Origin of the sequence: Actinoplanes sp. NPDC049668 (assembly GCF_044465445.1) — a bacterium.
Classification (GTDB): Bacteria; Actinomycetota; Actinomycetes; order Mycobacteriales; family Micromonosporaceae; genus Actinoplanes.
In genome coordinates this window covers 111952-167449 of the sequence record NZ_JBITLR010000011.1, presented here as the reverse complement: position 1 = coordinate 167449, position 55498 = coordinate 111952, and the positions used below count along the sequence as shown (strand labels likewise).

The window sequence follows — 55498 nt, the reverse complement described above, 5'->3', positions numbered from 1 at the left end:
CCAACACCCCCCCGTTGTCCCACCCCCTCCCGGCCTGGGCGCCGCCGTCTGGGTGGCCTGGGCTTTCCCCCCCCCCCCCCCCCCCGGGGGGGGGCCCCCCCCCCGGGGGCCCCCCCACGACTGTGCGGGCCCTATTCGGTACGCAGCGCCGCGGCGGTGCTGGTGCGCGCCGCCCAGCCGGCCGGCAGGAGTGCGCCGAGCACGGCGATGACCAGCCCGCCGAGGGCGAACAGCACCAGCTCGGCCGGGCGGTAGACGTCGATGACCGCGGCGGGCAGGTTGAAGCCCGCGATGCGGCCCATGTCGCCGAGGACCACGCGCTGCAGCAGCACCCCGATCGGCATGCCGACGGCGCCGCCGGCCAGCCCGGTGACGACCACCGAGGCGATGACCATGGCGACGGTCTGCCGCGGCGACATGCCGAGGGCCTTGTGCACGCCGAGGTCGTGCACCCGCTCGCGGGTCTCCAGCACGACCATGTTGAGCACGCCGAGGGCCGCGACGGTCACCAGCAGCAGGGTGAGCAGGGTGGTCAGCGAGTTGATGATGATCAGGAGCTCGTCGGCGTCGTTCTCGACGACCGTCGCCTGCGCGCCGAGCGGCTGCAGGGCCGCGCTGAGCGCCTCGGCGTAGGCGACCGGGTCGGTGCCGGGCCGCAGGACGACGTTGTACTCCTGCGCCCGCAGCTCCGGCTCGGCGGCGGCGAGGGTCTCCGCGGCGGTGAGCAGCTGCAGGCCGTCGTTCTCGGTGTTGAAGACCTCCCCGACGATCCGGACGGTGAGCTGCTCGCCGTGGTCGGTGAGCACGACGGTGTCCCCGATCTCGGTGCCGGTCGCGGTCAGGAACGGCGTCGCCACGACGACCTCGCCGGGCCCGCCGAACCAGGTGCCGTCGACCATCTGGTAGCCGTACGAGGACTTGTCGCCGGTGAAGGCGAGGGCCTCGACGCTGCCGGTGAGCCCGGCCGCGGTCACCTCGGTCTGCGCGAAGCCGCTGTAGCCGGCGGTGCCGTCCTGGGCGGTGATCGCCGCGAGGACCTGCGCCGGGTCGATCTCCGGCGGCGGCCCGGGCTCCGTGACCGGCCCGGGTTCCGTGCCCGGCCCGGCGCCGGGCGGCGGCGCGCTGATGTGGTGGCTGGGGTGGATCACGACGTCGCCGTGGTTCTCGGTGGCCTGAACCCGGTTCAGGGAGGCGCCCAGCCCGACGGAGAACGTCACCGCGGCGGCGCCGAACGCGATCGCCGCGACGATCGTGGCCGAGCGCACCGGCCGGGCGAACGGGTGCGCCAGCCCGAGGGTCATCGGCCGGGGCAGCGGGATCCGCGCCGACAGCCGGGCTGCGGCCTGGCCCCGGCCGGGCGTCGGGGTGCGCCCGACGGCGAGCGCGTCGACGGTGCGCAGCCGGCCGGCCCGGGACGCCGCGGCCCAGGCGGTCGCGCAGACCAGGGCGAGCGCGCCGGCGAGCACCGCGAGGTCGACCCACGGCGCGACGCCCGAGTCGGAGGTGCCGTAGATCCGGTTCGTCTCGGCGAGCAGCGGGACGGTGAGCGCGTTGCCGGCCACGACGCCGAGCGCGGCGCCGACCGCCGCGGGCACCAGCGCCTGGGCCAGGTACGCCCGCACGACCTGGTTCGGGGTGAATCCGAGCGCCTTGAGGATGCCGATCCGGCGGGTGCCGGTGCCGACCGCGCCGGCGATGACGTTGCCGACGATGAGCACGGCCATCACCACGCCGAGCACCCCGAACGCGACCAGGAACGGCACGAGCAGCGCGGTGTTGTTGGCGCTCTCCGCCCGGGTGGTGAGCCAGGACCGCGCCGCGGTCAGCGCGCCGGCGGGCAGGGCCGCCTGCACCGCGGCGCGGCCCGCCTCGACCCGCGCGGCGCTGTCGGCCGAGTCGAGGCGGTAGAGCATCTGGTTGCCGCCGGGCGCGCCGGACCCGGTCAGCGCCGCGATCTGCGCCGGCACCACCCAGCCGTCGGCGGTCACGCTGACCGACCGGGCGATGCCGACGATGGTCAGGGCCGGGGTGCCGGGCAGGTCCGGCATCCGCCATTGCCGGCCGAGCAGCCGCATGCCCCCGACGGGCCGGTCGCCGCCGGCGAGCACGAGCTCGCCGGGCGCGGTCGCCCACCGCCCCTCGAGCAGGGTGACGGCGTCGACGGCGCCGCCGGGCTCGGCCCGCCCGACCAGCGTGGCCGGCGGGAACGGCCGGTCGTGGTTGTCGACCGGGTTGACCACCGCGGTCGGGAACGGGCCGGCCGCGGCGGCGACCCCGGCGACGTGCGCGGAGGCCGCGAGCTGCGCGGCGGTGGCCGCGCCGGCGTCGAACTGCGCGGTCAGGTGCGCGCCGCGCTGCTGGGCGAAGGCCCGGTCGAACGGCGCGTTGGAGGCCACCAGCAGCGACCCGCCGAGCACGGCCGAGGCAACCGCGATCATCACGACCAGGCCGATCACGACCGTCTGCACCCGGCGGCGGCCGACTCCGGAGCGGACGACCCGGCCCAGGGCGCTCATCGCCGGGTCGCCACAGTGGTGTCGGCGGCGATCCGGCCGTCGACGAGCTGGACGGTGCGGGTCGCGCACGATTCGGCCAGGGCCAGGTCGTGGGTGACCAGGACGATGGTCTGGCCGTCGGCGTGCAGCTCGTTGAGGAGCTGCCGGACGTCGTCGCCCGCGGCGGTGTCCAGGGCCCCGGTCGGCTCGTCGGCCAGCAGCAGCGCCGGCCGGTTCATCAGCGCCCGGGCCACCGCGACCCGCTGCCGCTCGCCGCCGGAGAGCCGGCCCGGGTACGCGGCGGAGTGCCGTTCCACGCCGAGCGTGCCGAGCAGCTCGGCCGCGCGGCGCTGCGCGGCGGCGCGCGTCATCCCGGACAGCTGCGCCGGCAGCATGACGTTGTCGGCGACGGTCAGGTCGTCGAGCAGGTTGAAGAACTGGAACACCATGCCGATCCGGGCCCGCCGGTACCGGGCCGAGCCCGCCTCGCCGAGACTGTCGACGCGGACCCCGTCGACCGTGACGCTGCCGGAGGTCGGCCGGTCCAGGCCGGCGATCAGGTTCAGCAGGGTCGACTTGCCGCTGCCGGACGGCCCGAGGATCGCGACCGCCTCGCCGGCCGAGACGCTCAGCGACACGTCCCGCAGGGCCGGCGGCCCCTCGTCGTATTTTCGGGTGACGTCGTGCAGCTCGATCACCGGCATGATGCTCTCCTCACCTCAGTCCGCTTCTGCGGCGATGACGCTAGGTCCGGCGCCGGTCCGGACGCGTCGGCCGCCGGGGGCATCTTCGGTACCGCGCGGTGATGAGCGGGACCGGCGTCATCCCCGAGAGGTAGTCGAGCGGGGTAGCCGGGGCGATCGCGGGAGCGATGCCGCCGGCCGGGTGCGGCGGCGACAATGGGCCGGTGATGAAGATGGCGCTCGGCGGGCGGCTGCGGGCCGGTGTCCGGCTGCTGCTGCAGCCGTCCGGCACGCTGCCGCGACGGTCGTGGCGCGGCTGGGCGTTCGACGCGATCCTGGCGCTCTCCCTCGCGCTGGCCGCGATCGCGGCGGGCGGCGGCGACGTGCCCGACCAACGCCCGGCGCCCGAGATCGTCTACGACCCGGCTCACCCGCCGCCGATGCCGCCCCTTCCGCCCGTGCCGGGGCGGGAGCTGTTCCTGCCGATCGAGGAGCAGCAGAGCGGCTGGTGGCTGGTCATGCTCCTGGTGGTGGCGCCGCTGGTGTTCCGCCGCCGGTATCCGCTCGCGATGCTCTGGGCCGTGATGATCATGGCGCCCCTGGTGGCCGACTACCACGCGGCGCTGCGGCTCTCCTTCTACGCCTGCGTCGTCGCCGCGTTCACGGCGGCGGTGCACAGCCCGTACCGGGTGCCGGCGCTGGCGAGCCTGCCGGTGGCGGCGCTGCTGTACAGCGGGCTGCAGGAGGAGGCGGTGCCGACCGTCTCGGACGACGCCGTCCCGTTCCTGATCCTGCTGCCGATCCTGATGGCGGCCGACGGGCTGCGCCGGTGGAAGCGCCACGCCGACGAGGGCCGGGAACGGCTCTCCGCGCTGGAACGCGAACAGGTCGCGGCGCTGCGCCGCGCCACCGAGCACGAACGCGCCCGGATCGCCCGCGAGCTGCACGACGTGGTGACGCACAACGTCAGCGTGATGGTCATCCAGGCCGGCGCCGCGCGCAAGGTCATGGACGCCGCACCCGAGCAGGCCCGCGAGGCGCTGCTCGCGGTCGAGGCCGGCGGGCGGGCGGCGATGGCCGAGCTGCGCCACGTCATGGGCCTGCTCACGATGGACAGCGACGGCCCGGACCCGGCCGGCGCGGCCGGGCTCGCGCCCCAGCCGGGCCTGGACCGGCTGGACGAGCTGGTCGAACGGGTGCGCGACAGCGGCCTGCCGGTCGAGCTGACCCTGTCGGGCCCGCCGCGCCCGGTGCCGTCCGGCGTCGAGCTGGCCGCCTACCGGGTGGTGCAGGAGGCGCTGACCAACACCGTCAAGCACGCCGCGGGCGCGACCGCGACGGTGGACGTCGAGTACGGCGCCGACCGGCTGCGGGTGCGGGTCACCGACACCGGCGGCGCGCCGCGCACGCCGGTCGACGCCGGCGCCGGGCGCGGCCTGATCGGCCTGCGGGAGCGGCTGGCCGTTTACGGTGGAACCCTGCAGGCCGGGCGACGTCCCAGCGGCGGCTACCGGGTCGACGCGCAGATACCGCTGGAGGCTCCGTGACCGTACCGCTGCGCGTCGTCCTCGCCGACGACCAGGCGCTGGTCCGCGCCGGCTTCCGGATGATCCTGACCGCCGACGGCATCGACGTCGTCGGCGAGGCGGCCAACGGCGCCGAGGCCGTCGAGGTGGTCCGGCGCGCCCGGCCCGACGTGGTGCTGATGGACATCCGGATGCCGGAGCTGGACGGGCTGGAGGCGACCCGGCGCATCCTCGGCGAGGCCGGCGCCGGGCCGCGGGTGATCATGCTGACGACGTTCGACCTCGACGAGTACGTCTACGCGGCGCTGACCGCCGGGGCCAGCGGCTTCCTGCTCAAGGACGTCACGCCCGAGCACCTGGTCGCCGCGGTCCGGCTGGTCCGCTCCGGCGACGCGCTGCTGGCGCCGGCCATCACCCGCCGGCTCGTCGAGCGGTTCGCGCGCCGAGACAGCGCGCCGCCGGCGGCGCACCGCGACCTGGCCGCGCTCACCCCGCGCGAGCTCGAGGTGCTGTGCCTGCTGGCGCAGGGCCTGAGCAACGCCGAGCTCGCCGGGCGGCTGCACCTGTCCGAGGCGACGGTCAAGACCCACGTCGCCCGCATCCTCGCCAAGCTCGGGCTCCGCGACCGGGTGCAGGCCGTCGTCGTCGCGTACCGGAGCGGACTGGTCAGCCCGGCCGCGCCGGGGTGACGGGCCGGCGACAATCCCGATTCGCCTGCCGAGCCGACGGTTATGCCCGATCATGGGCATCACGGGCGGTACTGGACGCCCCTGGTCGTGACGCCTTACGCCACAGGAGCCGTTGATGAGGAAAGTCAGCCATGCCCCGACGCCGGACGTGGACCTGTCGGTCTACGTGCTCGCTGCCGTCGACGAGCATCTGGCCACTTTCGCGCGGATCCGGGAGATGCTGCGCGCCGGCTGCACCATCGACGCGGGTGAGCGCCGGGCGCTCGCCGTCGACAGCGCCGCCGTCGCCGCCCGGTACGCGGCGACGATGAGCAAGGCGCTCGACCTGGCCGCGGACCGGTACGCCGAGGCCGCGGCCGGTCAGCTCCGGCGGATGGAGTCCGCCGGCGCGGCGTGACCGGGCGCCCGCGCCCAATCTCCACGATGGAATGCGCCGATGCCGTCACATTTCAATGGTTGGGAAATGATCTGTCCACGATGGTCGCCACGGCCCGCCGGGGACCTTTTTCGCCCATCGAGTGACGACGACGGTCCGACCTTTCCTGAGGCTTCGTTCGGGTGCTGTGAAAAGCCTGTACCAACGGTGGATACGGGCATGGCCCGATCGCCCGCGAAATCATGAATTCTGGGTTGCTGATCACTCTTAGTTGATCATCCAGGCGATGAAGATGATCTCCACGCGCTCGCCGGAGCGCGGTCCGCTGCGCCGAGTCATACCTGCGGAGCGTGTCTGGTTTATTACGCCTGCATTAAGATCACTTAAGGAAAAACCCATGTCAGGGCGCCTTAACAAGTAAGTGCCTAATGTAGACGGCCGTAAAAACAGCGTCGGGATATCGACGGTCCTAGCACTCCAACATGGACTGGTCAACGGCTGGATCGGGTCAGTCTCGGGACATCGAATGTGCTCGCGATGGTTGCTACCGTCCATCGTGGCTTCACCACGGGCCACCTTCGGGGATCCCACTGTGTCCAAATTCAACATCGACACGCACAGTGGCGATCCTTCCCCGCTCTGGAGGTCTTGGATGGTCCCCAATCTTCCCGCGCGCCGTCGTGGATCGACGCGCCTGACCCTCATCGCGACCGGTGTCGTGATGGTTCTGCTCGGCACCGCAAACCCGACCGTCGCACAGGCGGCCGGCCCGCTCTCGCGTCCCGGCGCGCAGCCCCCGAACGTACCCGGGCTGGCGCAGGTCGCGCGCCCCACCGAGAAGCGCCCCGGCCCGCTGCCGAAGCGCACCGGCAGCGTCAAGGTCGTCAAGCCGGCGAAGCCGGTCGGCCGCGCGCCGGCCTCCGCCTCGGCGTCCCTCGCCGGGCTCAACGACCAGGTCGCGCTGCGCGCGCTGGTCATCGGCACCGACACCAACGACTTCGGCGTCGCCACCTGGAAGGCCACACTGGATCGGGTCGGCGTGGCGTACGACGTGCTCTACAGCGCGACCACGCCCGTCACCACGAGCACGTTCGTGCGCCCCGACGGCGTCGGCCGCTACAACGCGGTCCTGCTCACCAACAGCATGCTGGTGTACGAGTCCGGCGGCAGCTACCTCGTCGGCCTCGACCCGGCCGAATGGAACATCGTCTGGGCCTACGAGCGTAACTTCGGCGTCCGCCAGGCCGCCCTCTACACCAGTTACGGCACCTGGCCCGAGAACTACTGCCTCACCTCGGCCGGCGAGACCGGCGTCGGCAGCACCCCGATCAACCTGTCGCTCACCCCGACCGGCGCGGGCGTCTTCGACTACCTGAAGAGCACCGCCCAGATCCCGCTGGTGCAGTCGTACGTCTACCGCACCGCGATCACCCCGGGCTGTGGCGCCGAGGCGACCCTGACCGAGGGCGGCAACGTGCTCGGCGTGCGCACGACCTCCACCGACGGCCGCGAGCGGATCGCGCTGACGTTCACCTCGAACCAGTACCTGCTGCACTCCGACCTGCTGGTGTACGGCCTGGTCAGGTGGGCGACCAAGGGCATGTTCACCGGCGAGCAGCGGCACCACCTGAACGTCGACATCGACGACTGGTTCAACACCTCGGACCACTACTACCCGGACGGCCACGTCGAGTACTCGCCCGGCTGGCAGGTCAGCGGCCACGACGCGGTCAATCTCGACAACCAGCAGGTCGCGCTGCGCGCGGCGCACCCGCAGGCCGCCGGCTTCAAGTTCAACCTGGCGTTCAACGGCGCCGACATCGACCCGTTCGCGGGCAGCGCCTGCAGCCCGAACGGCGGCCCGACGGAGCTGACCGCGACCACCAAGTGCCTCAAGGCGAACTTCCGGTGGGTCAACCACACGCTGAACCACCCCGAGCTCAACAGCACCGACTACGCCACCTCCTACGCCGAGATCAACGGCAACCGGACCGCGGGCACCTCGATCGGCCTGAGTACCCCCGACAACGTGCTGAAGACCCCGGAGTACTCCGGCCTCGGCGTCTACAACCCGAACCCGGACGACGACACCAGTCCTCCGGTCGACCACGGCCTCGAGGGCTCCAACCCGCAGCTGCTGCAGGCCGCCAAGGACCTGGGCGTGCAGTACCTGCACGGCAACATGTCCTTCGCCAGCCACGTGCCGGCACACCTCAACGCCGCCAAGGTGCACCCGCTGGAGTCGAGCATCTCGGTGGTGCCGGACTGGCCGACCAACATCGCCTACTTCTGCACCACGCCGCAGGAGGAGACCACCTTCTACAACTCCTTCTACGGGCCGAACGGCCGGTTCCCGTACTGGCCGGCGAACCTGACCTACGAGCAGATCATCGACTACGAGGCCGGGGTCGCGCTCCAGCACGTGTCCTCGGGCTCGATCTACTCGCACACCTTCCACATCGCCAACACGCGTGACTACGGCTCCGGCCGGACGCTGTTGACGGACTGGATCGACTCCGTGATGACCAAGTACGAGGGCTACTACTCCGTGCCGCTGGTCAACCTGGACTGGCCGACCCTCGCGGCGTACACGAAGGTCCGGACCGCGCACTTCGCGCAGCTCGGCGCCGGCGTCGACCCCGTGTACGACCGGTCGACCGGCACCGTGACGGTCACCTCCCCGGCCGCCGGCACCGTCCAGATCAGCGGCGTGCAGGGCACCGGATCCAGCACCTACGGCACCGACGTCACGACCCCGCTCGTCCTGGCGGCGAACACCGCCGTGGCGGTCACCGCAGTCCCGCGCCTGTGACAAGTACAACCCGGTAAAGGGGGCCCGGTGAAGATCACGCTGGTGTCGGAGGGCACCTACCCGTACGCGATGGGTGGTGTCAGCGTCTGGTGCGAGCAGCTCATCAAGGGCATGCCCGACTACCGTTGGGACGTCGTCGCGCTCACCGTCGACGGCGCCGAGCGGTCGGTCTTCCCGGCCCCCACCAACCTCGACCGGGTCCATTCGATCCCGCTCTGGGGTGCGCGGCCGCCCGGCCGCGCACTCCGGCGCGGGCCGGGCCACCGGCCCGGGGCCTCGTTCAACGAGTCGTACGAGGTCTTCGTCCGGGCCCTCGTGACACCCATGGAGGCGACCCGCTCCGAACAGAGTGCGGTCAGCCGCAGCATGTTCCTGCTCGCCCTGCGCGGCATGTACGAGTACGCCAGCGACGGCGGCGACCTGAGCGCGGCGCTGCTGTCCAACCGGGCGCTCACCATGATGCTCGACGCGTGGCGGGACCTGCGCGTCGACGAGATGGGGCCGGCACCGACGGTCGCCGACGCGGTCGAGGCGGCCTGGCTCATCGAGCACATGCTGCGGCCGCTGAGCGCCGCGCCGGTCAAGGCCGACATCGTGCACGCCTCGATGAACGGGCTCTCCACGCTCGTCGGCATGACCTCGAAGTGGCAGCACGGCACCCCGCTGGTCATGTCCGAGCACGGCATCTATCTGCGCGAGCGCTACATCGCCAACCTGCACGACGACGCGTCGCACCCGGTCCGGGTGCTGGTGCTCAGCTTCTTCCGGTCGCTGGCCGGCGCCGCGTACCTGATCACCGACGTGCTCGCGCCGCACTCGATGTACAACCGGCGCTGGCAGCTGCACAACGGCGCCGACCCGGACCGCATGTGGACCATGTACAACGGCGTCGAGCCGAAGGAGTTCCCGGCCGCCACCTCCGAGCCGCCGCTGCCGACCATCTCCTACATGGGCCGGGTCGACCCGCTCAAGGACCTGCACACCCTGATCCGCGCGTTCGCCCTGGTCCGGGCCGAGATCCCGGAGGCGCGGCTGCGCATCTTCGGCGGCACGCCGGCGGTCAACCGGATCTACCACGAGAGCTGCGAGCGGCTGATCGAGGAGCTCGGCCTGACCGGCGCCGCCATCCTGGAGGGGCGGATCGGCAACGCCGTCGACGCGTACCACGCGGGCAGCATCGTCGCGCTGACCAGCATCTCCGAGGGCTTCCCGTACACGGTCGTCGAGGCGATGGCCTGCGGGCGCCCGACCGTCTGCACCAACGTCGGCGGGGTGGCCGAGGCCGTCGGCGACACCGGCATCGTCGTGCCGCCCCGCGACTACGTCGCGGTGGCCGAGGCGTGCGTCAAGCTGCTGCGCGACAACGAGCTGCGGCACCGCCTGGGCGTCATGGCCCGGGCCCGGGTGCTCGAGCACTTCACCCTGCGGCGCTCGCTGAAGATGTACCGCAACGTCTACGAGTCGCTGGCCACGCCGATCCGGCCGGCCGCCCCGGCCCGGCACCTGCCCGGCCGGGCGCAGGGCCGGTTCACCGTACCCGGACAGCGCGTCGCCGAGGCGCCGCAGCTGCAGCTGGACGGTGAGCTCAGGTGAGCCTGGACAGCGGTCTCGAGAGCGGCCACGACCTGGACGGCGACCTGGTCGAGGCGCCCGCGGCGGCCACCGCGACGGCGCCCGGGCCGGGCGAGCACACCGTCCTGCTGCCCCGGATCTCCACCGACCCGCTCGACGACCTGGTGGAGCGGGTGCGCCCGATGCTCGGCCAGGCGGTCGACTCCCTGCACGTGGCCGCCGCCCTCGAGGCCGACGGCCTCACCGACCGGGGCGCCCGCGTCGAGTACGGCTACCACGACGTCTTCGCCCTGTCCACCGAGGTGTTCCGCCGCCTCGGCCCGCGCCTGCCGCGGCAGCGCGAGGCGCCGTCGCGCGCCGGTTCTTGGCGCGAGAGCCTGCGGCTGATCGGCCACGGCCCGCTGTACGTGCTGCCCTGCACCGCGTTCCCGGCCGTGCTGGCGATCGTCGGGCGGCGCTCGCTGGTGCTCGGCCTGGTGTTCGCGGGCATCCTCGGCTGGGTGTACGCCGGCGTCGCCTCGCACGCGGCGTACCGGATGCTGGGTCTCGGCCGGCCGCGCGCCGCCGGCCGGATCCTGATCGTCGCGGCCGTGACGGTCCCGGTCGTCGGCGCGGTCACCGGCGCCGGCCTGGTCTGGCTCACCGGCGGCGGGGTCGCGCTGGTCGCGATGATCACCTGCCAGGTCGCGTACCAGCTCACCAGCACGGTCATGGTCTTCTACCGCCGCGAGCTGTGGCTGGCGCTGATCATGACGCCGGCCTTCCTGATCGGCGCGGCCTACCTGATCCTCGGCGCGTGGCTGCGGCCCTGGTCGGCGGCGATGGCGGCCGGCTGCGTGGTGGCCGGGTTCGTGCTCGCGGTGGTGATCGCCGTCGGCCGCGCCCGCGCCGCGGACACGGTCGAGCCCGGGCTGCGCGACGCGCTGCGCCCGGAGGTGCCGGTGCTGTGGGCCGTCGGCGCGTACGGGCTGTGCTCGGCGGTGCTGCTGCTGCACGCCGAGGCGCCCTACCTGCTCGGCCGGCTCGACGTGGCGATCGCCGCCGCGCCGCTGCTGCTGACGATGGGCTTCATCGAGTGGCGGGCCGAACGGTTCCGGCCGCAGGCGGTCGCGCTGATGCGCCGGGTCGAGCGGCCCCGGGAGTTCGTCCGCGGCGTCTGGCGGCTGCTGGCCCGCGAGACGGCGATCTGCCTGCTCGCCACCGCGGTACCGGCGGCGGCGATGCTGGCCGGGCTGTACTACCTGGACCTGCTCTCGGCCGCGGGCGTCGTGATGACCGCCGCGCACGTCGCGCTCGGCGGCGCCTACCTGCTCGCCTTCCAGCTCGCCGGCCGCGAACGGTTCGGCTGGCTCTGCGCCTCGATGCTGGCCGCGATCGTCCTGCACGTCGTCGCCGGCGGCGTGCTCGGCGTCGCGCCGCTGCTCGGCCAGTCCGGGTCCGCGCTGGTGGACACCTCGCTCTACCTGGCCAGCGTGCTGCTGGTCCAGGCGCTTTTCGTGCTCGGCCTGGTCCCGATTCTCGGCCAGGCCGTGCGCTACCGGTAGTTGACGAACTTGGGGGAGGCAGGTCAGCGATGCACGCAGTGATCCTTGCCGGCGGCAAAGGCGTCCGGCTGCGGCCGTACACGACGGCGTTGCCCAAGCCGCTGATGCCGATCGGGGACAACCATTCGATCCTGCAGATCGTGCTTGATCAGCTCGCGTCGTTCGGCTTCACGTCCGTGACACTGGCGATCAACCATCTCGGGCCGCTGATCCGTGCGTTCGTCGGCGACGGCGCCCGCTGGGGGCTGCGCATCGACTACGTCGAGGAGAACGTTCCACTCTCGACCATCGGGCCGCTGTTCGGGCTCAAGAACACCCTGCCCGACGAGTTCCTGGTGATGAACGGCGACATCCTGACCGACCTCAACTACGCCGACCTGCTCGCCGCGCACACCCTCGGCGGCGCCGCGCTGACGGTGGCCACCGCCGCGCAGGAGCACCGCATCGACTTCGGCGTGCTCGACGTCGAGGACGGCCGCATCGTCGGCTTCCGCGAGAAGCCCGTGCTGAGCTACCCGGTCAGCATGGGCGTGTACGGCATGTCCCGTAAGGCGCTCGCGCCGTACCCGCCGGGCCTGCCGTTCGGCTTCGACCAGCTGGTGCTGGACCTGCTCGACCGCGGCGACAACCCGGCGACGTACCCGTTCGACGGCTTCTGGCTCGACATCGGCCGGCCCGAGGACTACGACGAGGCCAACCGCACCTGCGCCAGCCTGCTGCCGATCCTGCTGCCCCAGCGCTCCCGGGAGCCGGTATGAGCGAAGCTCCGGGCCGGCGGGTCGTGCTGTTCGGCGCCTCCGGTTTCATCGGGGGGCATGTGCGCGCCGCGCTGGAGGCGGATCACCAGGTCGAGGCGGTGATCTGCCCCGGCCGTGCCGACTACGACCTGATCGGCGGCGAGCACCGCGAACTGGTCCAGCTCATCCGCGAGCACCGGCCGACCGCGATCGTCTGCTGCGTCGGCCGCCTCGGCGGCACCGACTCGGAGCTGATCCGGGGCAACACCCTGGTCGCGACCACGCTGCTGGAGGCGGTGGCCGCGGTCCGGCCCGGCCTGCGGCTGGTCCGGCTCGGCTCCGCGGGGGAGTACGGCATCGTCGCCGACGGGCACGCCGTCGCCGAGGAGGATCCGGCCACGCCGGTCGCCGCGTACGGGGTCAGCCACCTGGCCGGCACCCGCCTGTTCCAGCTCGCCGGCGAGAACGGCCTGGCCGACACCGTGTCGCTGCGGGTGTTCAACCCGATCGGCCCGGGGATGTCGCAGGAGAACATGCTGGGTCGCGCCGCCGACCGGATCCGCTCGGCGCTGGCCACCGGCGCGGACGAGATCACCATGGGCCCGCTCTCGGCGTACCGGGACTTCGTCGACGTCCGCGACCTCGCGGCGATCGTCCCGGCGGTGCTGCGGCAGCCGCGGCTGCGGCACCGGGTCTTCAACGTCGGCAGCGGCCGCGCGGTCCGCTCGCGCGAGGCGGTGCGGCTGCTCGCCGAGACGGCCGGCTACGGCGGCGAGATCCGCGAGCAGGGCACCGGGCCGCGGCGGTCGGCGGCGGTGGACTGGATCGAGGCCGACGTCGGCCGGGCCCGCGCGGAGCTGGGCTGGGCGCCGAGCCGGGACCTGGCCACCTCCGTCAAGGACATCTGGGCGGCGGGTGAGGCCGGATGAGGAACCGGCGGCGGCGCGGGCTGGTCCTCGCGGGCCTGCTCGCGGTGGCGATGTCGGCGGTCGGCGCGGTCCTGGTGATCCGCGCCGGCGACGGCCGCGCGCCGACGGCGTCCGGCACCGCGGCGCCGCCTGCGTCCACGCCGCCGGTGTCCGCGCCGTCCGCCTCCGCCCCGCCGGCCTCGGCGCCGGTGGCCTCCGGCGGCACGCTGCCGCGGCCCTCGGGGTCCGCCGCCCTGCCCGCGCCGGGCCGGATCTCCAGCTGGGCGTACCAGCTGCAGGAGTACCCCGGCGGGCGGCTCGATCAGCTCGCGTCCGGGCCGTACCAGCTCGCGGTGGTCGACCTGGCCCGCGACGCGCACGCCGACTACTTTCGCGCCGACGAGATCCGCAAGGTACGCGCCACCGGCAAGCGGGTGCTCGCGTACTTCGAGATCGGCAGCATCGAGGACTTCCGGCCCGAGTACCCGGCGCTGCGCCGGGACGCGGGCGACCTGATCGCCAACGAGTGGGGCGACTGGCCGGGCGAGCACTTCGTGCGCTACTGGGACGAGCGCTGGTGGGAGCGGGTGATCCGGGGCCGCGTCGACCAGGCGCTCAAGGCCGGCTTCGACGGGGTCTACCTCGACACCCCGCTCGCCTACGAACAGATCGACCTGAGCTACGCGCAGGGCCGCGACCGCGCCGCGCTGGGCGCCGACATGGCCGCGCTCATCGCGCGGATCAGCTCGTACGCCAAGGCCCGCCGCCCGGGTTTCCTCATCGTCCCGCAGAACTCGCCGGAGCTGCGCCGCTTCGGCGGCTACACCAAGGCGATCGACGGCATCGCGATGGAGGAGCTGTTCTTCCTCGCCACCGACGAGCCGTGCACCGAGGACTTCTGCGCGGAGAACCTCGCCGACACCCGGGCCCTGCGCGACGCGGGCAAGTTCGTGCTCAGCGTCGACTACGCCACCCGGCCCGCAGACATCCGCTCGGCCTGCGGGCGGTACCGCACCGAGCGCTTCGCCGGCACGGTCACCGTGCTGGAGCTGGACCGTCTCACCCCGCCCTGCGCCTGAGCGGCGGGACCCGCACCATGTCAACGGAAGGAACAGGCAACATGCCCAAGACGATCGGGGTGGTCGGGCTCGGCTACGTGGGTCTCACGCTCACCGCCGCGCTGGCCACCAGGGACTTCGTCGTTCACGGCTCCGACGTGTCACCCGGCGTTCTGGAGACGCTGTCGCACGGCCGGTCGCACATCTTCGAGCCCGGCGTCGAGGAGGTCTTCGCCGAGCACATCGGCACGCGCATCCACGTCGGCACCGAGCTGCCGCCGGACACCGTCGAGGTGGCCGTGATCAGCGTGTCGACGCCCGTCGACGACAACACCCGGCGGCCCAACCTGGCCAACCTCGCGGCCGCAGCCCGCAGCGTCGCGGCCCGCTGCCGGCCCGGCACGCTCGTCGTGGTCCGCAGCACCGTCCCGGTCGGCACCAGCCGGCAGGTCGTCCTGCCGGAGCTGCGCGCGGCCTGGGGCGACGACGTCAAGCTGGTGATGGCGCCCGAGCGGACCATCCAGGGCCAGGCGCTGCGCGAGCTGGTCGAGCTGCCGCAGGTGATCGGCGGGCTGGACGAGGCCAGCCTGCGCGCCGGGGTCGAGTTCTTCTCCGGGCTGGCGCGGACCATCGTGGAGGTCTCCGACCTGGAGACCGCCGAGCTGGTCAAGCTCTCCAACAACTGCCACACCGACCTGATCTACTCGTTCGGCAACGAGATCGCGCTGATCGCCGAGCGGCACGGCCTGGACCCGCTCGAGGTGATCCGGGCGGCGAACGCCGACTACCCGCGGCCCGATCTGTCCAAGCCCGGCTACGTCGGCGGAGGGTGCCTCTCCAAGGACCCGTACATCATGATCGACAGTGCGCACGGGCGGGAGCCGTTCCTGGTCGGCCGGGCCCGCGAGCTCAACGAGTTCATGCCGGTGCACGTCGCCGAGACCGTCGTGCGGATGCTGGCCGAGGCCCGCGGCGAGACCCGGGGCGCGCGGCTGGCGGTGCTCGGCTGGGCGTACAAGGGCTGGCCGCCCACCGACGACATGCGCGGCACCCCGATCGCCAGCATGATGCCGGCCTTCTCCGCGGCGGGCATCACCGTCGTCGGGCACGACCCGATGGTCACCGACGACGTCATCCGCCAGTACGGCGGCGACCCGGTCAGCCTGGACAAGGCCTTCTCCGACGCGGACGCGGTGCTGATCATCAACGACCACCCGGACTACCGGGCGATCAGCATTCCGGAGATCCTCGGCGAGTCCCGGCCGGCCTTCATCTACGACTCGTGGCGGGTGCTCGACGGCGGCGCGGTCACCGCGGCCGGGATCCGCTACGCGGGCCTGGGCTACCTGCCCCGTTTCGTTGCGCAGGCGTCGGCATGAGGGCGCTGCTGCTCGGCGGCGCCGGGTTCATCGGCCTGCACCTGGCCCGCCGGCTGGTCGCCGAGGGCCACGACGTCACCATCGTGGACGACTTCTCCCGCGGCCGCGACGACCGCGACCTGTCCGCCCTGCGCGCGGACCCCGCCGTACAGGTGGTCTCCGGCGACCTGACCGATCCGGCGACCTTCGCCGCGCTGCCGCACGGCTGGGACCAGATCTACCTGCTGGCGGCGGTCGTCGGCGTGCGCAACGTCGAGGCCGACCCGGCCCGGGTGGTGCGGGTCAACACCCTCGCGGCGATGCACCTGCTGGACTGGGTGGCGCCCGGCGAGCGGGTCTTCTTCGCCTCGACCAGCGAGGTGTACGCGGGCGGCGTCGAGGCCGGCATCGTCGCCGTGCCGACGGGCGAGGACATCCCGGTGATGATCTCCGACATCACCGCGCCGCGCTTCGCCTACGCCGTCAGCAAGCTGCTCGGCGAGGCCGCGTTCCTGCACACCGCCCGCGCGAAGGGCTTCGACGCGGTGGTCGGCCGCTTCCACAACGTGTACGGCCCGAGGATGGGCGCCGACCACGTCATCCCGGAGATGTCCCTGCGGGCGCTGCGCGGCGACGAGGTGTTCAGCGTCCCGGGCGCGGACCAGTTCCGGGCGTTCTGCCACGTCGACGACGCGGTCGAGGCGATGCTGCGGCTGATGGCGGCGCCGGGTGCCGCCGGGCAGATCGTGCACATCGGCAACGACCGGGAGGAGACCAACATCGGTGACCTCGCCAAGCTGGTGTTGCGGCTGGCCGAGGCGAGCCCGGTCGTCGAGCCCCGGCCCGCGCCGGCGGGCTCGGTGCCGCGCCGCTGCCCGGACCTGTCCCGGCTGCGGGAGCTGACCGGCTACGAACCGGCCGTGCCGCTCGAGGAGGGCGTCGCGACCACGTATGCCTGGTACCGCGAGAACGGATGGCCGTCATGACCCGGCCGCCGATCTGCTTCTACTACGGCGACGGCCACCTGGAGGAGCTGTCCAGGTACCCGCGGGTGGTGCTTCAGCCGGACTTCTACCGCCCGGAGGACCTGGCCCTGCTGGCCGACAAGGGCGTGCAGACCCTCGGCTACCTGACGCTCTCGGAGGACCAGGGTCCGCCCGCGCCGTGGCAGCGCAAGGAGCGCAACCCGGACTGGGGCGGCGCGTTCGTCGAGGTGGGCCACCCGCTGTGGGTGGAGCACGTGGTCGGCCAGGCCAAGGACGCGATGGCGGCCGGGTTCGCCGGGCTGTTCATGGACACCCTCAACGTCGAGCTGACCTGGCCGGAGGACATCCCGCACCTGCTGACGCTGGTCGCGGCGATCCGCACCGAGGCCAAGCCGGGCTATCTGCTGGCGAACCGGGGCTTCGGCATGCTGCCCCAACTGGCCGAGCTGGTCGACGGCGTGGTGTTCGAGTCGTTCTCGGCACGCTGGACGGACGACGGCTACGCGCCGTGGCCGGCCGACGTGCTGGAGTTCCACGCGCAGATCGCGGAGCAGCTCCTCCAGCTCGAGCTGGACCTGTACGCGCTGGATTACGCGGACACGCCGGGGCTGACGGACTTCGCGATGCGCCGGGCGCGGCAGTTCGGCATGCAGTGCGTGGTGAGCGACCGGGCCCTGTCCCGGGTGTGAACGGGAGGGCCCGGCTCCGGCCGGGCCCGCCCGTTGTCCGGAATTGATTGATCGAGCTGTCGGTCAATCGCCGCCGCCGATACCAAGTGAGGGCAGGTGATCACACAGGTACGAAGGGACGCTGATGAAGCGCATGAGATGGGTACAGGCCGGGGTCGCCTTGGCGGCGAGCGCGATCATGGTCGTCGGGGCGGCGGGTTCAGCCTCCGCGAGCGGGCCCGACGTGAGCGTCGACAAGAGCTGGGGCTTCTCGATGTTCTTCACCTACGGTGATCAACTGACCGTCTACGACAGGTCCGCCGACGACCACTCGGTGCACGCCAAGATCCAGCACCTGGCCTGCGCCAACGTCACCTGCGACGGCAGGGTCTGGCGGGACCTGCGCGACGATTGCATCGACACCACCACGACCGGCACCGGCGGCTCCGAGATCAAGACATGCAACTACGACGTCACGGAGAACCTCGACGTGCGCGTGTGTGAGGCCCGCTTCCAGGACGGCGTCATCAACGGCGTCTGGTACTGCAGCGGCCAGACCAAGTCCTGATTCCGGGCAGACTCACGGGCCGCATCGCGATCGGTGCGGCCCGTCCCGTCAGAGGTCGTGCCAGGGCGACCGCGGTGCGGGCACCTGTGGCGGGGCGGCGGCCGCATCGGGCGCCGGCCGGCGCGGCATCACGAGCTCGGGCACCGGGACCTCGTCCCGGTCGGCGTCGGGCCGCCGCGGCTGCGCCCAGGCCGGCTGCGTGCTGTGCGGGCTCCAGCCGAGCTCGCGGACCGGCGGCGCCGCCAGGGCCGCGGGGGTCCGGGCCGCGGGTATCCAGATCGGCGGCGGGCCCCACCAGATCACCCGCTCGCGGCCGCGCCGCGGGACAGCCGGGGCCGGTGCGGCGGTCGCCGGCGCCGGTGCAACCGGCAGTTCGGGCATGGGCTGCGGTGCGGCCTGCGGCTCGTGGGTCGCGCTGGTCGCCGGGGCGGTGGCCAGCAGGACGGCCGCCCCGACGGTGACCACCCCGGCGACCAGGGCCGGGATCTGCCAGCCGGGGCGGATGGCGTCGCCGAGGAAGAGCAGCGCGACGGCGGAGGGCGCGACCACCTCGGCGGTCCAGTGCACCGCCGTCACCGGGCCGACCTGGCCGATGCCCAGCGCGTGCGCGTACATCATCATGCCGGTCACGGCGAACATCAGCAGGGCCGCCAGCAGCGGATCGGTCACGATGTCCATCGGCGCGGCGGGCAGGGCGCGGCCGGTCAGCGCCGCGCCGCCCAGGCACAGCCCGCCGACGGCCGCGCAGAGCCCCGCCGAGCCGATCCGGGTCGCGCCCCAGCCGATCAGCGCCGCGCCGACCGCGGCGGCGCAGAACGCCACCCGCAGCCCGGTGGTCGCCACCACGTCGTGCTGCCCGCCGGCGGACAGGGCCAGCACCGTCAGCGCGGCGAGGGAGGCCACCACGGCGGCGACGTCCCGCCCGCGCATCCGGGACTTCAGGATGAACCGCGCGGCCACCACGGTCACCGCCAGCGAGCCGGCCAGAATCGACTCGACGACGTAGACCGCCAGCTCACGCAGGGCGATGATCGAGCCGATCCAGGCCATCATGTCGAAGCCGATGCCCGCCAGGTAGTACGGGTGGCTCATGGCCTTCATCGTGCTCGTGGTGCGCCGGGCGGCGACGGCCTGCAGGATCGCCGCGGTCGCGTAGCAGAAGGCGCCGAACACGGTGATCGCCAGCGCGATCGAACCCGCGGCGGTCATCTGCCCTCACCGACCGTCGTTACGCTTCGCTGATCGACCGATCACAATCCGATGATAGGTGGGCTCGCGGCCCGCCGCGACCCCGCTCCGGCGGCGGCTCATTCGCCGACCCGCAGCACCGAGATGGTGTCGTCGCCGCCGTTGGTCACGTACGCCAGGCGGCCGTCGGGGGAGACCGCGACCGTTCGCGGGCTGCGGCCGACCTTGACCGTCGCCGTCACCGCGCCGGTGCGTCCGTTCAGCACGGACACCGTGTTGTCGCCCTCGTTGACCACGTACGCGTGCCGGCCGTCGCCGGAGAAGGCGACGCTCTGCGGCTGCTTGCCGACCTTGAACGGTCCCGTGCGCCGCATCGTCTTCGCGTCGATCAGGTCCGCGGTGTTCGCGTCGTAGCCCGCGACCAGCACGGTGCCGCCGTCGGGCGAGACGGCGACGCTGTGCGGCGAGCGGCTCACCGGAACCGACTTGAGCACCCGGTCGGTGCGCATGTCGATGATCGCGACCGCGTTCGACTCGTGGTTGGCGGTGAACGCCCGCCGCTGGCTCGCCGAGAAGGCCACCGCGTGCGGGTTGGGCGGCACGGTCACCTGGCCGTCCGGGCGCTGGTCGGCGGTGGCGTAGATCTCCACCCGGCCCTTGCCGTGAATCGGCACCCAGAGCCGGTCCTCCGGGCAGACGGCCAGGGTGAACGGCTGCACGCCGGTGGCGATGTACCGCACCACCCGGCGCTTGACGGCGTCCACCACGGCCACGCCGCTGCCGGTCATGTCCTTCTCGTACATCGACACGAAGACGAGCTTGCCGTCGCGGGAGGTGGTGACGAACCGGGGCGTGTGGCGCAGGGTCACGGTGGTCATCCGCCGGGTGGCGGCGTCCACGACGGACAGGACCCGGGAGCTCTGGTTCGCCACGTACACGGTCCGGCCGTCCGGGGAGATCGCGACGCCCTCCGGCTCGTTGCCCACCCGGATGGTGGCGACCGCGGTCGGCCGGCTGGTGCTCGCCGCGCGCAGCGCGAGCGGCACCCGCGCCAGGGCGGTCGGCGCGGGTGCGGCCGTGCCCCGGCCGTCGACCGCCCCGGTCAGCGGCGCGGGCACCGCCGTGACCGGGGTGGTGGCGGGCGCGGCCACCGTCGGCAGCTCGCGCCGTTGGCCGTTGGTCAGCGCCATCGCGACGCCCGCGCCGCCGAGCAGGGCGAGGGTGGTCAGCCCCGCGATGACCACCGCGGCGCCGGCGCGCCGGCGCACCGGCGGCGGGGGGAGCACGGTCACCCGCGCCGCGTTCCCGCCGCCGACGCCCGCCTCCGCCTGCAGCTGTGCCTCGAGGGCGGCCTGGAACGCGGGCTCCGACTGCGCGACCTGGCCGGTGACGCGCACCTCGGCCCAGCCGGCCGAGCCGTGCACGGTGATCGAGCCGTCCAGCCAGTCCGAGCGGGGCTGCCACAGGATGCGCAGGTGGCGACCCGTCAGCGCGGCGCGCAGGCCGGGGCCGGCGGCGGTGACGGTCGCGGTGGCGAAGGCGAGCGGCGGGCCCTCGACGATGACGTCGGCGACCAGGTGCGGCGTGCCGGCCGCCACCTCGCCGAAGTCGACGCGGTCGGGGTTGAGGCGGACCGCCGTGCGCCCGAGCACCGTCGCGGCGGCGGCGGCGACGGCGCGGCTGTCGTCCTCGGCGAGGCGCCGCAGCGCGAGCTGGGCGGCGGCCGCCATGGCGAGGTCGGAGCTGGTCACGATCTGGGCCAGTTCCCCCACGCCCAGCAGGCGAGACTCCCGGATCGGACTGTCGATCTCGGTCCGTACATGCCTTGGCAGGAATTCTTCACTCATCGTGGCCCCTCGATCAGCATGCGGTGACGAGGTGGGTCAAGGAAACCCGTTGAGCGAAATTAGCGTTTGCGCATTTGTCGATGAACCGGGCGGTCAGGACCCGGTGACCAGGGTCTCGCCCTCGAAGACGCCCAGCTCCTCGCGGTACAGCTCGATGCCCACGCCGTTGGGGTCGCGGACGTAGAGGCTGTCCTCGACGCCCCGGTCCGGGCCGAGGTACTTGATCCCGGCGGCGTCGAAGCGCTCCTTCGCGGCGGCGAACTGCTCCGCGCTCACCGACAGCGCGATGTGCTGCACCCCACCGATCGTCTCCTGGAAGTCCGGGTGGTCGTGGCCGGGGAAGTCGAAGAAGCCGAGCAGGGTGCGGTTGCCGACGTCGAAGAAGAAGTGGCTCGAGCCGGCGTAGTCGCGGTTCTCCACGAGCTCCACCAGCGGGAATCCGATCACGTCCTGGTAGAAGCGGATGGTGGCCTCCACGTCGCGGCAGATCAGCGCGGCGTGGTGGATGCCCCGCCCGGTGGTCGCCGGCCGGTCGGCCGGCGCGCGCAGGTACGCCTCGCGCAGTGCCGCCCGTCGCTCGCGTACGGCGTCCAGCTCGGCGCCCTCCGGCTGTGGCATGGCGTGCTCCTCTCGGCTCGGTGTCCCCAGCCTCGTGTGCCGCCGCCCCGGGCGTCAATCCGGCGCGCGGTGCGCGCGCTCACGGCGTGATCTCCGGCGGCTCCTGGCGGGTGGATGCGGGCCCCCGGGGCACCGGGGCGCGGCCCTTGGCGGCCGGGGACATGCCCACGGCCCGTACCGGCTCCCCGGCGACCGGCCCGGCCTCGACGGCGGCGGGCGGCGGGCCGGGCCGGCGGCGCCGGGACCGGTACGACACGATCAGGGCGACGGCCAGGAGCGCCACGAAACCGGCGATCGGCCACCATCGGGCGGCGGGCGCTGTCGCCGGCGGGTTCTCGGGAGGATCCGCGGGAGGATCCGCGGGTACGACGGCGCCGCCGGTCAGGCTGAGTCCGCCGGTGTCGATCCGGACCTCCACCTTGGCGGGCCGCTTGCGGGGGGTGTCGAACCGCACCAGATGGCGGCCCCGCAGCGTGGTCTCCACCTGGTCGAGGGCCGGCACCACCACCGGCGTGCCGGCCGGCGCGAAGAACCCGCCCGTGGCCCGGGCGGCGTCGGCCCAGTACGTGCCGTCGCCGGCGGTGCCGACCACGACCAGGATCGTCTCCGCCCGCACCAGCCGGGCGCCGAGGGCCGCCGCGCTCTCCCCGCCCGCGTCGGCGGAGCCGGTGTAGACCACGACGACGCGCGGACCGGTCGCGGCGCCCGGGAACTGCCGCAGCGCCAGCGTCAACGCCGACGAGGTGCTGCGCTTCCCGCCCGCCCGCACCCTGCTCAGCGCCGCGACGACGCCGGCCGGACCGCGCCCGGGCGGGGCGAGCAGGGCCGGCGGCGACGTGTCGGCGATCGCCGAGGCGTGCGCGCCGGGCGGGACCTCGAGGACGAAGCGGGCGGCGGCGCTGAGCCACGCGGGCAGGGCGGCCGCGCCCGCGCCGGACGCGTCGACGACGAGCGCGACCGACAGGCCGTCGGAGATCACCGGCGTCAGCTCGGCCCGCCGCGGCGCTCCGTCGACGGTGACCGTCGCGGTCCTGGCGGCGGGCCCGGCGCTCAGGTCGACGACCAGGCAGGTCCGCTCGGCGCCCGGGAGCACGGCGATGACGGGCAACGGGACCGCCGCGGCGGCCGGGAGCGGGCCGTTGCACAGGACGACGAGCATCGTCAGCAGCAGGGCCGCCGGCACCCGCGCCGCGCGCCGGTCAGGCCGGGGTCGCGAAGACGATGACATTGTCCCGGTAGCTCCTCCGTGATTCGTCGAAGCCGCCGCCGCAGGTCACCAGCCGCAGCGTCGGCTCGAGGGTCGGCCCGTAGACCAGGTCGGTCGGGAAGCGGGACTTCGGCACCCGCGACACCTCGGTGACCCGGAACTCGATGGTGCTGGCGTCGGCCCGGTCGACGTGCACCACCGCGCCGGGCCGGATCCGGGCCAGGCCGAAGAAGACGCCCGGCCCGGTCCGGGAGTCGACGTGGCCGAGGACCACCGCCGGTCCGGGCTGACCCGGGCGGGGGCCCTGGGCGAACCAGCCGGCACGGTCCGCCCGCCCGGGCACCGCGACGGTGCCGTCGGCGAGCCGATCGAGGCGCTGCAGGTCGCTGTCGACGCCGAGCGCGGGTATCCGGAGCCGGACCGGCTCCGCGACGGCCGGGTAGGTGCGCACCGACCGGAACGTGTCCGCCGGTCCACCCGGCGCCTCGGAGGCCGTTCCGCCCGGCGCTCCGGAAGCCGGCGCGCCGGGGGCGGACGGTCCCGGGCCCGGCGGGCCGGAGCGGGCCAGGCCGGTCGTCAGCAGCACCGCGAGGGCCACCAGCAGGGCGGCGCGGGCGGGCATCTCAGCGTCTCGCGACCACGCCGGCCATGCCGCCGTCGCCGGTCGCGACGCCGCCAACCGGCAGGCGGGCCGCCACGGTGGCGCCGAACGCGGCGGACAGCAGCCGGGCCAGCTCGTACATGTGGTCGTAGGTCTCGAACGCCATCTCGTGCGCGGTGCCGTACTCCTTGGCGGCGAAGGCCTCGGCGTGCCGCAGGAGCATCTGGTCGTGTGCCAGCAGCGCGTCCGTGAGGCTCGTCGAGCGCAGCCGCTTGCCCGTCGCGCCCTCCAGGAACGCGGCCAGCCGGCCCTCGAGCGCGTGCAGACTCGCCCGGGCCTGTTCCCGGCGGGCGGAGTCCCGTGCCGCGGTCGCGGCCGCGTAGGCCACCACCTGGTCGACGTGGTGCGCCCACAGCGACTGGAACTCGCGGGCCGCCGCCGCGCCGAACAGGCTGTCCATCGCGGTCGCGAGGTCGCGGGTGTTGCCGTTGAGCATCTGCCCCGCGGCGGTGAAGTCCGGGCTGCCGGTGACGGCCGCCCGGGTCACGTCCTCCACCAGCACGACGTGCTCGGCGAGCAGCTTGCCGAGCTGGGAGCGCAGGCGCCAGATCGGCGCGCGCAGCGCGCCCGCGTCCTTCGCCGACAGCAGCGCGGCGGCAAGGACCCCGCCCAGCTCGTAGGTGTGCCGGTAGGACTCCCGGTACAGCCGGTTCGACGCCGGGTAGTCGCGCGCCGCGTAGGCGTCGGCCTGGTCCAGGAGGTGGTCGACGTGCATCCGCATGGCGCCGCCGGCCGCCCGGGTGGTCAGGCGCCCGTGCGAGGCGCCGACGAAGAACCCCGCCAGGTCCTCCTCGTACTCGATCAGCTCCTCGCGCGCCTCGGCGAGTACGGCGTCGTCCTGATCGGCCAGGCCGCCCGCGTAGGTGAACAGCTCGACGACGTGCTCCTGCCAGAGCTCCGCGAACCGCTTCGCCGTCGCGGCGCCGAGCAGCTCGCCGAGGAGCTGAGCCATCGCGTCGGTGTTGCGGCCGAGCGCGGCGTTCGCGGACTGCGCGAAGTTCTCGTCGCCGCGGATCCGGCCGCGCATGAACTCCGCGGCCAGCACCGAGTGCTGACCGAGCAGTGCCTGCAGCCGCAGCGCCCGCTCGCCCGCCGAGGGCGCCACGGCGAGCGCGGCGGCATGATCGTGGCCGGCGGGCGCCGGCCGCGGCGACACGGCGGTCGCCGGCCACGTCGGCAGCGTGACGATCAGAGCGAGGCACAGGATCGCGAACCGTCGCCCGTGCCGACCATTTCCCCGTATCCGCATGTACTTCATCGCCCGGCGTCTCATCAGGAGTGACCGGCGCGTGACCGCCGGCGGTGGCGTCCGGGGCCTGACTCTACGCCCGGCATCCAGGGTGGTCGAGTCCGTCGTCGCGCTGCTCATGGCGGTCCGCGCGGCCGGGTTTCCGCACCGGAACGGCGCTGTGCCACCCGCCGGACGGGCCGGGTTCGCGGTCGGATTTCCGACACCTGCTGGGTCTGCGTCAATTGCACCGGATACCTGTTCGCGCGGGCGTGAATCCCGCCGCCGCGAGCAGTACGGTCAGGGTGCAGCGGGCAGCACCGACCTATCCGGACACGTGGGGTGACGGAATGCCGGATGAGGCACAACGCGTCGCCGGGCGCTACCTGATCGTGCGCCCGCTCGGCTCCGGCGGCCTGGGGCGGGTCTGGCTCGCCGTCGACGAGATGCTGCACCGGGACGTCGCGATCAAGCAGTGCGCTGCGCCGGACGGCCTCGCGCCGGACGAGCGGGAACTGCTGCGCAGCTGGATGCCGATCGAGGCGCGGGCGGCCGGCCGGGTCAGCCACCCCAACGTGATCCAGATCTACGACGTGCTGCCCGGCGCGGACGAGTCGTGGATCGTCATGGAATACGTGCCGTCGCGCTCGCTGCTACAGGTGATCAAGGAATCCGGTCCGTTGCCGGTGCGGCGGGTCGCCGGCATCGGGTTGGCGCTGCTGGCCGGCCTGGCCGCGGCGCACCGGGTCGGCGTGCTGCACCTCGACGTCAAGCCGGGCAACGTGCTGATCGCCGACGACGCTCGCGTGGTGCTCACCGACTTCGGCCCGGCCGTCACCGGCGAGGGCATCGCCGCGCTGGCCCGCCGCGGCATGATCCTCGGCTCGCCGAACTACGTCTCGCCGGAGCGGCTCTTCGACGGCGTCGCCACCGCGCAGGCCGACCTCTGGTCGCTCGGCGCGACGCTCTACCACGCGGTGGAGGGCCGGCCGCCGTACGTCCGCGAGACGCCGGAGGCCACCATGCGCGCGCTGGCCGGCAGCCCGCCGGACCGGTGCCACCTGGCCGGGCCCCTCGCGGGCGTCCTCGACGGACTGCTGCGGCGCGATCCCGGCGCCCGGATGACGACGGCCGAGGCCGAGGACCGGCTCAGCGTGCTGGCCGGCGTCGCGCCGACGGTGGTGCCGGTCCCGGCCGCCCGGCGCCCGGGGCCGGGCCTGGTGGCGCGCGGCGTCGCCGGCACACCGGCCCGGACCAGGGCGCGGTTGCGCGGATCGCCGGCGGTGGTCGCCGCGGTGTGCGCCACCCTCGTGCTGGCCGGGCTGGCCGGCACGGTCGTGCGCCGCCCGCCGGCCGACGGCGGCGCCGAGGCCCGGCCGGCCCGGGCCGCGCCGGCGCAGCTGCCGGCCCCGCCGCCGTCGCCCTTCGTCCTGCCCCGCGGCTACAAGTGGTGGGACGACCCGAGCGGCTACTCGGTGGCCGTGCCGAGCGGCTGGAAGCACGGCCGGGACACGCCGGGCGCCCGGGTCTTCACGGCGCCCGACGGGCGGGCGGGCCTGCGGATCAGCCGCTGGGAGCCCGGCGACGGGAATCTCGTCGCGGCGCTGATCGACCGGGAGCAGCAGGCGGCGCCCGCGGGATACCGGCGGGTCCGGATCGAGGCGCTGCCCCGCGGCTCCGGCGCCGTCTGGGAGTACCTGTTCCGTGGCCGCACCGGACCGGCGCGCGCCCTCAAGCAGGTCGTGGCCGTCGACGGCGGCACCTACCTCGTCGAATGGCACACCCCGCGGTCGGCGTGGACGGCCAACCTGCAGAAGCTCGCGGTGGTGCTGGACAGCGTCCGGCCGCTGCGCGGCGCCTGACCGCCCGGGTGGTCGCCTTGCCGAGGCGGCGACGTTCCCCGGTGGTCGGGCGTAGCTTGTGGAGTGGCAGGCCGTCCCTCCGTCATACAGCGAGGAGCCACCGATGAACAAGCTGATCAACGACCCGGCGAACGTGGTCTCCGACGCGCTCCGCGGCGTCGCCGACGCCCACCCGGACCTGCGCGTCGACCACGAGCAACGCATCGTCTACCGCGCCGACGCCCCGGTCCGGGGCAAGGTCGGCCTGATCTCGGGCGGCGGTTCCGGGCACGAGCCCCTGCACGCCGGGTTCGTCGGCCCCGGCATGCTGGACGCCGCCTGCGCCGGCGAGATCTTCACCTCGCCGGTGCCGGACCAGATGCTCGCCGCGACCAAGGCCGTCGACGGCGGCGCCGGGGTGCTGCACATCGTCAAGAACTACACCGGCGACGTCATGAACTTCGAGATGGCGGCCGAGCTCGCCGCGGCCGAGACCAAGGTCGCCGTCGCCTCCGTGGTGACCGACGACGACGTGGCGGTGCAGGACAGCCTCTACACCGCCGGGCGCCGCGGTGTCGGGGTGACCGTGCTGGTCGAGAAGATCGCCGGCGCCGCGGCGGAGCAGGGCAGGTCGCTGGCGGAGGTCACCGACGTCGCCCGCGCGGTCAACGCGAACGGCCGCAGCATGGGCATGGCGCTCACCTCCTGCACGGTCCCGGCCGCCGGCAAGCCTACGTTCGAGCTGCCGGACGGCCAGATGGAGATCGGCATCGGGATCCACGGCGAGCCCGGCCGCCGCCGCGTGCCGACGGCGTCGGCCGCCGAGGTCGCCGAGATGCTGGTGACCCCGATCCTCGGCGACCTCGACTTCACCGGCGGCTCCGGGGTGATCGCCTTCGTCAACGGCATGGGCGCCACCCCGATGATCGAGCTGTACGTGATGTACCACGAGGTCGCGACGATCCTCGCCAAGGCCGGTGTCGGCGTCGCCCGCACGCTGGTCGGCAACTACATCACCAGCCTCGACATGGCCGGCTGCTCGGTCACCCTGGTCAAGGCCGACGACGAGATCCTGCGGCTGTGGGACGCGCCGGTGCGTACCCCGGCGCTGCGGTGGTGATCCGCCCGCGATGACCGACACGGTGGGAACCCCGGGCCTCACGGCCTGGATCAGGGAGTTCGCCCGGCTGGTCGCGGCCAACCGGGACCTGCTCACGGAGCTCGACTCCGCGATCGGGGACGCCGACCACGGCGCCAACCTGGACCGCGGCATGACCGCCGTGCTCAAGGCGCTCGACGGCGAGGCGCCCGGCACCCCCGCGATGCTGCTCAAGCGGACCGGGATGACGCTGATCAGCACCGTCGGCGGCGCCAGCGGCCCGCTCTACGGCACCGCGTTCCTGCGGATGTCCGCCGCGGCGGGCGACGCCGGCACCCTGGACGCGGGTGACTGCGCCCGGGTGCTGCGCGCGGCCCTCGACGGGGTGGTCGCGCGCGGCAAGGCCGAGGCCGGCGACAAGACGATGTACGACGCGCTCGCTCCCGCGGTGGACGCGCTGGACGCCGCGGTCGCCGCCGGGCGCGGCCTCGCGGAGGCGCTGAAGGCCGCGGTCCGGGCGGCCGAGGAGGGCACGGCCGCGACGATCCCGATGGTCGCCCGCAAGGGCCGCGCCAGCTACCTCGGCGAGCGCAGCGCGGGGCACCAGGACCCGGGCGCGACGTCGGTGACGCTGCTGCTGACCGCCGCCGCGACCGCGCTGGCCGACGGGGCCTGATGCCGGTGGTCGGCCTCGTGGTGGTCTGCCACAGCCGCGCGCTGGCCCGCGCCGCGGTGGCCCTCGCGGCGGAGATGGTGCGCGACCGGCCGGTCCCGGTCGAGGTCGCCGCCGGCCTCGACGAGACCACGTTCGGCACCGACGCGGTCGCCATCGCGGACGCGGTCGCCGCCGCCGACCGCGGCGACGGCGTGGTCGTCCTGATGGACCTCGGCAGCGCGGTGCTCTCCGCCGAGCTCGCGCTCGAGCTGGTCGCCGACGACCTGCGCGAGCGGGTGGTGCTCTGCCCGGCCCCGCTGGTCGAGGGCCTGGTCGCCGCGGTCGTCACCGCGGCCGGGGGCGCCGGCCGCCGGGAGGTCTGTGACGAGGCCATCGCGGGGCTGGCGGGCAAGCAGTCCCAGCTCGGCGCGCCGCCGGCCGCGGGCGGGGCACCGGCGGACGGTGCCGGCGCCCCGCCCGGGCCGTCCGCCACGTTCACCGTGACCAACGCGCACGGCCTGCACGCGCGCCCGGCCGCGCGGCTGGTCGCCGAGGTCCGCCGGTACGACGCCGACGTCGAGCTGCGCAACCGCGGCACCGGATCGCCGTGGGTGCCCGCGTCCAGCCTCTCCCGGGTCGCCACCCTCGGCGCGCTGCGCGGGCACGAGCTCGAGGTGCGCGCCTCGGGCGCGCGGGCGCGGGAGGCGGTCGAGGGGATCGTGGCGCTCGCCGCCCGCGCGTTCGGCGAGGAGCCCGCCGAACCGGCCGACGCCGGCGAGGAGGAGGCCGCCGGGGGTCGTTTCGACGCGGCGGCGGCCGGGCTCGTCCAGCTCGGACGCCCGGCGTCGCCGGGCATCGGCATCGGTCCCGCCTGGCACCCCCGCGCGGACGCGCCCCGCGTACCCGACGAGGCGTCGCAGGGCGCGGCGGCGGAGTGGCGCCGGATCGAGGACGCCCTCGCGGCGGTGCGGCGGGACCTGCACCGGGTCCGCGACGGCACCGCCCGCGACGCCGGCGAGGCCCACGCGGCGATCTTCGACGCCCACCTGCTGCTGCTCGACGACGCCGACCTGCTCGCCGACGTGCGCGCCCGGATCGACGCCGGCGCGAGCGCCCCGCATGCCTGGTCGGCGGCGACCGGCCGGATCGCCGCCGAGTTCGGCGCGCTGCCGCAGGAGTACCTGCGGGCCCGGGAGGCCGACGTCCGCGCGGTGGCGGCGCAGGTGCTGCGGGCCCTGCTCGGTGCCGCCGCGACGGCGCCGGCGGGCTCCGGCGTGCTGATCGCCCCCGATCTCACCCCGGCGGAGGCGGCCGGCCTCGACACCGCGCGGGTGGCGGGCGTGCTGCTCGCGTTCGGCGGCCCGACCTCGCACGCCGCGATCCTCGCCCGGGCCCGCGGCGTGCCGGCGGTCGTCGGCCTGGGCGCGGCGGTGCTGGAGGTACCCGCCGGCACACCCGTCGCCCTGGACGGCGGCAGCGGCGAGGTCGTCGTGGCGCCGCCCGATCCGGTGCTGGCGGCGTACCGGGAGCGGGCCGCCGACCAGGTGGCGCGCCGCGAACGGGCACGGGCCCGCGCGGCGGCGCCGGCTGTCACCCGCGACGGCGTGACCGTCGCCGTCGGCGCGAACGTGGGATCGGCGGCCGACGCGCGCGCCGCCGCCGGGCACGGCGCCGACCTGGCGGGGCTGGTGCGCACCGAGTTCCTGTTCCTGAGCCGCGACGCGGCGCCGGACGCGGGGGAGCAGCTGGCCGCCTACACCGAGATCGCGGACGCGCTCGGCGGGCGGCGGATCACCGTCCGCACGCTCGACGTCGGCGGCGACAAGCCGCTGCGGTACGCCCCGGCGGCCGCCGAGGAGAACCCGTACCTCGGCGTGCGCGGCATCCGGCACTCGCTCGCGTACCCGGCGCTGCTGCGCGAACAGCTGCTGGCGATCGTCCGGCTGGCGCACGAGGCGCCGGTCAGCGTCATGTTCCCGATGGTCAGCACCGTGGACGAGCTGCTGCGCGCGCGCCGGATGCTCGACGAGGCCGTCGCCCGTTGCGGCGGCGGCGCCCCCGCCGGCCTGCGGGTCGGGATGATGATGGAGGTGCCGGCGGCCGCGCTGAAGACCGCCGCGTTCGCGCCGCACGTCGACTTCGTCAGCATCGGCACCAACGACCTGGCCCAGTACGCGCTGGCGGCCGAGCGCGGCAACGCCGCCCTGGCCGGCCTCGGCGACGGCGCGGACCCGGGCGTGCTCCGGCTGATCGACGCGGTGTGCCGGGGCGCCGGTGGCCGGGTCGCCGTCGCGGTCTGCGGCGAGCTGGCCGGTGACGAGGCGGCGGTGCCGCTGCTGGCCGGGCTCGGCGTACGGGAGCTGAGCGTGGCGCCGCGGTCGGTGCCGGGCGTCAAGGAGGCCGTCCGCGCCACCGGCCTCGACGCCGCCGCCCGTGCCGCGACGCGGGCGCTGGACCTCGCCGACGCCGCGGCGGTGCGCGCCCTGCTGGCCGCGGTCGGCCGTTGACAGAGTGTTAACGGTCACATAGATTCATGTAACTATGTTTGCCACGTTGTTCAGGGCCCTTGTCGCCGCGCTCGCGACGAGCGCGACGGTGCTCGCCGTCACCGGCGGACCCGTCCGCGCGGCCGCCGTGACGATCACCAACGCGACCCAGTTCACCGACACCACGGGCGCCGTCGTGCACGCGCACGGCGGCGGCGTGATCAAGGTCGGCGCCTATTACTACTGGTTCGGCGAGAACCGCAACGCCGACAACACGTTCCGGTACGTCTCCGCGTACCGCTCCGCCGACCTGCGTACCTGGGAGTTCCGCAACCACGTGCTCACCAGCGCGTCCGCCGCCGAGCTGAACTCCGCCAACATCGAGCGGCCCAAGGTGATCTACAACGCCGCCACCGGCCAGTTCGTCATGTGGATGCACAAGGAGACCGCGACCGACTACGGCCAGGCCCGGGCCGCGGTGGCGGTGTCGTCGACGGTGGACGGCGCGTACTCCTACCGGGGCAGCTTCCGGCCGCTGGGCACGCACATGTCGCGCGACATCACCGCGTTCGTCGACGACGACGGCACCGGCTACATGGTCTCGTCGGCCAACGAGAACCGCGACCTGAACGTCTACCGGCTGACCGCCGACTACACCGGCGTCGCCGCCCTGGTGCGCAGCTGGCCCGGCGACGTCCGGGAGGCGCCGGCGCTGTTCAAGCGCAACGGCGTGTACTTCATGCTGACCTCCGGCGCCACCGGCTGGAGCCCCAACCAGCAGAAGTACTCGTCGGCCACCTCCATCACCGGCACCTGGAGCGCCTGGCGCGACGCCGGCGACGCGACCGGATACGGGTCGCAGACGGCGTACGTGCTGCCGATCGCAGGCACGTCGGCCACCTCCTACCTGTACCTGGGCGACCGGTGGGGCAACTCGCTGGGCGGCACGGTGAACGACTCCCGCTACGTCTGGCTGCCGCTGCGCTTCCCGAGCAACACCACCCTGGCGCTGGACTACTACCCGTCGCTGGTCGTCGACGCGGCGGCCGGCACGGTGACCGGCCCGCCCGGCACCTACGTCAACCTGGTGGCGCGCCACTCCGGCAAGTGCGTGGACGTGGTCGGCGCGGCGACCACCGACCAGGCCGAGATCATCCAGTACGCCTGCGGCGCCGGGCTCAACCAGCAGTGGCGGCGCGTCGACCTCGGCAACGGCTACCTGCGGCTGGAGGCCCGGCACAGCGGCAAGTGCCTGGACGTGGCGGGCGGGTCCACCGCCGACAACGCCCGCGTCGTGCAGTACGCCTGCGGGTCGGGCACCAACCAGCAGTGGCAGGCGCAGGACGCCGGCGGCGGCTACCAGCGTTTCGTGGCCCGCCACAGCGGCCGATGCCTCGACGTCATCAGCGGCGGCACGGCCGACGGCGTCCGGCTCATCCAGTACGCCTGCGGCACGGGCACCAACCAGCAGTGGCTCAGCCGTACGCCGTAGCGGTCAGCTCTCCTCGGCCAGGCGGTCGCGCTGGTCGAGGGTGTACGCCAGGACCAGGGCGGGCCCGACCAGCAGCACCGCGACGGCGAACCACACCAGGACCCAGCGCATCGTGGCGGGTGCGCCGGCGCCCTGCTCGATGGTCAGGCCGAACGGCAGCAGGTACGGGTACTGCGCCACCGCCCAGGCGCAGACCAGCGCGGCGACGCCGGTCACCGCGGCCGGGCGCAGGCCCCGCCGCCGGCCCGGCGCCGCAAGCCAGAACGTGGCGCCGAGCGCCAGCACACCGAGCGCCAGCAGCGGCCACCCGCGCCCGACCAGCAGGTCGAACATCCGCCGCTGGTCGAAGCGGAGCGCCGTGAGCGCGGCGACCCCCGCCAGCAGGCCGGCGCCGCCGGCGATGCGCGCCCTTACCCGGAACCAGTCGGCGAGGACCGGCAGCCCCCGGCGGCCGGCCTCGGCCGTCAGGTAGCCGGCGGCGACGAACGCGCCGGTGGCGACCGCGAGCAGGCCGGTCAGGACCGCGGTGGCCGTCACCGGGGCCGGGCCCGTGCCGCCCGGCGCCACCCCGCCGGTCATCAGGGTGCCCAGCGTGTACCCCAGGCAGAACGGGGTGATCAGCGCCCCGGCCCCGAACAGCCATCCGGCCAGGTGCCGCGCGCCGGAGCGGGCGGCGTCCTTGCGCACCGCGAAGCCGGCACCGCGCAGCACGATCCCCACGGCGGCCAGCGTGAGCGGCACGAACAGCGCCGTCATGATCGCCGCGAACGCGGTGCCGAACGCGGTCCAGCACAGGATCAGCATGAAGATCAGCCACATGTGGTTGACCTCCCACACCGGGGTGACCGCGGCGTCGATCAACGCCCGGCGCTGCCGCCCGGCCGCCCGGCCGCCGGCCGCCAGGTCCCACAGCCCGGCACCGAAGTCGGCCAGGCCCGAGCAGGCGTACAGGGTCATCGCGAGGACGATGATGACCGCGACGGCGTCGGCGGTGCTCATCGCGGGACGGCGGGCCGCGGCCCGTACGGTACGGCGTCGTCCGGCGTCTCGTCGTCGCGGCGCCAGCGGCGCGACATGGCGCGCAGCGCGGCGACGGTCGCGGCGCCGACGACCGTGTAGAGCAGCACGATGACCGTGAAGCTCACCCAGACCCCGTCGGCCCGGGTCACCGCGTCCTCGGTCCGCAGGTGGCCGTAGACCACCCAGGGCTGGCGGCCGACCTCGGTCACGATCCAGCCGGCCTCGATCGCGACGTAGGTCAGCACGCCCGCGCCGGCCGCGGCGTACAGGAAGGGCCGGGACTGTGGCACGTCGCGTCGCCGCCAGTAGGCGACCGCGAACCACACCACCAGCAGGAACAGCAGCGTGCCGATGCCCACCATCACGTCGAACGCCCAGTGCACGATGTTGACGTTGGAGGGCCGCTCGTCGGCGGGGAACTGCGACAGCCCGGGCACCGCGGTGTCCGTACTGCCGCCGGCCAGCCACGAGTCGAGCCCGGGAATCCGGACGCCGCCCGCCACCGTGTTGGTAGCGCTGTCGTAGCGGCCGAACAGGATCTCCGGCTGGTGGGTGCCCGGCTCGGTCACCACCTCCATGGCGGCGAACTTCGCCGGCTGGTCCGCCAGCACGCCGGCGGCGGCCAGGTCGCCGGAGACGAGCTGCAGCGGGGTCGCGATCGCCGCGACCGTCAGCGGGATCAGGATGCCCAGCCGGTGGTACCGGTCGCGGCGGCCGCGCAGCCAGCCGACGACGTAGACGGACGCGACGGTGAAGCCGGCGGCCATGTACGCCGCCGGCACGAAGTGCGCCAGCTCGTACGGCAGCGCGTCGGTGAAGATGGCCGCGCCCGGGTCGATGTCGGTGATCGTGCCGTCCGCGGCGACGGTGAAGCCGGACGGCGTGTTCATCCACGCGTTCGCCGAGATGATGGAGAACGTCCCGGCCAGCGCGACGAACGGTATCGGCAGCCCGAGCAGGAAGTGCGCGCGGGGGCTCAGCCGCCGCCACCCGTAGATGTACACCGCCATCAGGATCGCTTCCAGGAAGAACGCGACGCCCTCCATCGCGAACGGTATGCCGAACACCTCGCCGAACCGGCCGGTCAGGCCGGGCCAGAGCAGGCCCATCTCGAACGACAGCACGGTGCCGGACGCCGCGCCGACGGCGAACGTGAGGGCGGCGACGTGCGACCAGCGCCGGGCCAGCCGCGACGCGACCTCGTCACCGCGGCGCAGCCCCTTGTACTCGGCGATCAGCATCAGGGCCGGCAGCGCGACCCCGATCGGCACGAAGATGATGTGGAACATCAGGGTGAACGCCATCTGCTGGCGGGCCGGGAGCAGCTGCGCGGGCTCCGCCAGGATCGGCCCGGCCAGCGCCGTAAGGCTGCTCACGCTCTGCTCCCTCCCACGCCGTGCCGTCCCGCCATCGTCTCCTCGGCGCCCGACCCGGTCATCGTCCGGGCCGGATGAACGGCGCGTACCCGTCGCCGACGCCCCGGGCGGGGACTCATCCGCTACGGATGATCTACGGATTTAGCGGGATCTGAGCCGTACGGCAGGAGTTGCGGCAGACCAGACGGTCGGTCGCCGCGCAAGTCCGATTCGGACGGCAGTGGCAACCGTGTGACCCCTTACGCACCGTCGGTGACGAATCTAGGTTGCTGAATGTCGGAAACCATCGTTCCCGGAGGGGAGAACACATCGTGGTGTCTCGCTCGTTACGCCGCCGCCTGGGCGGCATCGCCGCCGCGGCGGTCCTGCTGGGGGCGTTCGTCGTCGCCGGACCGGCGCAGGCGACGTCCAGCGGCAACGGAGTCAAGCAGCTCACCAAGGCCGTCACCCTGGGCGGCGTGCTGCGCCATCTCACCGCCTTGCAGGTGATCGCGTCGCGCAACGGCGGCAACCGGGGATCCGGGCTGCCGGGCTACGACGCCAGCGCGGACTACGTGGCGACGCTGATGCGCCTGGCGGGTTACCGCGTCACCCGCCAACCGTTCCAGTTCAACTTCTGCGAGGACACCGGCTCGTCCTTCGCGCAGAACGCGCCGACGCCGACCACCTATGTGGACCAGGTGGACTACGACGTCATGACCTGCTCCGGCGACGGCACCGCGACCGGCGCGGTCGTGCCCGTCGACCTCCAGCTGACCACCCCGAACACCAGCACCTCGGGCTGCGAGGCGGCCGACTTCGTCGGCGTGGCCGGCGCCATCGCGCTGCTGCAGCGCGGCACCTGCCCGTTCGGCCAGAAGGTGGCGAACGCCGAGGCGGCCGGCGCCGTCGGCGCCATCCTGATGAACCAGGGCAACACGACCGGAGCGGACCGCCAGGATCTCTTCCTCGGCACGCTGGGCACCCCGGTCGGCATCCCGGCCGTCTCGATCTCGTACCCGCGGGGCGTCGCGTTCGCCGGCACGCCGGGGCTGAACGTGACCATCACGACCGAGACCATCGCCGAGGTGCGCAACACCGAGAACGTCATCGCCGAGTCGCGGCACGGCGACCCGAACGAGGTGGTCGTGGTCGGCGCGCACCTGGACTCCGAGCCGGACACGGCGGGCATCAACGACAACGGCTCCGGCAGCGCCGGCATCCTCGAGGTCGCGCTGCAGATGCGCAACTTCAAGACCAAGAACAAGGTGCGCTTCGCGTGGTGGGGCGCCGAGGAGGCCAACCTGGTCGGCTCGACGTTCTACGTGAACGGGCTCAGCGCCGAGGACCACGCCAAGATCGCCCTGTACCTGAACTTCGACATGATCGGCTCGCCCAACTACACGTTCGGCGTGTACGACGGCGACAACTCGGCGAACGAGGGCGCGGGCCCCGGCCCGGCCGGCTCGGCGCAGATCGAGGCGGTCCTGCAGGCCTACTTCGCGTCCCAGCGCCAGGCCACCGCGGCGTCCGACTTCACCGGCCGCTCCGACTACGGGCCGTTCATCGCCACCGGCATCCCGGCCGGCGGCCTGTTCACCGGCGCGGAGGTCGAGAAGACCGAGGCGGACGTCGCGCTCTGGGGCGGCATCGCGGGCCAGGCGTACGACCCGTGCTACCACGACCCCTGCGACAGCCTGACCCCCGAGCGCAACGGCGCCGACGCCGCGGTCTACGCCCAGCTCCGCCGGGTGTACCACCTGTTCGGCAACGTCAACACGTTCGCCATCGACAAGAACGCCGACGCCGTCGCCACGGCGGTCGCCACGTTCGCGTACGACACCTCGTCGATTCCGCCGCGCACCGCCGCGGCGGCGGCGCGGTCGGCGGTGGCCGCCCCGGCGCCCGCGCAGACCGCGCAGGGTGACTGGATCGGGTGACGACGCCAGGGGCCGCCCGGGCACGGGCGGCCCCTGCGCAAGTTTTTCGCACCGGATCGGTGATTTCATGTCGAGAGCGGCCGGCCGGCTCCGCTCATCAGGTGAGGCCGCGGCGGACGCGGCACACGACGCCAGGAGATCACCATGCCGAAGTACCTGCTTCTCAAGCACTACCGTGGCGCCCCGGAGCCGCACCGGCCCGTGCCCCCGATGGACCAGTGGGACCCCGAGGACATCGAGGCGCACATGGCCTTCCTCCGGCACGTCGGCGAGCTGCTCGAGAAGAACGGCGAGTACGTCGACGCGCAGGCGCTCACGCCGGAGCAGACCTGGGTGCGCTACGACGGCCCGGGCAGCGCGCCGGTCACCACCGACGGGCCGCATCCCGAGACCAGCGATCTCGTGGCCGGCTGGTACATGATCGACGTCGAGTCCCGCGAGCGCGCGCTCGAGCTGGCGGCCTACGTCTCCTCCGAGCCCGGCCCGGGCGGCAAGCCGCTGTACGAGTGGATCGACGTCCGGGAGGTCATGACCCTGTCGTCCTCGGCGACCGACCCGGCGTGACCGACGACCCGGCGCAACGGCTGGACGAGGGCGCCCTGCGCGCCCTCGTCCCCCGGGTGCTCGCGACCCTGGTCCGGCGGGGTGAGGATTTCGACGCCGCCGAGGACGCGCTGCAGGAGGCGCTGCTGGACGCGCTGCGGGCGTGGCCCGGGCACCCGCCGCGCGACCCGCGCGCGTGGCTGGTGACCACCGCGACCCGGCGGCTCGTCGACGCCCGCCGCAGCGAGGCGGCCCGCCACCACCGCGAGGAGGCGACCTACGCCGAGCCGCGGCCTGCCGCGACCGAGGCCGGCGACGACACCCTGTTCCTGCTCTTCTGCTGCTGCCACCCCGACCTCCCGCCCGCCTCCCAGGTGGCGCTGACCCTGCGCGCCGTCGGCGGCCTGACCACCCGGGAGATCGCCGACGCCTTCTACGTCCCGGAGGCGACGATGGCGCAGCGGATCAGCCGGGCCAAGCGCGCCCTGCACGGGCGCCGCCTGGACCAGCCCGGCGACCTCGCCGTCGTGCTGCGGGTGCTCTACCTGATCTATACGGCCGGCCACGCGGGCCGGGTGGACCTGGCGGGCGAGGCGATCCGGCTGGCCCGCCGGCTGACGCTGGCCACCGAGGAGCCGGAGGCGCGCGGGCTGCTCGCGCTGATGCTGCTCAACCACGCCCGCCTGCCGGCGCGGCTCGACGCGCAGGGCCGCATCGTGACCCTCGACCGGCAGGACCGCGGCCTGTGGGACACCCGCGAGATCGCCGAGGGCGTGCGGGTCCTGCAGTCGGCGCTGGCGGTGCGGCGCCCCGGCCGCTACCAGATCGAGGCCGCGATCGCGGCCCTGCACGACGACGCGGCGAGCGCCGCGGAGACCGACTGGCCGCAGATCCTCTCCTGGTACGACGACCTCGTCGCCCTCGACGACGACCCGGTGCGGCAGAACCCGGCCGCGGTGCTGGGGCGTGCGGTCGCGGTCGGCCACGTCCTCGGCGCCGCCGCCGGGCTGCGCGAGACCGACCGGCTGCGCGAGGTGCTGGGCGGTCGGCACCGGTGGCACGCCGTCCGCGGCCACCTGCACGAGCTCGGCGGCGACCTGCCGGCGGCCGCGACGGCGTACGCGGAGGCCGCCCGCCTGGCCACCGGCGTCGCCGAGCGCGAGCACCTGCTGCGCCGGGCCGCCCTCGCGAACCGGCGCTGACCCGCACCCTCAGCGGAGCAGGTCCTCCGCCACCTCGTCGATCTCCGTGTCGTCGCCCTGTCGCTGGCGGAACCGGTACGGGCCGAAGTCGTACTTGTCGATGTGCCGCCACAGCAGCTCGATCGCGGCGTCGCGCCTGCCGTCGATCAGCGCCGCCGACGCCGTCGCGACCACGCCGGTGAAGTCGTGGTACACGGTGGCGCCGGCCATCCGCAGCAGCAGGTCGGCGTGGCCCTGGCGCCGGAGCAGGCCGGCCAGCGAACGCCGGGCCGGATCGTTCGGTCCCCAGGTGGGCGACTTCTCGACGTAGCCGGTGAGCATGGCGGCCGCCGTGTCCGGCTGCCCCAGCTCGTACGCCAGTTCGGCGAACCGGAGGCCGGCGAACGCGTCGCCGCGCTGCGCACGCCGGCGCAGCTCGTCCAGGTCACCCCGCCGGCGCAGCAGCGCGGCGAGTCGGCGCCGGTTGTCCGCGCCCTGGCGTAGGTCGACGCGCGGCCGCAGGAAGGCGATCGCCCCGTCGATGTCGCCGAGGTCGGTGAGCAGCCCGAGCAGCTGGGGGACCGCCCGTTCGTCCCGGGCGGCCCAGGTGCGCAGGCGCGCCACATCCGTGCGGCGGCGGAGGAACTCGAAGAGGTGCCGGCCGGCCGGGCCGCCGCCCACCTCGTCGTACGACTCGCGCGCGGCGGACTCCTCGAGCACCTCGATCGCCTCGCGGATCTCGTCGCGTTCGGTGTGCAGCTCCGCGAGCTTGATCGCGCACCAGCCGCTGCGCCGGCCCCGGCGTCTCAGCACCGCGATCGCCCGGGCCCGGTCGCCGCGCCGCAGGTGCAGCTCGGCCAGTTGCTGCGCGGCACCGTCGTCGCGGCGGGCGTGCCGGCGGAGCACCGCGACCGCCTCATCGAGGTTGCCGCGGTCGGTCAGCAGCCCCGCCAGTGCGCACGCGGCCTCGGGGCTGCGGGCCGCGAACGGGCGGAGCACCGCGATCGCCTCGTCGTGCCGGCCGCTCTCCACGTACAGCTGCTGCAGCTCGAAGACGGCATCGATGCTGCGTTCGTGCGTGACGAGGCGCATGAGGCCCGGCTCGTCGCCGTTCGCACGGAGGACCCGGATCAGGGCGCTCCTCGCGAAGGTGTCGCCCTGGGCGGCCCGGGCGGCCAGCGCCTCGGCGTCACCGAGGTCGGCGAGCAACTCGGCGAGCCGCTCCTGTGCGCGCCGGCTTCCCGCGTCCGCGAGCCGGGCCAGGCCGGCGAGGTCCCGCTCCCGCGCCAGCCGATCGACCTCGAGGAGATCGTCCGGCTCCGACGGCCCCCGAGCGGTGGGCCGGGGCGCGGGGTAGTTGCGCCGATGCCGCCAGGACCAGAACCACCCGGCCCGGCGTCGGGCCAGCTCCGTCGTGTCCGGATCCTCGTCCTCGCCGGGTAGCGCGGCGATCCGCAGCGCATCGCTTCGCGGGCCGTTGCGCACGGCGGTACGCAACAGCTCGGCCGCTCCCGCGGTGTCGCCCCGCTTGAGCAGCCGCGCCCGGAGACGGACGACGGCCCGGATCAGGCCCCGCTCGGCCAGCGCGCGGAGCTCCTCCTCCTCGCCGCGCTCGTCGAGCCGGTCGGCCAGCGCGGTCATCGCGTTCCCGTGGCCGCGCCGGACACCCTGGCGGAGCACGGCCAGCCCGTCGGCCGTCTCGCCGAGCCCGTACAGCAGGTCGGCGAGGATCACCGTCGCGCCGCGGTCGCGCCGGGCCACCCGGCGGCGCAGCAGCGCCACGACCTCGTCGACGTCGCCGACCTCCGGCGCCGAGTCGGCCAGTTCCCGCTGCGCGGCCGGCCGGCCGGCCGCCGCGCGCTGGATGAGCGACCTGCGCTGGGCCGGCCGGGCCAGCCGCTCGTTGATCAAGGCGTGCCGGAACTGCCACACCGACCCGCTGCGGCGCATGACCCCGCGTTCGTAGGCGTCCCGGGCGAAGCGCGTCGTGCGCAGCGGAAGCCAGCCGCGCGCGACCAGCAGCAGGTGGCTCGCCCGGTCCCTGGCCCAGGGCCATCCGCGCAGGCTGAGCAGCGCGCCGCCGCCGATGATCACCGCGGCCGTCGCCGACCAGGCGCCGACGCGGTCCGGCGCCCGCCACACCGTGGCCGCCGCGAAGCCGCCGACGCCCAGCAGCGACCACAGCCAGACCCGCAGTGCCGCCGGGCGCAGCGGCCGCCACCCGGTGGCACCCGCGTAGGCCAGGCCGGCGAGGGCGCCGACCAGGGCGCCGGTCCAGGTCGCACCGACCGCGATGCCGGTGGCGAGCCCGGTCACCGCCGCCAGCGCCGGCAGCGCGAAGTACCGGCCGATCGGGTATTCGTCGCCCTGCAACGGCGCCCAGTTCAGCGAGACGGCCGACGCCACGACGGCGCCGGCGATCGCGCCGCGCACCGAGCCCGCCGCGTAGCCGAGCGCGGCGACGGCCGCGATCCCGCCGCACGACAACACGAACGCGGTGCGGTCCGACCGCGGGTTCATCAGCGCGAGCGGCAGCGAGCGCCAGGCCAGGTCCAGCGTGCCCTGCTGGTAGGAGTGGAAGGCCAGCGTGCCGAGCCAGCGCGCCGCCCGCTCCGGCCGGTACCGGCGGCCCGTCCGGCGGGCCACCAGCATCGGATCCGGGGCGTAGGCGATGCCCACGTACCGGTCGATCAGCCGGTCGCGGATCTCCGTCCGGGTCTTCAGGCGGGTGAGCTCGGCCGGATCGCTGCCGGTCTCGCGGTACGCGGTGCGGGTCATCGTCACCGTCAGCGGCGTGGTCAGCGTCGCGGCGAGCACGCCGCCCGGCTCCCGTTCGAGGTGGGCGAAGACCGGCTCCCACCGGGCCCGGTCCGCCCGGGGCCGGCCGAGGAACGCGATCACCTGCTCCAGCGCCACCGGCAGGATCTCCACCACGGCCGCCTGCTCCAGCGCGCCGCGCTCCTCCCGCATGATCAGCGTGTACTCGCGGCTGCGGCACGTCACGACCAGCGGGCGCCCGGCCGCCATGAACTCGTGCAGCTTGCGGATCGCCGCCGGGATGTGCTCCGCCCGCAGCTCGTCCAGGCCGTCCAGCACCGGCAGCACGTGCTGCACCGGCGGCAGGGTCCGGTCGATGCGCAACGGCGTCATCAGCATGCGCGCCAGGTCGGCGCCGCGGCCCCGGAACACCTGCGGGTGCTCCAGCCGCAGCCGGGACGCCACGAACTCGTCGACCGTCTCGGCGGTCGGGTCCCAGGAGGAGATCGGCAGGAACACCGGCACCGGCTCGCCCGAGGTCCGCTTCTCCAGCAGCCGCCAGGAGAGCAGCAGCGCCAGCACGCTCTTGCCCGCGCCGGGCTCGCCGAGCACGATCAGCTGGCGGCGGGCCAGCGACTGGAAGGCCTCCACGATCTGGCTGACGTCGCCGCCCAGCAGGAACCGGTCCCAGCCGCGGTCCTGGTCGGAGCCGCCCGTCTCGTCGTCGGCGCCGGGATCCCGGGTCGGCCGGAACCGCACGTCGATCTGCGTCGGGCTGGCGCCGTGCCGCAGCGTCTGATCCGCGTACGCGTCGAGCAGCTCCTGCTCCAGATCGCGCACCGCGCCCTCGATGTCCTGATCGGTCACGGCCTCGCCGCCGCGGCGGGTGGCCTCGACCACCGCGGCCGCGACGAACAGCACCCCGACCAGGCTCCACATCAGGCCGCCCCACCAGGGCGCGTCGACATCGATCGTCTCCGTGGCGAGGTTGCCGATCAACGCCAGTGCCGTGGCGACGAAGATCGCCGCCGGCGAGTGCGACCACCACCCTTTTCCCGATCGACCCACACCAACTCCCGACTGCGCGAAAACGCACTCTTGCACAGTGTCACGGGCCGATGCACGCTTGGCGGCGCCGGTATCACCGGACCGAGATCGCCGAATTCGCAGCGGGTGCACAGGTCTTGTGGTGCGGGCCTAGCGTCTACGGTGACCGGCTTCCTGATTTCCGTCACCTGGAGGTGCGACATGCGAATGTCGGTTGGCAGGACGTTCCTCGTCGCGACCCTCTGCCTCGCGCTCGCCGCCTGCGGCGACCCGGCGACCGGCGGCCGGACCCCGGCGGCGACCTCCGGGCAGGGCGCCGCGCCGGCCGCCGCGCAGGCCGCGCAGGCCGAGCCGGCCCTGGCCGCCGCGCCCTACTGCGGCATCACCTGGGGCAGCGCCGAGAAGAAGGCCGGATCGCTGAGCACGGCACCGCTGCTCACCGTGGAGACCGGCCGGCACGAGTGCTGGGACCGGGTGGTGTTCGAGTTCAACGGCGCCGCGCAGGGCTACCAGGTGCGGTACAGCGCGACGGTGCCCACCGACGGCGAGGGCGTCGACCTCGTCCCGTACACGGCGGGGGAGGAGCATCTCTGGGTGACGCTGTTGGCGCCCGCGTACGACGCGAACAACGGCTCCACGATCGACGCCCGCGACGGCGACCGCGTGGCCAACGTGCTGCGCTACGACACGCTGCGCGACGTGGTGTTCGGCGGCTCCTTCGAGGGTTACACGACCTTCGCCGTCGGCGTGCGGGCCCGGCTGCCGTTCCGGGTCACGCTGCTGGCCGGGCCCGGCACGCACAGCCGGATCGTGCTGGACATCGCGCACCGCTGGTAGCCGCGTCAGGATCGCTCCGGTGCCGCCGGGGTGATCCGGGCGCGACCCAGCTCCGGGCCGACCGCATGACGGGCGCCGGGCCGGCGCCCGCGGCCCCAGCCGAGCTCGCGGCGGTAGCTGCCGAGCAGGCCGGTCCGGGCGACGTGCTCCTCGTCGCCCAGCGGCGAGCCGGGCGGGGCGGGGTGGGTGAGCGGGGCGACGAACAGCGCGTCGGCCGGGCAGTGCGCCTCGCACATGAAGCAGGTCTGGCAGTCGCTCTGCCGGGCGATGACCGGTATGCCGTCGGCGCCGCGGTCGAAGACGTCGGTCGGGCACACCGCGATGCACACGTCGCAGGTCACGCACCTGCTGCTCGACACGACCTCGATCACGACGCCACCGCCAGCTCCGGGCGCGCCGCGGACTCGGGGCGTACCCAGATCTCGTCGAGGCCGCCGACGGTGAGCCGGCGGCGCTGCGCCGGGTCGAGGTCGGGGTAGTCCTGCCGCCGGGCCATCCCGCGGCTCTCGGTGCGGGCCAGCGCGGCGGCGTACATCCACCGGGCGTGCGCCACCATCGCGGCGGCCTGCCGCAACCGGGGCGTCGCGTCGGGTTCCGCGGCGGCCCCCGCGCGCAGCCGGGCCCACAGCTCGTCCAGCTCGGCCAGCGCCGGCCGCAGCCGGTCGCCGTGCCGCAGATAGTTCTTGTCGTACGGGTGCACCTGCCGCCGCAGCACGTCCCGCGCCTCGGCTCCGGGGTCCCCGCCGTAGCTCGCGCCGCCGGTCGGCCGCAGGGCGACCCCGCCGGCCCCGGTGAGCCGCCGCCGGGCCGCCGCCGCGCCGAGCGCCGCCGCGAAGCGGGCCGCGCCGCCGCCGGCCCAGGTGCCGGACGACATCGCCCAGGCCGAGTTGTGGCTGCCGCCGCCGGTGAAGCCGCCGCAGATCAGCTCCCGGGTGGCGGCGTCGCCCGCGGCGTAGAGGCCCGGCACGCTGGTCGCGCAGTCGTCGTCGACGACCTGGATGCCGCCGGTGCCGCGGACCGTGCCCTCCAGCAGCAGGGTCACCGGGAACTTGTCGGTGAACGGGTTGATGCCGAGCCGGTCGAAGGTGAGGAAGAAGTTGGGCTGCCCCGAGCGCATCTGCGCCTGCTGTTCCGCGCTCGCCTGGTCGATCTGGCACAGCACCGTCCCGGTGCGCAGCAGCTCCCTGGCGATGACGGAGCGGCCGCCCTGGCTGCCCGCGCCGGCCAGCGGCGTGCCGTCCTCGGCGAAGAACGTGGCGAAGCCGTAGTAGGCCGTCTTGGTCACCGAGGTGAACGTCGGCGCGATGCCGTACGCGTTGGAGAACTCCATCCCGGACATCGCCGCGCCCGCCTCGGCGGCGTACAGCGCGCCGTCGCCGGTGGCGACGTCGCAGCCCAGCGCCTTGGACAGGAACGCGCAGCCGCCGGTGGCCAGGACGACGGCGCCGGCTCGCACCCGGTAGCCGGCGTGGTGCTGACGGCGGTGGCCGCGCACCCCCGCGACCGTACCCGCGGCGTCGACCAGCAGCTCGGTGACGGGGCTGTGGTCGAGGATCCGCACGCCGGCCCGCCGGATCCAGGAGCGCATCCGCCGCATGTACTCCGGGCCCTGCAGGCCGCCCTTGAACGCCCTGCCGTCGACGACGGGGAACGGGTAACGGGCCTCGGCGCCGAGGCGGTCCATGTTCTCGTAGGTCTGGTCGAGCACCCGGGCCATCCAGCGCCGGTCCTGCAGGTACCCGCCGAGCGCCTCCCGGCCGGCCATCGCCTTCTCGCGGGCCACGGGCTCCGGCTGGACGTACCAGACGCCGGTACCGCCGGAGGCGGTCGGGCCGGAGGTGCCGCAGTATCCCTTGTCGAGCAGCAGCACGTCGGCGCCCGCGTGGGCGGCGGTCAGCGCGGCCCAGGTGCCGGCGGGGCCGCCGCCCACGATGACGACGTCGGCGGCGAGATCCAGTGCGGTCGTGGTCATGCCACCAGGCTTATTCTCCAAATCCTATATGTCAAGTAGGTGTTCGCTCAGTGGAACGGCGGCTCGCCGAACACGTCGCGGATCCGGTAGAGATCGCGCAGGCGTGGCTCGGTCGCGCCGCCCACCCAGCGGCTGACCGTCTTGGTCGACACGTCGAGCCGGCGGGCCGCCGCCTCCATGGTCAGGCCCTCGGTCCGCAGCCGGGCCGACAGCCAGGCGGCGAACGACGGCGCGCCGGACACCGGCGCCGCCTCCGGCGCCGCGGGCCCGGGCGGCCCGGCCGCGATTCGGGCGCCGTGGCCGGCCGCGGCGGGTGCCGGCGCCTCGGGCCGGGCGGCGCCGGCGCGGCCGGCCCTCGGGTCCGGGTCCGGGTTGAAGAGGACGTCCACCTCGGCCGCCGTCGGGAAGATCCGCAGCGAGACCTGGATGCTGCCGCCCACGCCGGCCGCGTCCAGCAGGACGTCGGCGACCCGCTCGCACAGGGTGCGGATGTCCTCGTCGGCCACCGACGTCGTGGTCAGCTGCCGGCGTACGAAATCGCGGACGTCCGGAAGCGCGGACGGCCGCGCCGGGAAGTCCTGTGCGACGACCACGATGGGCAGGATTTCGAGCGATGCCGGCATCGCACCCCCTTCGACGGTTCGAGCTTACGGGCGCCGGGCGCACCCGTTCGGGTGACGCGGGCGGCCGGCGTCTTCTCCCGCGGCCGGTGCGGCGCATAGTCTCGGCTCGATCGAGGGTCGAGACGCCGGCCCCTGCCCGGAACCCGGATCGCGGACCGATCGGATGGTGACGGCTGGTGAACCTGCCATGGGCCGACGACGATCAGGTGCTGCACATCCTCTGGATGAACGGCGGCCTGAGCTGCGACGGCGAGTCGGTGGCGCTGACCGCCGCGACGCAGCCCAGCATCGAGGACCTGGTGCTCGGCGCGCTGCCGGGCGTTCCGCAGATCGCGCTGCACTGGCCGTACCTCGGGTTCGAGACCGGGCCGGACGGCGGCGCGGACAGCTTCATCGAATGGTTCCACCGGGCCGACCGCGGCGAGCTGGACCCGTTCATCCTGATCGTCGAGGGGTCCGTGCCCGACGAGACCAACAAGGAGCACGGCTACTGGAGCGGGTTCGGCAACGACCCGCTGACCGGCCAGCCGATCACCACCACCGAGTGGCTCGACCGGCTGGCGCCGAAGGCGACGGCCGTGATGGCCGTCGGCACCTGCGCGGCGTACGGCGGCATCCACGCGATGGCCGGTAACCCGACCGGCGCCATGGGCGTGCCCGACTACCTCGGCTGGCAGTGGCGGTCCAGGACCGGGCTGCCGATCGTCTGCGTGCCGGGCTGCCCGACCCACCCGGACAACCTCTCCGAGACCATCCTGCAGCTGCTTTACCAGATCAGCGGGCAGGCGCCCACGATCGCCCTCGACGAGTCGCTGCGCCCGCAGTGGCTGTTCGAGTCGACCGTGCACGCCGGCTGTGACCGGGCCTCCTACTACGACCAGAGCGACTTCGCCACCGGGTACGGGTCGTCGAGCTGCCTGGTCAAGGTGGGCTGCTGGGGGCAGGTGGTGCGGTGCAACGTCGCGAAGCGAGGGTGGATCAACGGGGTGGGCGGCTGCCCCAACGTCGGCGGCATCTGCATCGGGTGCACCATGCCCGGGTTTCCCGACAAGTTCATGCCGTTCATGGAGGCGCCGGCGGCCGGTGCCGTCCCGGCCGGCGCCGGATTCGCGCCGGTCGTGCAGACGCTTCGCGGCTTCACCGTACGGATGGCGGCGACCTGATGACCGAACCCGGCGCGGCCGAGGCGGCCGCGCAGCGGGTGGACCAGCTCCTGGCGGAGCTGCGCGCGGGTGCCGATTCCCGGGCGGCGGGCCTCGCCGAGGAGCTGACCCGCTGCCTGGTGCACCTGTACGGCGCCGGGCTGACCCGGATCGCGGCGCTGCTCTCCGCCGACCAGCTCGCCGGCCTCTGCGCCGATCCGCTGGTGGAGAGCCTGCTGCTGGTGCACGACCTGCATCCGCTGGACGCGACCGCGCGGATCCGGCGTGCGCTGGCGGGGCTGCGCCTCGCCGACGAGCCGGAGCTCCTCGGCCTGGACGAGGCCGGGGTGGCGCGCCTGCGGGTGCCGGCGGGCGGCGGATGCCAGTCTTCCCGGCAGGGGGTGACGGCCCGGATCGAGGCGGCCGTCCGGTGCGCGGCCCCCGAGGTGACCGACGTCGTCATGGAGCTGCCGCCGCGCCCGGCGCCGCTGCTCCAGGTGACGTTGCGCCCCGGCCTGGCCGTGCCGTGAGGACGTCACCCGCCCGTGTCGCGCGGCCCTGTGCGCGGGCCGGACACAAGTGTCCGAAAGCGGCTCTGACCAGGCAATCCACGGACGGTGGCGGACCGCGGCGGCGCCACATGTGTGCGGACACGCTTGGGTCTGGCGGCGACCGAATCCACCGTGCAGGCTTGGTCACCGTGCGTAGAACGCATCGTGGTGACTACAAAAGGGTGGCATCGTGATCTGGCAACGAATCTCTCAAGGCCGGTCGTCGGCGACATCGCGCGGCGGCGGCAGCACGGCCACGCGGCGGATCCCGCGGAGCCGGAAGGCATGCCAGGTGCAGGTGCGCACGGCGCCGATAGTCGTGCGCGAGCCCGAGGCGGCGTGGTGGCGGGTGCAGGCCGACCTCGACGGATGGGCCTCCGAGGGCGCGACGACGACCGTCGCGGTCCTCGAGGACCGCGACGCCGCCGACGAATCGGTGCTGGCCAGCCTGGCCCGGCTCGCCGTCGACGACGAGCTGCTGGTGGTCTTCGGCGTGGCCGTCGGCGCCTACCCCGCGCAACACGAGATGATCACCAGACTGCGCGGCCGGCTGCCCCGGCACGAGGTGGTCGCGATGCACGTACGGCACCGCGGCGTGGCGAGCCACTGGCAGACCGCCCTCGACCTCTTCCTCGACGCCGGCCGCCTGCCCGTCGTCGTCACCGCGGCGGCCGTCCTGCAGGAGGTCACCGCCGAGATCTCGAGCTACGTCCGCGCCGACCGGGTCCTGCGGGTGTTCGGCACCGGCGCCGGCGCCGACCTGTACCAGGTGTGGCGCCGCCCCGAGCCGAGCGTCAATTGACGGCGCGAGCCCCGTCATGAGCGGGGCCGACCGCGCCGGGTCCTCGCTGGCCGCGCTGCGCCGGATCGCGCGCAGCGGGCCGGCCCCGACCGTCGGGGAGCGCTGCGACATGTGCGCGGCCGGCCTTCCCGCGGCGCACTCGCACGTGGTCGACCTGCACAGCCGGGCGCTGCTCTGCGCCTGCCGCCCCTGCTACCTGCTGTTCACCGACGAGCAGGCGCGGCTGCAGTACCGGGCCGTGCCGGAGCGCTACCTGTCGCTGCCCGGCGCCGCGATCGACGACCGGGCCTGGCAGGAGCTGCAGATTCCGGTCGGGCTCGCGTTCCTGTTCCGCGACTCCGCGCAGGACCGGATGGTGGCCTCCTATCCGGGCCCGGCCGGCGCGACCGAGGCCGACCTGCCGCAGGCGGCCTGGGACCGGATCGTGGCGCGCGCACCGCAGCTCGCGCTGCTGCGGCCCGACGTCGAGGCGGTCCTGGTGCGCCGCCCGGCCCGGCCCGGGGACGCGGACGCCGACCGGTCGCAACCGCGGTGCTACCTGGTGCCGGTGGACGCCTGTTACGAGCTGGTCGGGCGCCTGCGGATGCTGTGGCGCGGCTTCGACGGCGGGCGGGAGGCACACGAGGCCATGGAGCAGTTCTTCGACCGGGTGCGGGCCTTCAGCCGGCCCGCCCCGCCGGTCGGCGCGGCATGACCGGCTACCGGTTCACCGTCCTCGACGTGTTCGCCGAGCCGCACGCGATCGCGCCGCAGCTGACCGCGCGGCTGCGCGTCGAGGAGACCACCGGCCGGCGCATCCACGCCATCATGCTGCGCTGCCAGGTGCGCATCGAACCGCAGCGCCGCCGCTACGGCGCTGCCGAGCAGGACGGGCTGCTCGGGCTGTTCGGCGGGCGCGAGCGGTGGGCGGACACCCTGAAGCCGTTCCAGTGGATGCGCTGCGACGCCACCGTCCCCGGCTTCACCGGCAGCACCGAGACCGACCTGGCCCTGCCCTGCACCTACGACCTCGAGGTGATCGGCACCCGCTACCTGCACGCCCTCGACGCCGGCGACGTGCCGCTGACCTTCCTCTACTCGGGCACGGTCTTCACCCGCGACGGCAACGGTTTCGGCGTGGAGCAGATCCCGTGGGCGTGCGAGGCCCGGCACGCGATGCCGGTCGCGGTGTGGCGGCGGATGATCTCCTCCTACTACCCGAACACCGGCTGGGTGCGGGTCGGGTCCGACGTGCTGGGCGAGCTGGCCGACTACCGGTCCCGGCACGGCCTGGTGAGCTGGGACGAGACGATGCAGAAGCTGCTGGCCGCGGAGGAGAACACCGCTTAGTACCGGAAGCGGGACACCAGGCTCTGCAGCTGCGTCGACATCGCCGCCAGCTCCTCGGCGGACTGCCGGGTGGCGTCGATCGTGTCCGTGGTCCGCCGGGTGGCGTCCGAGACCCCGGTGATGGTCGCCGCGATGTTGCCGGCGCCGTCGGCCGCCTCCGAGAGCGTGCGGTTCATCTCCTGGGTGGTGGCGGTCTGCTCCTCCACCGCGGAGGCGATCGTCGTCTGGATGGCGTTGATCCGCTCGATGATCGCCGCGATCTCGCCGATCGCGGCCACCGCTCCGGAGGTGTCCGACTGGATCGTCTCGACCCGGCGGGTGATGTCCTCGGTCGCCTTGGCCGTCTCCTGCGCCAGGTCCTTGACCTCGCTCGCGACGACGGCGAAGCCCTTGCCGGCGTCGCCGGCGCGGGCGGCCTCGATGGTCGCGTTGAGCGCCAGGAGGTTGGTCTGCTCGGCGATCGAGGTGATGACCTTGACCACCGTGGCGATCTCGGTCGAGGAGTCGCCGAGCCGGGCGACGGTGGCGTTGGTGGCGGCCGCGACCTGCACCGCCTGCGCGGCGACGACGGTCGCCTCCGAGGTCGAGGTGCTGATCTCCCGGATGGACGCGCCCATCTCCTGCGAGCCGGACGAGACGATCCGCAGGTTGTTGGAGACCACGTCGGCCGCCGAGGCGACCGACCCGGCCTGCGTGGACGCCTCGGCGGCCGCCGTGCCGACCGCGCCGGAGACCGAGGTCAGGTTCTCCGCGGAGGCCTGCAGGGTGGTGGCGTTCTGCGCGAGCTGCACGATGTCCGCGCGGAGGCGGACGATGCCGTGGTCGAGCGCGCTCGCCATCCGGCCGACCTCGTCCTTGACGGTCACCTCGGAGGTGCGGGTGATGTCGCCCTCGGCCAGGCCCTCGGCCACGTGGGAGACCCCGGCGACCGCGCGGCGGATCCGGTTGGCCACCCGCATGCCGAGGTAGACGCTGAGCGCCACGCCGACGACGAGCACGGCCACCACCAGGCGGGTGGCGGACGTCTTCTGGTCCTCGGCCACCTGGATCTGGTCGGCGACCTCCGAGGCCACGTACTTCTCCACCTCGGCCAGGTCCGCGAGGAGCTCGTTGTGCCGCTCGGTGTACTCGGCCAGGCTCTTGGCCTGCTGCTGCGGCGTGAGGGTCGGCGAGATGCCGGCCAGGAACTCCTTGAAGGAGGTCCAGTCGGCCTGCATCTTCGCGACGACCTGTTCGCCGTCCGTGCCGGCCAGGTTCGAGGCCAGCGACTCGAGGCCGGCGTCGACGTTCTCCTGCCGGACGGCCCTGAGCTTGGCGACCTCCCCCGCGAGCGCGGGGTACGCCTTCATCGCGGTGTTGGCCCCGACGTACGCCTCCAGGTTCACCCCGGTGCTCGACGACGCGCTCAGCACCCGCAGGGCCCGCTTCTGCGCGTCGACGGACGTCGAGCTCATCTCGAAGAGCGCCTGCAACGACAGGACGGCGATGATCAGCCCCATGGCGGTCGCGGTCAACACCGCCGAGTTGATCTTAGTTCGAAGCGAACGGTTGTCGAACGCCGCTCCGAAGCCGCCGATACGCGCCACGCGATGTCTCCTGACTCGATGTGATCCCTCCTAGCCCTCTTCGGTCGTGGCGGTGTGAAGCTGAGCACACAAGGACAAGTCGTGCGAAAGTCAGGCGAGAGCGCAGGCGCTGCCGTTGAGCGTGAAGGCCGCCGGGCGGGGATTGGTGCCGGTATGGCTCGCGTTGAAGCCGAAGGTCGCCGTCGCGCCGGCCGCCAGGGACGGGTTCCACGCCTCGCCGGTCGCGGTGACGGCGGCGCCGGCCTGCGTGATCCGCGCCGACCAGGCCTGGGTGACCTGCTGGCCGGCGGCGAAGGACCACTGAAGACTCCAGGTGCTTACCGCGGCCGTTCCGGTATTGGTCACCGAGACGGTGCCGGTGAAGCCGTTGTTCCAGTCGTTGGTCGAGTAGCTCACCCGGCAGGAGGCGGTGCCCGTTCCGCCGGGCGCGGTGGTCACGGCCAGCGCCGCCGAGCGGGCCGACCGGTTGCCCGCCGCGTCGCGGGCGGCCACCGTGAACTCGTAGCGGGTGGCCGGGCTCAGGCCCGTCACGGCGTAGGACGCGGTCGCGGTGCTGCCGGCGGCGACGCCGTCGCGGTAGACGTCGTACCCGGCCAGCCCGCTGCCGCCGGTGTCGGTCGAGGCCGGCCAGGTCAGCGTCAGGCCGGTGGCGGTCACCCCGGACGCGACCGGGGTGCCCGGCACGCTGGGCGCGGCCGTGTCGGTCGGCGAGGAGTAGGTCAGCCCGAATCCGTACGCGAAGAGCGGCGCCTTGCCGTCGCCGTCGTTGATGGGCTGCTGCGCGGCGGACTGCATCCAGGTCACCGGCAGCTTGCCGGTCGGCGCGTAGTCGCCGAAGAGCACGTCGGCCACCCCGGCGCCCTCGCTGCCCGGCAGCCAGGCGGCGACCAGGGCGTTCCAGCGGCCGACCTCGGCGGCGACATCGAGCGGCCGGCCGGAGACCAGGACCACGACCACCGGTACGCCCGCCGCGGTGAGCCGCGACAGCGTGGCCAGGTCCGTGGCGTCCAGGCTCATCGAGCCGGGCCGGTCGCCCTGACCCTCGGCGTACGGCGTCTCGCCGACGACCGCGATCGCCGCCCGATACGAGCCGTCGATGCCGGTGCCGTCGCGCTGGTAGGTGACGGTGGTGGCGCCGCCGACGGCGTTGCGGATGCCCTGCAGGATGGACGTGCCGGGGATGGTGTTCCCGCTCGCGCCCTGCCAGCTGGTCGTCCAGCCGCCGCTCTGGTTGCCCAGGTCGTCGGCGCTCTTACCGGCCACGAAGATCTTCCCGCCGGACTTGGCCAGCGGCAGGACGCCGCCGGCGTTCTTCAGCAGCACCTGCGATTCGCGTACGGCCTGCCGGGCCAGGGCGCGGTGCGCGGCGCCGCCGATGGTGGACGCGTAGGACCGGTCCGCGTACGGGTGTTCGAAGAGCCCCAGCTCGAACTTCTTGGTGAGGATCCGCCGGTTGGCGTCGTCTATCCGCGACATCGGGACCTGGCCGGCCTGCACCGCGTCCCGCAGCCGGGTGATGAAGGCGCGCCAGTCGTTCGGCACCATGATCATGTCCAGGCCGGCGTTGATCGCGGTGGCCACCTCGGCCTGGGTGAAGCCCGGCTGGCCGTCCAGCTGGTCGATCGCCGCCCAGTCCGAGACGGTGAAGCCGGAGAATCCGAGCTCGCCCTTGAGCAGGTCGGTGACGAGGTACCGGGAGCCGTGCAGCTTGGCGCCGTTCCAGCTGCTGAACGAGATCATCACCGAGCCGGCGCCCCGCTGCACCGCCGCGGCGAACGGCGGCAGGTGCACGGCCCGCAGCTCCGCCTCGCTGAGCTGCGTGTTGCCCTGGTCGGTGCCGCCGGTGGTGCCGCCGTCGCCGATGTAGTGCTTCGCCGTGGCCAGCACCGAGGCCGGACCGTCCAGCGTGGCGCCCTGCAGCCCGTCGACGACGGTGGTCATCGCCGTGGCGATCTCCGGCTGCTCGCCGAACGACTCGTAGGTGCGCCCCCAGCGGTCGTTGCGCGCGACGCAGAGGCAGGGCGCGAACGTCCAGTCCTGCCCGGCGCCGGTGACCTCCTCGGCGGTGGCCCGGCCGATCTGCCGTACCAGCGCGGGGTCGCGGGTGGCGCCCAGGCCGATGTTGTGCGGGAAGATCGTCGATCCGTACACGTTGTTGTTGCCGTGCACGGCGTCGATCCCGTAGATCATCGGGATCTGCAGCGGCGCGGCCAGCGCGCCGCGCTGGAACGTGTCGTACATGTCCGCCCAGGCGGCCGGGGTGTTCTGCGCGGGCCCGGAACCGCCGCCGGACAGCACCGAGCCGACCCGGTACGTGGTGATCTCGGCCGCGGTGATGGCGGCCCGCTCGGCCTGGGTCATCTGGCCGATCTTGTCGTCCAGGCTCATCCGGGCGAGCAGGTCGTTCACCCGCTGGGCGACCGGCAGGGCCGGATCCTGGTACGGCAGCGCGGCGGCCGACGACGGCGCGCAGGCCGCGACGGCGGTCGCGAGGAGTCCGGTGAGCCCGAGACGGGCGAGGGCGCGAGCGTGAGATCGCATGCTGGGTCCTGTCCGATGGCGGTCGGTCGGAGCCGCCATCGTCACATGGGAGCGCTCCCATGTTCAATCTGTGTCCACACTGTGAACGGCGGAATTCGATTGCCGCGCCCGGCGGTCTCCGCGACGATGATCCGCATGACGTTCTGACGGACAGCACCCGACGCCCAGGCCCGTACCCTTTCCCGGAGAACGTCTTGTCTCAGCAGCACACCCGTGCCACCGTCACCGTCTTCGCCGCACCGTCGAGCTGGATCGAGTCCGGCGCCGTCGCCCAGTGCGAACAGGTCGCCGCCCTCGACGGCATGCTCCACGTCGCCGCCATGCCGGACCTGCACCCCGGCAAGGGCGCACCCATCGGCGCCGCCATGCGATCGACGATCCTGTACCCGTTCCTGGTCGGCTCCGACATCGGCTGCGGCATCGCCGTGTTCCCCCTGCGCCTCAAGCGCGCCGTACCGGAGAAGCTCGCCGCCCGCTTCCCCGACCTCGACCACCCGCCGGACCCCGACGACCCGGCCTGGGCGGCGCTGGACGGCGACATCCCGGCCGGCCACCTCGACGGCCTGGGCACGGTCGGCCGCGGCAACCACTTCGTCGAGCTCGCCCGGATCGAGACCGTCTTCGAGCCGGCCCACGCGATCCGCCTCGGGCTCGAGCCCGGCGACCTGGTGCTCATCGTCCACAGCGGCTCACGCGGCCTCGGCGAGCGGATCCTGCGCTCGCACACCGAGCGGCACGGCGCCGGCCCGGCACCCGACCCCGCCGCCTACCTGTCCGCGCACGACGACGCCGTCCGCTGGGGCTCGCTGAACCGGCGGCTGATGGCGGCCCGGGTCGCACACGCCCTGGGCGCCGAGCACGCCGAGCCGATCGTCGACCAGTGCCACAACCTGGTCGAACTCCGCGACGGGGCCTACCTGCACCGCAAGGGCGCGGCACCCGGCGACGGCCGCGACGTGCTCATCGCCGGCACCCGCGGCACCCGCTCCTACCTGGTCGCGGCGCACGCGGGCCCCGCGGCCAACCACTCGGTGGCACACGGCGCGGGCCGCAAGATGTCCCGCGCCGACGCCCTGCGCCGGGGGAAGGCTAAGCACACGGTCGAGGAGCTGCGCCGCACGGCGGTCGGGTCGCTGGTGGTCTGCGGTGACCGGCAGCTGCTCTTCGAGGAGGCGCCGACCGCCTACAAGCGCATCGAACAGGTGATCGGCGACCTGGTCACCCACGACCTGGCCACGCCGGTGGCCACCACCGTCCCCCTGGTCACCTACAAGACGGCGGACCTCGGCCCGGCACCCTCACGGGACCGCCGGGACCACCGCCGCAGGCGGGGCCGCCCGTAGGGGCTACTCGCCACGTTCGTCGATGGCGGCGTCGATGGCGGCGTTGATGGCGGCGGCGGGTTCGGGGCCCAGTTCGGCCTGGAGAATGCGCAGGAATTCGTCCGGGTCCAGCGCTTGTCGAACGCCACTCAGGGCCGTCAAAGCGTCTGCCGGCCACACATCGTGCAACTCATGCCAGATGGCGGCCGCCTTGGCGAACGCCAGCGCGGCTTCGTCGCCGCGCTGCCGCTCCTGAGCGATCTTGCCGAGTCGGCGGTAGCTGCTGGCGGCGCGGAACCGGTCATCGAACGTCAGGTCGATGTCGAGGGCCTGCCGGTAGTGGGCTGCGGCCTGATCGAGTCGTCGTTGTTCATACGCGACCCCGCCGAGCTGATAGTAGACGGCCGCGGCGCTGTGCCGGTCGTCGAACTCCAGGAAGAGCTTGAGGGCTTGCCGGTAGTGGGCTTCGGCCTCTCCTAATTGTTCCTGTTCCTGCTTGGCGATGCCGAGCTGGCCGTAGACGCGGGCGGCGCCGTGCCGGTCGTTGAACTCCGTGAGGAGCTGGAGAGCTTGGCGGAAGTGGGCTTCGGCCTCTTCGAACTGTTTCTGTTCCTGCTTGGCGATGCCGAGCTGATGGTAGACGCGGGC

At 73.9% G+C, this 55498-nt stretch carries 45 protein-coding genes (1 of these 45 cut by a window edge); 28 read left to right on the top strand and 17 right to left on the bottom strand.

Annotation, left to right across the window (positions count from 1 at the left end):
* Positions 1-131: 131 nt before the first annotated feature.
* The gene (locus tag ACIBSW_RS38225) at positions 132-2516 is read right to left on the bottom strand and encodes an FtsX-like permease family protein (protein ID WP_354725063.1); all 2385 of its coding nucleotides are present in this window, start codon (positions 2514-2516) and stop codon (positions 132-134) included.
* On the bottom strand, positions 2513-3199 hold the full coding sequence (locus ACIBSW_RS38220) for an ABC transporter ATP-binding protein (protein WP_404799587.1): 687 nt from the start codon (positions 3197-3199) through the stop codon (positions 2513-2515). Before ACIBSW_RS38220 ends, ACIBSW_RS38225 begins: the two co-directional genes overlap by 4 nt.
* Positions 3200-3405: 206 nt before the next feature.
* On the opposite strand from ACIBSW_RS38220, the gene ACIBSW_RS38215 reads away from it, so the two are divergent.
* From ACIBSW_RS38215 to ACIBSW_RS38155, 13 genes are all read left to right on the top strand, one after another.
* Positions 3406-4725 (top strand): histidine kinase, encoded by a 1320-nt coding sequence (locus ACIBSW_RS38215; RefSeq protein WP_354725117.1) that lies wholly within the window; start codon positions 3406-3408, stop codon positions 4723-4725.
* Positions 4722-5393 (top strand): response regulator transcription factor, encoded by a 672-nt coding sequence (locus tag ACIBSW_RS38210; RefSeq protein ID WP_354725065.1) that lies wholly within the window; start codon positions 4722-4724, stop codon positions 5391-5393. The genes ACIBSW_RS38215 and ACIBSW_RS38210 overlap by 4 nt, the downstream gene beginning before the upstream one ends.
* A 115-nt stretch (positions 5394-5508) precedes the next feature.
* Entirely contained in the window at positions 5509-5790 is a 282-nt protein-coding gene (locus ACIBSW_RS38205) for a hypothetical protein (protein WP_354725067.1), read from the top strand.
* A gap of 631 nt (positions 5791-6421) precedes the next feature.
* Entirely contained in the window at positions 6422-8581 is a 2160-nt protein-coding gene (locus ACIBSW_RS38200) for a hypothetical protein (protein ID WP_354725069.1), read from the top strand.
* A gap of 27 nt (positions 8582-8608) precedes the next feature.
* A complete protein-coding gene (pelF, locus tag ACIBSW_RS38195) occupies positions 8609-10174 on the top strand; it encodes a GT4 family glycosyltransferase PelF (RefSeq protein WP_354725071.1) in 1566 nt (521 codons plus the stop codon).
* Positions 10171-11697, top strand: coding sequence for a hypothetical protein (locus ACIBSW_RS38190; RefSeq protein ID WP_354725073.1), 1527 nt, complete (start codon positions 10171-10173; stop codon positions 11695-11697). Before pelF ends, ACIBSW_RS38190 begins: the two co-directional genes overlap by 4 nt.
* 29 nt (positions 11698-11726) lie before the next feature.
* Entirely contained in the window at positions 11727-12455 is a 729-nt protein-coding gene (locus ACIBSW_RS38185; protein WP_354725075.1) for a sugar phosphate nucleotidyltransferase, read from the top strand.
* The gene (locus tag ACIBSW_RS38180; protein WP_354725077.1) at positions 12452-13363 is read left to right on the top strand and encodes an NAD(P)-dependent oxidoreductase; all 912 of its coding nucleotides are present in this window, start codon (positions 12452-12454) and stop codon (positions 13361-13363) included. Before ACIBSW_RS38185 ends, ACIBSW_RS38180 begins: the two co-directional genes overlap by 4 nt.
* Complete coding sequence (locus tag ACIBSW_RS38175; RefSeq protein WP_354725079.1) at positions 13360-14421, top strand: endo alpha-1,4 polygalactosaminidase; 1062 nt, start codon at positions 13360-13362, stop codon at positions 14419-14421. Before ACIBSW_RS38180 ends, ACIBSW_RS38175 begins: the two co-directional genes overlap by 4 nt.
* Before the next feature lie 41 nt (positions 14422-14462).
* Positions 14463-15779, top strand: coding sequence for a nucleotide sugar dehydrogenase (locus ACIBSW_RS38170; RefSeq protein WP_354725081.1), 1317 nt, complete (start codon positions 14463-14465; stop codon positions 15777-15779).
* Positions 15776-16744: an NAD-dependent epimerase/dehydratase family protein gene (locus tag ACIBSW_RS38165; protein WP_354725083.1), complete on the top strand. Its 969-nt coding sequence runs from the start codon at positions 15776-15778 to the stop codon at positions 16742-16744. Before ACIBSW_RS38170 ends, ACIBSW_RS38165 begins: the two co-directional genes overlap by 4 nt.
* Positions 16741-17433 (top strand): hypothetical protein, encoded by a 693-nt coding sequence (locus ACIBSW_RS38160; protein ID WP_354725085.1) that lies wholly within the window; start codon positions 16741-16743, stop codon positions 17431-17433. The genes ACIBSW_RS38165 and ACIBSW_RS38160 overlap by 4 nt, the downstream gene beginning before the upstream one ends.
* Before the next feature lie 124 nt (positions 17434-17557).
* Positions 17558-17980: a hypothetical protein gene (locus ACIBSW_RS38155; protein ID WP_354725087.1), complete on the top strand. Its 423-nt coding sequence runs from the start codon at positions 17558-17560 to the stop codon at positions 17978-17980.
* 48 nt (positions 17981-18028) lie between these two features.
* Here the strand turns inward: ACIBSW_RS38155 and ACIBSW_RS38150 are convergent, their stop codons facing one another.
* From ACIBSW_RS38150 to ACIBSW_RS38125, 6 genes are all read right to left on the bottom strand, one after another.
* Positions 18029-19189 (bottom strand): hypothetical protein, encoded by a 1161-nt coding sequence (locus tag ACIBSW_RS38150; RefSeq protein WP_354725089.1) that lies wholly within the window; start codon positions 19187-19189, stop codon positions 18029-18031.
* Between the two features lie 98 nt (positions 19190-19287).
* Positions 19288-21015 (bottom strand): YncE family protein, encoded by a 1728-nt coding sequence (locus tag ACIBSW_RS38145; RefSeq protein ID WP_354725091.1) that lies wholly within the window; start codon positions 21013-21015, stop codon positions 19288-19290.
* Positions 21016-21108: 93 nt separating this feature from the next.
* The gene (locus ACIBSW_RS38140; protein ID WP_354725093.1) at positions 21109-21633 is read right to left on the bottom strand and encodes a VOC family protein; all 525 of its coding nucleotides are present in this window, start codon (positions 21631-21633) and stop codon (positions 21109-21111) included.
* Positions 21634-21712: 79 nt separating this feature from the next.
* Entirely contained in the window at positions 21713-22861 is a 1149-nt protein-coding gene (locus ACIBSW_RS38135; protein ID WP_354725095.1) for a hypothetical protein, read from the bottom strand.
* The gene (locus ACIBSW_RS38130; protein WP_354725097.1) at positions 22833-23462 is read right to left on the bottom strand and encodes a class F sortase; all 630 of its coding nucleotides are present in this window, start codon (positions 23460-23462) and stop codon (positions 22833-22835) included. The genes ACIBSW_RS38135 and ACIBSW_RS38130 overlap by 29 nt, the downstream gene beginning before the upstream one ends.
* 1 nt (position 23463) lies before the next feature.
* Complete coding sequence (locus ACIBSW_RS38125; RefSeq protein WP_354725099.1) at positions 23464-24774, bottom strand: hypothetical protein; 1311 nt, start codon at positions 24772-24774, stop codon at positions 23464-23466.
* Between the two features lie 305 nt (positions 24775-25079).
* Here ACIBSW_RS38125 and ACIBSW_RS38120 point away from each other — a divergent pair, with 305 nt between their 5' ends.
* The 5 genes from ACIBSW_RS38120 to ACIBSW_RS38100 all read left to right on the top strand — a co-directional run bounded on the left by ACIBSW_RS38120 (position 25080) and on the right by ACIBSW_RS38100 (position 32302).
* Positions 25080-26591: a serine/threonine-protein kinase gene (locus tag ACIBSW_RS38120; RefSeq protein WP_354725101.1), complete on the top strand. Its 1512-nt coding sequence runs from the start codon at positions 25080-25082 to the stop codon at positions 26589-26591.
* A 103-nt stretch (positions 26592-26694) separates the two neighbouring features.
* Positions 26695-27690, top strand: a complete 996-nt coding sequence (gene dhaK, locus ACIBSW_RS38115) for a dihydroxyacetone kinase subunit DhaK (RefSeq protein WP_354725103.1) — start codon at positions 26695-26697, stop codon at positions 27688-27690.
* Positions 27691-27700: 10 nt separating this feature from the next.
* Positions 27701-28345 carry a dihydroxyacetone kinase subunit DhaL gene (gene dhaL, locus ACIBSW_RS38110; protein WP_354725105.1) on the top strand — a complete coding sequence of 215 codons (645 nt, stop codon included), beginning with the start codon at positions 27701-27703 and terminating at the stop codon, positions 28343-28345.
* Positions 28345-30831 (top strand): phosphoenolpyruvate--protein phosphotransferase, encoded by a 2487-nt coding sequence (gene ptsP / locus ACIBSW_RS38105; RefSeq protein WP_354725107.1) that lies wholly within the window; start codon positions 28345-28347, stop codon positions 30829-30831. Before dhaL ends, ptsP begins: the two co-directional genes overlap by 1 nt.
* Before the next feature lie 46 nt (positions 30832-30877).
* Entirely contained in the window at positions 30878-32302 is a 1425-nt protein-coding gene (locus ACIBSW_RS38100) for an RICIN domain-containing protein (protein WP_354725109.1), read from the top strand.
* A 3-nt stretch (positions 32303-32305) separates the two neighbouring features.
* Here ACIBSW_RS38100 and ACIBSW_RS38095 read toward each other — a convergent pair whose 3' ends face one another.
* Both ACIBSW_RS38095 and ACIBSW_RS38090 read right to left on the bottom strand, forming a co-directional pair.
* Positions 32306-33301 (bottom strand): cytochrome d ubiquinol oxidase subunit II, encoded by a 996-nt coding sequence (locus ACIBSW_RS38095; RefSeq protein ID WP_354725111.1) that lies wholly within the window; start codon positions 33299-33301, stop codon positions 32306-32308.
* On the bottom strand, positions 33298-34698 hold the full coding sequence (locus ACIBSW_RS38090; RefSeq protein ID WP_354725113.1) for a cytochrome ubiquinol oxidase subunit I: 1401 nt from the start codon (positions 34696-34698) through the stop codon (positions 33298-33300). Before ACIBSW_RS38090 ends, ACIBSW_RS38095 begins: the two co-directional genes overlap by 4 nt.
* A gap of 311 nt (positions 34699-35009) precedes the next feature.
* Between ACIBSW_RS38090 and ACIBSW_RS38085 the strand changes: the two genes are divergently transcribed.
* The 3 genes from ACIBSW_RS38085 (at position 35010) to ACIBSW_RS38075 (ending at position 38362) form a co-directional block, all read left to right on the top strand.
* Complete coding sequence (locus ACIBSW_RS38085; protein ID WP_404799586.1) at positions 35010-36617, top strand: M28 family peptidase; 1608 nt, start codon at positions 35010-35012, stop codon at positions 36615-36617.
* A gap of 144 nt (positions 36618-36761) precedes the next feature.
* Positions 36762-37181 carry a YciI family protein gene (locus ACIBSW_RS38080; RefSeq protein WP_354730422.1) on the top strand — a complete coding sequence of 140 codons (420 nt, stop codon included), beginning with the start codon at positions 36762-36764 and terminating at the stop codon, positions 37179-37181.
* 20 nt (positions 37182-37201) lie between these two features.
* A complete protein-coding gene (locus ACIBSW_RS38075; protein WP_354730434.1) occupies positions 37202-38362 on the top strand; it encodes a sigma-70 family RNA polymerase sigma factor in 1161 nt (386 codons plus the stop codon).
* A 9-nt stretch (positions 38363-38371) separates the two neighbouring features.
* On the opposite strand, the gene ACIBSW_RS38070 is transcribed toward ACIBSW_RS38075, so the two are convergent.
* Positions 38372-42166: a hypothetical protein gene (locus ACIBSW_RS38070; RefSeq protein WP_354730424.1), complete on the bottom strand. Its 3795-nt coding sequence runs from the start codon at positions 42164-42166 to the stop codon at positions 38372-38374.
* Between the two features lie 180 nt (positions 42167-42346).
* Between ACIBSW_RS38070 and ACIBSW_RS38065 the strand changes: the two genes are divergently transcribed.
* Positions 42347-42982 (top strand): hypothetical protein, encoded by a 636-nt coding sequence (locus ACIBSW_RS38065; RefSeq protein ID WP_354730426.1) that lies wholly within the window; start codon positions 42347-42349, stop codon positions 42980-42982.
* A gap of 5 nt (positions 42983-42987) precedes the next feature.
* Here ACIBSW_RS38065 and ACIBSW_RS38060 read toward each other — a convergent pair whose 3' ends face one another.
* From ACIBSW_RS38060 to ACIBSW_RS38050, 3 genes are read right to left on the bottom strand one after another with little or no spacing between them, the layout of a single operon-like run.
* Complete coding sequence (locus ACIBSW_RS38060; RefSeq protein ID WP_354730428.1) at positions 42988-43353, bottom strand: ferredoxin family protein; 366 nt, start codon at positions 43351-43353, stop codon at positions 42988-42990.
* Positions 43350-44954, bottom strand: coding sequence for an FAD-binding protein (locus ACIBSW_RS38055; protein ID WP_354730430.1), 1605 nt, complete (start codon positions 44952-44954; stop codon positions 43350-43352). The genes ACIBSW_RS38060 and ACIBSW_RS38055 overlap by 4 nt, the downstream gene beginning before the upstream one ends.
* Positions 44955-45001: 47 nt before the next feature.
* Positions 45002-45577 carry a helix-turn-helix transcriptional regulator gene (locus tag ACIBSW_RS38050; RefSeq protein WP_404799585.1) on the bottom strand — a complete coding sequence of 192 codons (576 nt, stop codon included), beginning with the start codon at positions 45575-45577 and terminating at the stop codon, positions 45002-45004.
* Between the two features lie 176 nt (positions 45578-45753).
* On the opposite strand from ACIBSW_RS38050, the gene ACIBSW_RS38045 reads away from it, so the two are divergent.
* The 5 genes from ACIBSW_RS38045 (at position 45754) to ACIBSW_RS38025 (ending at position 49401) form a co-directional block, all read left to right on the top strand.
* Positions 45754-46740: a hydrogenase expression protein HypE gene (locus ACIBSW_RS38045; protein ID WP_354720327.1), complete on the top strand. Its 987-nt coding sequence runs from the start codon at positions 45754-45756 to the stop codon at positions 46738-46740.
* Positions 46740-47249 carry a hypothetical protein gene (locus ACIBSW_RS38040; protein ID WP_354720325.1) on the top strand — a complete coding sequence of 170 codons (510 nt, stop codon included), beginning with the start codon at positions 46740-46742 and terminating at the stop codon, positions 47247-47249. The genes ACIBSW_RS38045 and ACIBSW_RS38040 overlap by 1 nt, the downstream gene beginning before the upstream one ends.
* A gap of 313 nt (positions 47250-47562) precedes the next feature.
* Positions 47563-48072 carry a hypothetical protein gene (locus ACIBSW_RS38035; RefSeq protein WP_354720323.1) on the top strand — a complete coding sequence of 170 codons (510 nt, stop codon included), beginning with the start codon at positions 47563-47565 and terminating at the stop codon, positions 48070-48072.
* 16 nt (positions 48073-48088) lie between these two features.
* Positions 48089-48766: a DUF5947 family protein gene (locus tag ACIBSW_RS38030; protein WP_354720321.1), complete on the top strand. Its 678-nt coding sequence runs from the start codon at positions 48089-48091 to the stop codon at positions 48764-48766.
* Entirely contained in the window at positions 48763-49401 is a 639-nt protein-coding gene (locus ACIBSW_RS38025; RefSeq protein WP_354720319.1) for a DUF6084 family protein, read from the top strand. The genes ACIBSW_RS38030 and ACIBSW_RS38025 overlap by 4 nt, the downstream gene beginning before the upstream one ends.
* Here the strand turns inward: ACIBSW_RS38025 and ACIBSW_RS38020 are convergent.
* Both ACIBSW_RS38020 and ACIBSW_RS38015 read right to left on the bottom strand, forming a co-directional pair.
* Entirely contained in the window at positions 49398-50987 is a 1590-nt protein-coding gene (locus ACIBSW_RS38020; RefSeq protein ID WP_404799584.1) for a methyl-accepting chemotaxis protein, read from the bottom strand. The genes ACIBSW_RS38025 and ACIBSW_RS38020 overlap by 4 nt on opposite strands.
* A 90-nt stretch (positions 50988-51077) precedes the next feature.
* Positions 51078-53528, bottom strand: a complete 2451-nt coding sequence (locus tag ACIBSW_RS38015; protein WP_354720316.1) for a glycoside hydrolase family 3 N-terminal domain-containing protein — start codon at positions 53526-53528, stop codon at positions 51078-51080.
* Between the two features lie 194 nt (positions 53529-53722).
* On the opposite strand from ACIBSW_RS38015, the gene ACIBSW_RS38010 reads away from it, so the two are divergent.
* Positions 53723-54871 (top strand): RNA ligase RtcB family protein, encoded by a 1149-nt coding sequence (locus ACIBSW_RS38010; protein WP_354720314.1) that lies wholly within the window; start codon positions 53723-53725, stop codon positions 54869-54871.
* A 3-nt stretch (positions 54872-54874) separates the two neighbouring features.
* Here ACIBSW_RS38010 and ACIBSW_RS38005 read toward each other — a convergent pair whose 3' ends face one another.
* On the bottom strand, positions 54875-55498 hold the end of the coding sequence (locus ACIBSW_RS38005; protein WP_354720313.1) for a tetratricopeptide repeat protein. Its footprint extends 2985 nt past the window's final position; the window shows 624 of its 3609 coding nt (coding positions 2986-3609); its start codon lies off the right edge, out of view — the gene reads right to left on this strand; its stop codon occupies positions 54875-54877.

Bases quoted from the DNA above. Each gene is read 5' to 3' on its own strand.
- ACIBSW_RS38205 (WP_354725067.1), top strand. From the start codon at position 5,509: ATGAGGAAAGTCAGCCATGCCCCGACGCCGGACGTGGACCTGTCGGTC.
- ACIBSW_RS38050 (WP_404799585.1), bottom strand. From the start codon at position 45,577: ATGCCGGCATCGCTCGAAATCCTGCCCATCGTGGTCGTCGCACAGGAC.
- ACIBSW_RS38220 (WP_404799587.1), bottom strand. From the start codon at position 3,199: ATGCCGGTGATCGAGCTGCACGACGTCACCCGAAAATACGACGAGGGG.
- ACIBSW_RS38150 (WP_354725089.1), bottom strand. From the start codon at position 19,189: ATGACCGCCGCGGGTTCGATCGCGCTGGCGATCACCGTGTTCGGCGCC.
- ACIBSW_RS38180 (WP_354725077.1), top strand. From the start codon at position 12,452: ATGAGCGAAGCTCCGGGCCGGCGGGTCGTGCTGTTCGGCGCCTCCGGT.
- ACIBSW_RS38120 (WP_354725101.1), top strand. From the start codon at position 25,080: ATGCCGGATGAGGCACAACGCGTCGCCGGGCGCTACCTGATCGTGCGC.
- ACIBSW_RS38200 (WP_354725069.1), top strand. From the start codon at position 6,422: ATGGTCCCCAATCTTCCCGCGCGCCGTCGTGGATCGACGCGCCTGACC.
- ACIBSW_RS38160 (WP_354725085.1), top strand. From the start codon at position 16,741: ATGACCCGGCCGCCGATCTGCTTCTACTACGGCGACGGCCACCTGGAG.
- ACIBSW_RS38165 (WP_354725083.1), top strand. From the start codon at position 15,776: ATGAGGGCGCTGCTGCTCGGCGGCGCCGGGTTCATCGGCCTGCACCTG.
- ACIBSW_RS38170 (WP_354725081.1), top strand. From the start codon at position 14,463: ATGCCCAAGACGATCGGGGTGGTCGGGCTCGGCTACGTGGGTCTCACG.
- ACIBSW_RS38155 (WP_354725087.1), top strand. From the start codon at position 17,558: ATGAAGCGCATGAGATGGGTACAGGCCGGGGTCGCCTTGGCGGCGAGC.
- ACIBSW_RS38080 (WP_354730422.1), top strand. From the start codon at position 36,762: ATGCCGAAGTACCTGCTTCTCAAGCACTACCGTGGCGCCCCGGAGCCG.
- ACIBSW_RS38215 (WP_354725117.1), top strand. From the start codon at position 3,406: ATGAAGATGGCGCTCGGCGGGCGGCTGCGGGCCGGTGTCCGGCTGCTG.
- ptsP (WP_354725107.1), top strand. From the start codon at position 28,345: ATGCCGGTGGTCGGCCTCGTGGTGGTCTGCCACAGCCGCGCGCTGGCC.
- ACIBSW_RS38140 (WP_354725093.1), bottom strand. From the start codon at position 21,633: ATGCCACAGCCGGAGGGCGCCGAGCTGGACGCCGTACGCGAGCGACGG.
- ACIBSW_RS38145 (WP_354725091.1), bottom strand. From the start codon at position 21,015: ATGAGTGAAGAATTCCTGCCAAGGCATGTACGGACCGAGATCGACAGT.
- ACIBSW_RS38030 (WP_354720321.1), top strand. From the start codon at position 48,089: ATGAGCGGGGCCGACCGCGCCGGGTCCTCGCTGGCCGCGCTGCGCCGG.
- ACIBSW_RS38055 (WP_354730430.1), bottom strand. From the start codon at position 44,954: ATGACCACGACCGCACTGGATCTCGCCGCCGACGTCGTCATCGTGGGC.
- ACIBSW_RS38065 (WP_354730426.1), top strand. From the start codon at position 42,347: ATGCGAATGTCGGTTGGCAGGACGTTCCTCGTCGCGACCCTCTGCCTC.
- ACIBSW_RS38040 (WP_354720325.1), top strand. From the start codon at position 46,740: ATGACCGAACCCGGCGCGGCCGAGGCGGCCGCGCAGCGGGTGGACCAG.
- ACIBSW_RS38095 (WP_354725111.1), bottom strand. From the start codon at position 33,301: ATGAGCACCGCCGACGCCGTCGCGGTCATCATCGTCCTCGCGATGACC.
- ACIBSW_RS38025 (WP_354720319.1), top strand. From the start codon at position 48,763: ATGACCGGCTACCGGTTCACCGTCCTCGACGTGTTCGCCGAGCCGCAC.
- ACIBSW_RS38015 (WP_354720316.1), bottom strand. From the start codon at position 53,528: ATGCGATCTCACGCTCGCGCCCTCGCCCGTCTCGGGCTCACCGGACTC.
- dhaK (WP_354725103.1), top strand. From the start codon at position 26,695: ATGAACAAGCTGATCAACGACCCGGCGAACGTGGTCTCCGACGCGCTC.
- ACIBSW_RS38135 (WP_354725095.1), bottom strand. From the start codon at position 22,861: ATGTCATCGTCTTCGCGACCCCGGCCTGACCGGCGCGCGGCGCGGGTG.
- ACIBSW_RS38125 (WP_354725099.1), bottom strand. From the start codon at position 24,774: ATGAGACGCCGGGCGATGAAGTACATGCGGATACGGGGAAATGGTCGG.
- dhaL (WP_354725105.1), top strand. From the start codon at position 27,701: ATGACCGACACGGTGGGAACCCCGGGCCTCACGGCCTGGATCAGGGAG.
- ACIBSW_RS38130 (WP_354725097.1), bottom strand. From the start codon at position 23,462: ATGCCCGCCCGCGCCGCCCTGCTGGTGGCCCTCGCGGTGCTGCTGACG.
- ACIBSW_RS38185 (WP_354725075.1), top strand. From the start codon at position 11,727: ATGCACGCAGTGATCCTTGCCGGCGGCAAAGGCGTCCGGCTGCGGCCG.
- ACIBSW_RS38225 (WP_354725063.1), bottom strand. From the start codon at position 2,516: ATGAGCGCCCTGGGCCGGGTCGTCCGCTCCGGAGTCGGCCGCCGCCGG.
- ACIBSW_RS38175 (WP_354725079.1), top strand. From the start codon at position 13,360: ATGAGGAACCGGCGGCGGCGCGGGCTGGTCCTCGCGGGCCTGCTCGCG.